We start from the raw sequence: 50,718 nt of genomic DNA, 5'->3' as shown, positions 1-50,718 counted from the left end.
GTATCGTTCACAAAACCGCAAGACTATCGCATACCCAATTTGCTGAAGCGTCGAAAGACGAGTCGGCACACCGAATTTCTTGACGACCATAGAGCATTGGAACCACCTGATCCCATCCCGAACTCAGCAGTGAAACGATGCATCGCCGATGGTAGTGTGGGGTTTCCCCATGTGAGAGTAGGTCATCGTCAAGATTAAATTCCGAAACCCCAATTGCGAAAGCAGTTGGGGTTTTGTTTTGTCCGCAGGAAAATCTGTTCTCCTCGATTTCTATGCAATTACTCGGGGCGTGGCTATCATGCGGGCCTCATTGTGAGGCAGGACTTGCATGCTGACGTTGTTAAAGCTTCTTAAAGATGGCCGATTCCATTCGGGTCAAGCGCTTGGTGCTGCCCTCGGCGTTAGTCGTAGCGCCGTGTGGAAGCAGCTTCAGCATTTGGAGGCTGACCTGGGGTTATCCATTCATAAAATTCGCGGGCGTGGTTATCAATTGGCGGCGCCATTGACGCTGCTTGATCCCGTCGAGATAGCGAGGCTTTCTCCTTCTTGGCAATGGCCTGTGCTGGTTTTCGACTCTATTGACTCGACAAACGCTGAGGCTCTTCGAGCGATTGATCGTCTCCAGATCGCGCCTTTTCTGGTGCTCGCGGAACGGCAGACGGCGGGGCGGGGGCGTCGAGGGCGAAAGTGGGTCAGTCCGTTTGCCGAGAACGTTTACTTCAGCCTGGTATTGCGTATCGATGGTGGGATGCGTCAACTGGAGGGGCTGAGTCTTGTCGTGGGGCTCGCTGTCATGCAGGCGCTGCGTGAGCTTGGGGTTTCAGAGGCGGGCTTGAAGTGGCCGAACGATGTCCTGGTAGATCAAAAGAAGATTGCCGGAATCTTGCTTGAATTGGTTGGAGATCCCGCTGATGTCTGTCATGTGGTTTTGGGTGTTGGGATTAATGTAAACATGCAGATGGCCGATGAGGTCGATCAGCAATGGACGTCCATGCGTCTAGAGTCCGGAAAGATGTTCGATCGTAATCAGCTGGTGGCGACACTCGGAGAGATGCTCCAGAAGTATCTCGCTCGTCATCAGGCCGCAGGCTTTTCTACCATCCGGGCTGAGTGGGAGCAAAATCACTTATGGCAGGGGCGCGCTGTGTCATTGATTGCCGGTGTAAATCAAATAGATGGCGAGGTGCTGGGTATTGATAGTCAAGGTGCTCTGCGCTTGAAGGTGGGTGGTGTGGAAAAAGTCTTTAGTGGTGGTGAGCTGAGTCTGAGGTTGCGCAATGATTCTTGAGCTCGACTGCGGAAATAGTTTCATCAAATGGCGGGTGCTCGAGTCGAATGCTCGGGTGGTTTTGGGTGGTGGGGTCGTGGATTCGGATCTTGCCTTGCTGGCGGAATTGAAGCTGCTCAGCGGGTTGGCGCTCAAGTACTGCCGTCTGGTCAGTGTGAGGACGCCAGAGGAGACCGGCTTATTGATCTCTCTGCTGAAGGAGTCCTTCGACGTGTCGGTCGTTAGCGCGTCGCCTGCGCGAGAGATGGCCGGCGTACGAAACGGATATGATGAGTTCGAGAAGTTGGGGCTTGATCGTTGGCTAGCGCTGCTCGGTGGATTCCATTTGGCGGGTGGTGCGTGCCTCGTGTTGGATTTCGGGACTGCTGTCACCGCTGATTTCGTCGCTGCTGATGGTTGGCATCTCGGTGGGTTCATATGTCCCGGTATGCCGTTAATGCGAAATCAGCTTCGCACGCATACTCGCAAAATTCGCTACGGGGATCTTGCGGCTGAGCGTGCGCTGGAACGTCTCGATCCAGGCCGCACTACAGTTGAGGCTGTCGAGCGGGGTTGTCTGTTGATGCTTCGGGGTTTCGTGCAGACGCAGCTTGAATTGGCGCGGGGCCATTGGGGGGAGGGCTTCACGGTTTTCCTCACGGGTGGTGACGCGGGCCTGGTCTCCGAGATGGTGCCTGAGGCCAGGGTGGTCCCTGATCTCGTATTTGTCGGTTTGGCTATGGCGTGCCCTTTGGCCTGAGGTTTTTATGCGTTGGTTGTTTCTGCTGCTGCTTGTTCTCAATGTGTTTTATTACATATGGCATCAACAAGAGGCTCCGCTGCGTGCCAAGGATGTAACACCTTTGAGTCTGTATCGAGGGTCGCAGCAGGATATCCGGCTGTTGAGCGAGACCGAGGTTGCGCCTAAAGATAAGCCGGTCCAGGCCGATCCTGGCTGTCTTTATGTTGGGGGCTTTGTGCGCCAGGATGTTGCTCAGGGGCTTGAGCGAAGACTGACGGGCATGGAGGTGAAGTTTCAGGCGTTGCCTCGGGGTAGCTCTGAATCCGTGGGCTATTGGCTGCGCGTAGCCCCTGAAAGCCGGCGCTGGCTCGATGACCTGCAGTTGATAAACCTTTCTAAAGAATTCAATGAGTTAAAACATAAAATAATGCCTTGTGAGGGGGTTGCACCCTTCGAATAGTTTGCATAGAATGGCGCCCGCTCCACAGCGAACACCGGAAACGGTCAACGAAGTGAAGCGAGGTCAACGCAGCTAAGCTCAGGTTTTTAATGAGAAAAATGCTTGACAGAAGGCTGGCATGATGTAGAATGCCGGCTCGCTTAGGAGGGGTTCCCGAGCGGCCAAAGGGATCAGACTGTAAATCTGACGTCTACGACTTCGAAGGTTCGAATCCTTCCCCCTCCACCATTTTAGCGAGAGCTGTAAGCCTCGCGGGTATAGTTTAGTGGTAGAACCTCAGCCTTCCAAGCTGATGATGCGGGTTCGATTCCCGCTACCCGCTCCAAGTTTACAGGTTTTGCACAGTGTTCGCTCTTGTAGCTCAGTTGGTAGAGCACACCCTTGGTAAGGGTGAGGTCAGCGGTTCAAATCCGCTCAAGAGCTCCATATAACAAGGCAGATATGAAAATATCTGCCTTTGTTTTAGGGGTTCAGGTTGTAGTCTATCGCGTCGCAAGGTTCGATGTCTGCCTTGTGATGTTGGTGTCGTCGCCTGGGTCTAAGAGTAAATTGTTGTAAAGTCTTCTTCGGGCCTGCATAATGGTCGGCCTGATTTTGTTTTAGGTCAGTAGCTCAATTGGCAGAGCGACGGTCTCCAAAACCGTAGGTTGGGGGTTCGATTCCCTCCTGACCTGCCAGATTCACTCGGTGTATCTGGCTTTCTTTTCACAGGATCTTCATAGATGACTCCTAAAGCTGAAGCTCAAGGCTCTCGCTTCGATCTGCTCAAGTGGCTAGTGGTAGTCGCTTTGGTGGTTATTGGCGTTGTTGGTAATCAGTATTACTCTGCTTCGCCGATCCTGTACCGCGTACTTGCATTGCTTGTGATTGCTGCCGTAGCTGCCTTTGTAGGCCTGCAGACAGTTAAGGGCAAGTCTTTCTTCGTACTGGTTAAGGAAGCGCGCACCGAGATTCGTAAAGTCGTATGGCCAACTCGCCAAGAAACCACGCAGACCACGTTGATCGTTGTGGCTGTTGTCCTGGTTATGGCGTTGCTGTTGTGGGGGCTTGATTCCCTGCTCGGCTGGCTTGTCTCCTTGATTGTCGGCTAAGGGTGTCCCGTGGCTAAGCGTTGGTATGTTGTGCATGCTTACTCGGGTTACGAGAAGCATGTCATGCGCTCGTTGATCGAGCGTGTAAAGCTGGCTGGCATGGAAGATGGCTTCGGCGAGATTCTGGTTCCCACTGAAGAAGTGGTTGAGATGCGCAACGGCCAGAAGCGCAAGAGCGAGCGTAAGTTCTTCCCTGGTTATGTTCTGGTCCAGATGGATATGAATGAGGGTACTTGGCACTTGGTCAAGGACACTCCTCGTGTGATGGGTTTTATCGGCGGTACAGCTGATAAGCCTGCGCCGATTACTGATAAAGAGGCAGAAGCGATTTTGCGTCGCGTCGCTGACGGTAGCGATAAGCCTAAGCCGAAGACGTTGTTCGAGCCGGGTGAGTCGGTGCGCGTTAATGACGGCCCGTTTGCCGATTTCACTGGCACGGTCGAAGAGGTTAACTACGAGAAGAGCCGGATCCAGGTGGCAGTGCTCATTTTCGGACGCTCTACCCCGGTAGAGTTGGAGTTCAGTCAGGTCGAAAAGGTCTAGCTGAGCAAGCATCCCAACCCCGCAGCCTTAGGCTGTGGGGTTTTGTCGTCACTGGGATAAACGCGCAAGTAACCGGGGAGCCTTTCGAGGCGTTTGAACCCGTAATTGGAGTGCCTCATGGCCAAGAAGATTACCGCTTACATCAAGCTGCAAGTGAAGGCCGCTCAGGCTAACCCGAGCCCACCTGTTGGTCCTGCTCTGGGTCAGCATGGCGTGAACATCATGGAATTCTGCAAGGCTTTCAACGCCCGTACTCAGGGTCTTGAGCCAGGTCTGCCGACTCCAGTGATCATCACTGTCTACAGCGACCGTAGCTTCACGTTCGAAACCAAATCCACCCCTGCTTCGGTTCTGCTGAAGAAGGCGGCCGGTCTGACCAGCGGTTCCGCTCGTCCGAACACCGTTAAGGTTGGCACTGTAACTCGTGCTCAGCTGGAAGAAATCGCGAAAACCAAAAACGCGGATCTGACTGCAGCTGATATGGAAGCGGCCGTGCGTACCATCGCCGGTTCTGCTCGTAGCATGGGCCTTAACGTGGAGGGTGTGTAATGGCTAAGCTGACCAAGCGTCAAAAGGCTATCGCCGGCAAAATCGAAGCAGGTAAGGCCTACAACTTTGTAGACGCTGCTGCCCTGCTGGCTGAGCTGTCGACTGTCAAGTTCAGCGAGTCGTTCGACGTAGCTGTTAACCTGGGCGTTGACCCGCGTAAATCCGACCAGGTCGTTCGTAGCGCTACTGTGCTGCCACACGGCACTGGCAAGACCGTTCGCGTTGCAGTGTTCACCCAGGGTCCAGCTGCTGAGGCCGCTCTGGCTGCCGGCGCTGACCGTGTAGGTATGGACGACCTGGCTGCCGAAATGAAAGGCGGCGACCTGAACTATGACGTAGTTATCGCATCTCCGGATGCAATGCGCGTTGTGGGTCAGTTGGGTCAGATCCTCGGTCCACGTGGCCTGATGCCTAACCCTAAAGTCGGCACCGTAACTCCAGACGTCGCTACCGCGGTTAAAAACGCCAAGGCTGGTCAGGTTCGTTATCGCACCGACAAAAACGGCATCATCCACACTTCCGTTGGCAAGATCGGCTTCGATGCCGTCAAGCTGAAGGAAAACGTTGAAGCCCTGATCGCTGATCTGAAGCGTATCAAGCCAGCTTCCTCGAAAGGTATCTACGTCAAGCGCGTTACCCTGAGCACCACTATGGGCCCAGGTCTGGTCATCGACCAAAGCTCGCTCGACGCGTAAGACAACGATTGGCGCAAGCGATTGCGTCAATTGAAAAATTGGGGTCCCTGCCTGGCGGGGGCTATCCAAGACCGTAGGCGACGCAAGTCTTAAACCACAAGCCTACGCAGATGGTGCTCCCGGTTCCTTACCGAATCAGACACCAAAACGACATCCGGTTTCGACCAGATGAAACGGTAACAAGCAGGAGTTAAACCCGTGGCAATTAAACTCGAAGACAAGAAGGCCATCGTCGCTGAAGTCAACGAGGCTGCCAAAGTCGCTCTGTCCGCTGTCGTGGCTGATGCCCGTGGCGTAACAGTAGGCGCGATGACCGGACTCCGTAAAGAGGCTCGTGAAGCTGGCGTTTACGTACGTGTTGTACGTAACACCCTGCTCAAGCGCGCTGTTGCTGACACTGAATTCAGTGTCCTCAACGACGTGTTCACTGGCCCTACCCTGATTGCATTCTCCAAAGAACATCCAGGCGCTGCTGCCCGGATCTTCAAAGAGTTCGCAAAGGGTCAGGACAAGTTCGAGATCAAGGCAGCTGCGTTCGAGGGCAAGTTCCTCGCAGCTAACCAAATCGACGTACTGGCAACTCTGCCGACCCGTGACGAAGCAATTTCTCAGCTGATGAGCGTGATTCAAGGCGCTACCAGCAAATTGGCTCGTACCCTGGCGGCAATTCGCGACCAGAAAGAAGCTGCTGCAGCCTAAGGCTCGTCAACTTCTCGCGTTTTTTGTTTTTTTCGATGGTCGCGTAGGCCGTCCCCAATATCAGGAATTAGATTCATGTCTATCTCTCAGAACGATATCCTTGAAGCAGTTGGCAACATGTCCGTAATGGAAGTTGTTGAGCTGATCAAAGCTTTCGAAGAAAAATTCGGCGTTACCGCTGCTGCTGCATCGGCTGGTCCAGCTGCTGCTGCCGCCGTTGTTGAAGAGCAAACTGAATTCAACGTCATGCTGACCGAAGCTGGCGAGAAGAAAGTTAACGTGATCAAGGCAGTACGTGAACTGACCGGTCTGGGCCTGAAAGAAGCCAAGGCTGTAGTTGACGGCGCTCCTGCCATGGTTCTGGAAGCTGTTGCCAAAGACGCAGCTGACAAAGCCAAAGCAGCTCTGGAAGAAGCAGGCGCTAAAGTCGAGCTGAAGTAAGCATCGACTTTGCTCCTCCAGCCCGAGCGTTAAGCGACAGGCTGATGGCTGGTGGCTCTTGCCACCGGCCTTTTTCCGTTATTGGCAGCCGACTGGGTCGGTGTCGGTAACGTGCTGTAACCACCCGATGTGGTGGCGCAAACCATGGGGTTTGCACGATTTTCTGGCTGCTCCCGTCGGGAGGGGCCAAACAAGCAGGTGACCAAGCTGGGGAACGCTGATGGCTTACTCATATACTGAGAAAAAACGTATCCGCAAGGACTTTAGCAAGTTGCCGGACGTCATGGATGTGCCGTACCTCCTGGCCATCCAGCTGGATTCGTATCGTGAATTCTTGCAAGCGGGAGCGACTAAAGATCAGTTCCGCGACGTGGGCCTGCATGCGGCCTTCAAATCCGTTTTCCCGATCATCAGCTACTCCGGCAATGCTGCGCTGGAGTACGTCGGATATCGTCTGGGCGAACCGGCATTTGATGTCAAAGAATGCGTATTGCGCGGTGTAACTTACGCCGTACCTTTGCGGGTAAAAGTGCGCCTGATCATTTTCGACAAAGAATCGTCGAACAAAGCGATCAAGGACATCAAAGAGCAAGAAGTCTACATGGGTGAAATCCCCCTGATGACTGAGAACGGTACCTTCGTAATCAACGGTACCGAGCGTGTAATCGTTTCCCAGCTGCACCGTTCCCCGGGCGTGTTCTTCGACCACGATCGTGGCAAGACGCACAGCTCCGGTAAACTGCTGTACTCCGCGCGCATCATTCCTTACCGCGGTTCGTGGCTGGACTTCGAGTTCGACCCGAAAGACTGCGTGTTCGTACGTATCGACCGTCGCCGCAAGTTGCCTGCATCGGTGTTGCTCCGCGCGCTCGGCTATACCACCGAGGAAGTACTGGACGCGTTCTACACCACCAACGTGTTCCATGTGAAAGGCGAGAGCCTGAGCCTGGAACTGGTGCCTCAGCGTCTGCGTGGTGAAATCGCTGTTCTGGATATCCAGGACGACAAAGGCAAGGTTATTGTCGAGCAAGGTCGTCGTATCACTGCTCGCCACATCAACCAGCTGGAAAAAGCCGGGATCAAAGAGCTGGAAGTGCCATTGGACTACGTTCTGGGTCGCACTACCGCCAAGGTCATCGTGCATCCGGCAACCGGCGAAATCCTGGCAGAGTGCAACACTGAGCTGAACACCGAGATCCTGGCGAAAATCGCCAAGGCCGGCGTTGTTCGCATCGAAACTCTGTACACCAACGACATCGACTGTGGTCCGTTCGTCTCCGACACGCTGAAGATCGACTCCACCAGCAACCAACTGGAAGCGCTGGTCGAGATCTATCGCATGATGCGTCCTGGCGAGCCGCCAACCAAAGACGCTGCCGAAACCCTGTTCAACAACCTGTTCTTCAGCCCTGAGCGCTATGACCTGTCTGCGGTCGGCCGGATGAAGTTCAACCGTCGTATCGGTCGTACCGAGATCGAAGGTTCGGGCGTGCTGTGCAAGGAAGACATCGTCGCGGTATTGAAGACTCTGGTCGACATCCGTAACGGTAAAGGCATCGTCGATGACATCGACCACCTGGGTAACCGTCGTGTTCGCTGCGTAGGCGAAATGGCTGAGAACCAGTTCCGCGTTGGCCTGGTGCGTGTTGAGCGTGCGGTCAAAGAGCGTCTGTCGATGGCTGAAAGCGAAGGCCTGATGCCGCAAGACCTGATCAACGCCAAGCCAGTCGCTGCGGCGGTGAAAGAGTTCTTCGGTTCCAGCCAGCTGTCCCAGTTCATGGACCAGAACAACCCGCTGTCCGAGATCACCCACAAGCGTCGTGTCTCTGCACTCGGCCCTGGCGGTCTGACTCGTGAGCGCGCTGGCTTTGAAGTTCGAGACGTACACCCGACCCACTACGGTCGTGTATGCCCGATTGAAACGCCGGAAGGTCCGAACATCGGTCTGATCAACTCCCTGGCTGCCTATGCGCGCACCAACCAGTACGGCTTCCTCGAGAGTCCGTACCGTGTGGTGAAAGACGCACTGGTCACCGACGAGATCGTATTCCTGTCCGCCATCGAAGAAGCTGATCACGTGATCGCTCAGGCTTCGGCCACGATGAACGACAAGAAAGTCCTGATCGACGAGCTGGTAGCTGTTCGTCACTTGAACGAATTCACCGTTAAGGCGCCGGAAGACGTCACCTTGATGGACGTTTCGCCGAAGCAGGTAGTTTCGGTTGCTGCGTCGCTGATTCCGTTCCTCGAGCACGACGACGCCAACCGTGCGTTGATGGGTTCGAACATGCAGCGTCAAGCTGTACCAACCCTGCGTGCTGACAAGCCGCTGGTAGGTACCGGCATGGAGCGTAACGTTGCCCGTGACTCCGGCGTTTGCGTCGTGGCTCGTCGTGGCGGCGTGATCGACTCTGTCGACGCCAGCCGTATCGTGGTTCGTGTTGCTGATGATGAAGTTGAAACCGGTGAAGCTGGTGTCGACATCTACAACCTGACCAAGTACACCCGCTCCAACCAGAACACTTGCATCAACCAGCGTCCGCTGGTGCGTAAAGGTGATCGGGTTCAGCGTAGCGACATCATGGCCGATGGCCCGTCCACCGACATGGGTGAACTGGCGCTGGGTCAGAACATGCGCATCGCCTTCATGGCATGGAACGGCTTCAACTTCGAAGACTCCATCTGCCTGTCGGAGCGCGTTGTTCAAGAAGACCGTTTCACCACGATCCACATTCAGGAACTGACCTGTGTGGCCCGTGACACCAAGCTTGGTCCAGAGGAAATCACTGCGGACATCCCGAACGTGGGTGAGGCTGCACTGAACAAGCTGGACGAAGCCGGTATCGTTTACGTGGGTGCTGAAGTAGGCGCAGGCGACATCCTGGTTGGTAAGGTCACTCCGAAAGGCGAGACCCAGCTGACTCCGGAAGAAAAGCTGCTGCGTGCGATCTTCGGTGAGAAAGCCAGCGACGTTAAAGACACCTCCCTGCGCGTACCTACCGGTACCAAAGGCACTGTCATTGACGTACAGGTCTTCACCCGTGACGGCGTTGAGCGTGATGCTCGTGCGCTGTCGATCGAGAAGTCCCAGCTCGACGAGATCCGCAAGGACTTGAACGAAGAGTTCCGTATCGTCGAAGGTGCTACTTTCGAACGTCTGCGTTCCGCTCTGGTCGGCCACAAAGCCGAAGGCGGCGCCGGTCTGAAGAAAGGCCAGGACATCACCGATGAAGTCCTCGACGGTCTTGAGCACGGCCAGTGGTTCAAACTGCGCATGGCTGAAGATGCTCTGAACGAGCAGCTCGAGAAGGCTCAGGCCTACATCGTTGATCGTCGCCGTCTGCTGGACGACAAGTTCGAAGACAAGAAGCGCAAACTGCAGCAGGGCGATGACCTGGCTCCAGGCGTGCTGAAAATCGTCAAGGTTTACCTGGCAATCCGTCGTCGCATCCAACCGGGCGACAAGATGGCCGGTCGTCACGGTAACAAGGGTGTGGTCTCCGTGATCATGCCGGTTGAAGACATGCCGCACGATGCCAATGGCACCCCGGTCGACGTCGTTCTCAACCCGTTGGGCGTACCTTCGCGTATGAACGTTGGTCAGATCCTCGAAACCCACCTGGGCCTCGCGGCCAAAGGTCTGGGCGAGAAGATCAATCGTATGGTTGAAGAGCAGCGTAAAGTTGCCGAGCTGCGTAAATTCCTGCACGAGATCTATAACGAGATCGGCGGTCGTCAGGAAAGCCTCGATGACTTCTCGGATCAGGAAATCCTGGATCTGGCTCAAAACCTGCGTGGCGGCGTTCCGATGGCCACTCCAGTGTTCGACGGCGCCAAGGAAAGCGAAATCAAGGCCATGCTGAAACTGGCAGACCTGCCAGAAAGCGGCCAGATGCAGCTGACCGACGGCCGTACCGGCAACAAGTTCGAGCGCCCGGTTACCGTTGGCTACATGTACATGCTGAAGCTGAACCACTTGGTAGACGACAAGATGCACGCTCGTTCTACCGGTTCGTACAGCCTGGTTACCCAGCAACCGCTGGGTGGTAAGGCGCAGTTCGGTGGTCAGCGTTTCGGGGAGATGGAGGTCTGGGCACTGGAAGCATACGGTGCTGCTTACACTCTGCAAGAAATGCTCACAGTGAAGTCGGACGATGTGAACGGCCGTACCAAGATGTACAAAAACATCGTGGATGGCGATCACCGTATGGAGCCGGGCATGCCCGAGTCCTTCAACGTGTTGATCAAGGAAATTCGTTCCCTCGGCATCGATATCGATCTGGAAACCGAATAACACGTGACGCGAATCGAGAGCGGGGCAGGATTGCCCGCTCTCTGCTCCGCCAGGAGGAAAGGCCTTGAAAGACCTACTGAATTTGCTGAAAAACCAGGGTCAAGTCGAAGAGTTCGACGCCATCCGTATCGGATTGGCATCGCCTGAGATGATCCGTTCGTGGTCGTTCGGTGAAGTTAAAAAGCCGGAAACCATTAACTACCGTACGTTCAAACCTGAGCGTGACGGCCTGTTCTGCGCCAAGATCTTTGGCCCGGTAAAGGATTACGAGTGCCTGTGCGGTAAGTACAAGCGCTTGAAGCATCGCGGTGTGATCTGCGAGAAGTGCGGCGTAGAAGTCGCGCTGGCAAAAGTTCGTCGTGAGCGCATGGCGCACATCGAACTGGCCTCGCCTGTTGCCCATATCTGGTTTTTGAAATCGCTGCCGTCCCGTATCGGCTTGCTGATGGACATGACCCTGCGTGATATCGAGCGCGTTCTCTACTTCGAGAGCTATGTCGTTATCGATCCAGGCATGACTACCCTTGAAAAAGGTCAGCTGCTGAACGACGAGCAGTACTTCGAAGCGCTGGAAGAGTTCGGCGACGATTTCGATGCCCGCATGGGTGCCGAAGCTGTTCGTGAACTGCTGCACGCGATCGACCTGGAGCACGAGATTGGCCGTCTGCGCGAAGAAATTCCGCAAACCAACTCCGAAACCAAGATCAAGAAGCTGTCCAAGCGTCTTAAGTTGATGGAAGCCTTCCAGGGTTCCGGCAACCTTCCAGAGTGGATGGTGCTGACCGTTCTGCCGGTTCTGCCGCCAGATCTGCGTCCACTGGTCCCGCTGGATGGCGGTCGCTTCGCGACTTCCGACCTCAACGATCTGTATCGTCGAGTGATCAATCGTAACAACCGTTTGAAGCGCCTGCTGGATCTGTCCGCACCGGACATCATCGTGCGCAACGAAAAGCGTATGTTGCAGGAAGCTGTCGACGCACTGCTCGACAACGGTCGTCGTGGCCGCGCTATCACCGGTTCCAACAAGCGTCCTCTGAAATCCCTGGCTGACATGATCAAGGGTAAGCAGGGTCGTTTCCGTCAGAACTTGCTCGGTAAGCGTGTTGACTACTCCGGTCGTTCGGTTATTACCGTAGGCCCGACTCTGCGTCTGCACCAGTGCGGTCTGCCGAAGAAGATGGCTCTCGAGCTGTTCAAGCCTTTCATTTTCGGCAAGCTGGAAATGCGTGGTCTGGCTACCACCATCAAAGCCGCCAAGAAGATGGTTGAGCGCGAGCTGCCGGAAGTTTGGGACGTTCTCGCTGAAGTGATTCGCGAACACCCGGTTCTTCTCAACCGTGCACCGACCCTTCACCGTCTGGGTATCCAGGCGTTTGAACCGGTACTGATCGAAGGTAAGGCTATCCAGCTGCACCCTCTGGTCTGCGCCGCGTACAACGCCGACTTCGACGGCGACCAAATGGCCGTGCACGTACCGCTGACGCTGGAAGCCCAGCTGGAAGCGCGTGCGTTGATGATGTCGACCAACAACATTCTGTCGCCAGCCAACGGTGAGCCAATCATCGTTCCGTCGCAGGACGTTGTATTGGGTCTGTACTACATGACTCGTGAAGCGATCAACGCCAAAGGCGAAGGTCGTGTGTTCGCGGATCTGCAGGAAGTTGACCGCGTGTTCCGTGCCGGCGAAGCCGCACTGCACGCTAAAGTCAAAGTGCGGATCAACGAAACCGTCAACGACCGTGACGGCGGCAGCGTGACCAGCACCCGTATCGTCGACACTACTGTCGGCCGTGCGCTGTTGTTCCAGGTTGTGCCAAAAGGTCTGTCGTACGACGTCGTCAACCTGCCGATGAAGAAAAAGGCGATCTCCAAGCTGATCAACCAGTGCTACCGCGTGGTTGGTCTGAAAGAGACCGTGATCTTCGCTGACCAGTTGATGTACACCGGTTTTGCCTATTCGACCATTTCCGGCGTTTCCATCGGCGTTAACGACTTCGTTATCCCGGATGAAAAAGCCCGCATCATTGGTGCTGCTACCGATGAAGTGAAAGAAATCGAAAGTCAGTACGCCTCCGGCCTGGTAACCCAGGGCGAGAAGTACAACAAAGTGATCGACCTTTGGTCCAAGGCGAACGACGAAGTTTCCAAGGCAATGATGGCCAACCTCTCGAAAGAGAAAGTCATCGACCGCCATGGCGTCGAAGTCGACCAGGAGTCTTTTAACTCGATGTACATGATGGCCGACTCGGGTGCGCGGGGTTCCGCGGCACAGATTCGTCAGCTGGCCGGTATGCGTGGCCTGATGGCCAAGCCGGACGGTTCCATCATTGAAACGCCGATTACTGCGAACTTCCGTGAAGGTTTGAGCGTACTTCAGTACTTCATCTCGACTCACGGTGCTCGTAAAGGTCTGGCGGATACCGCGTTGAAAACGGCGAACTCGGGTTACCTGACTCGTCGTCTGGTAGACGTTGCGCAAGATCTGGTTGTAACCGAGATCGATTGCGGCACCGAACACGGTCTGCTGATGACTCCGCACATTGAAGGCGGTGACGTTGTAGAACCGCTGGGTGAGCGCGTATTGGGTCGTGTTATTGCCCGTGACGTATTCAAGCCAGGTACCGAGGACGTTATCGTTCCTGCCGGCACGCTGGTAGACGAGAAGTGGGTTGAATTCATCGAGCTGAACAGCATCGACGAAGTGATCGTGCGTTCGCCGATCAGCTGCGAAACCCGCTACGGCATTTGTGCCAAATGCTACGGCCGTGACTTGGCTCGTGGTCACCAGGTGAACATCGGTGAAGCTGTCGGCGTAATCGCTGCTCAGTCGATCGGTGAGCCGGGTACCCAGCTGACGATGCGTACGTTCCACATCGGTGGTGCGGCAAGCCGGACCTCCGCTGCTGACAGCGTTCAGGTGAAGAATGGCGGTACTGTCCGTCTGCACAACCTGAAGCACGTTGAGCGAGTGGATGGTCACCTGGTTGCTGTGTCCCGTTCCGGTGAGCTGGCCATCGCTGATGACTTCGGTCGTGAGCGTGAGCGTTACAAGCTGCCATACGGTGCTGTGATTTCGGTTAAAGAAGGTGACAAGGTCGACGCTGGCGCAATCGTGGCCAAGTGGGATCCGCACACTCACCCAATCGTTACCGAAATGAAAGGTACCGTGACCTACGTGGGTATGGAAGAAGGCATCACGATCAAGCGTCAGACTGACGAATTGACCGGTATGACCAACATTGAAGTACTCGATGCCAAAGACCGTCCAGCGGCGGGTAAGGATATCCGTCCTGCCGTGAAGATGGTCGACGACAACGGCAAGGATCTGTTGCTGCCAGGCACTGACGTTATCGCTCAGTACTTCCTGCCAGCCAACGCCTTGGTCGGTGTAGCGGATGGTGCGAAGATCGCCATCGGTGACGTTATCGCTCGTATCCCGCAAGAGACTTCGAAGACCCGTGACATCACCGGTGGTCTGCCGCGTGTTGCCGACTTGTTCGAAGCTCGTCGTCCGAAGGAAGCGTCGATTCTGGCTGAAGTCAGCGGCACCATCGCGTTCGGTAAAGAGACCAAGGGCAAGCGCCGTCTGGTCATTACTCCGAACGACGGTAGCGATCCGTATGAAGAGCTGATTCCGAAGTGGCGTCACCTGAACGTGTTCGAAGGCGAGCAGGTAAACCGCGGCGAAGTTATCTCCGACGGCCCGAGCGATCCACACGACATCCTGCGTCTGCTGGGTGTGAGTGCGCTGGCCAAGTACATCGTTAACGAGATCCAGGATGTTTACCGTCTGCAAGGCGTGAAGATCAACGATAAGCACATCGAGACCATCCTGCGTCAGATGCTGCGTAAAGTTGAAATTGCTGAATCCGGCGATTCCAGTTTCATCAAGGGCGACCAGATGGAATTGACTCACGTTCTGGTAGAGAACGAGCGCCTGGCGACTGAAGACAAATTTGTCTCCAAGTTCACTCGCGTTCTGCTGGGTATCACCAAGGCATCGCTGTCCACCGAATCGTTCATCTCGGCGGCTTCCTTCCAGGAAACCACTCGCGTACTGACCGAAGCGGCGGTAACCGGCAAGCGCGATTACCTGCGCGGCCTGAAAGAAAACGTGGTCGTGGGTCGTCTGATCCCGGCTGGTACCGGCCTGGCTTATCACAGCGAGCGTAAGCGTCGTCGTGATGCCGACAAGCCGTTGCGCGTAAGCGCCAGTGAAGTGGAAGCTGCACTGACCGAAGCGCTGAACTCTAGCGGTAACTGAGTTCTGCGATAAATGAGCGTAAGGCCCTGGCAGCTCCGTTCATCGAATCCAGACAATTTGTCGAGGTTCGATGGGTGGAGAGGTCGGGGCCTTGCCTTGACTGGGGACAAGATCCTCTTTAGACTCTTGTACCCCTAAATTTGGCGGGGATTCGTTCCTGCCATTTTGCTTTTCTTGCAAGACAATAGCGTCGCAAGACAACAGTGGAGCTAGTAGATGGCAACTATCAACCAGCTGGTACGTCAGCCGCGTAAGCGTATCGTCGAGAAATCCGACGTACCTGCGCTGCAGAACTGCCCGCAACGTCGTGGCGTGTGCACCCGTGTGTATACCACTACGCCGAAAAAACCTAACTCGGCACTGCGTAAAGTATGCCGTGTGCGTCTGACCAACGGTTTCGAGGTTTCCTCGTACATCGGTGGTGAAGGCCACAACCTGCAAGAGCACAGCGTGGTACTGATCCGCGGCGGTCGTGTAAAAGACTTGCCGGGTGTTCGTTATCACACCGTTCGCGGTTCTTTGGATACTTCCGGCGTTAAAGGTCGTAACCAGGGTCGTTCGAAGTACGGTACCAAGAAGCCTAAGTAGTAGCGGCTTTTTGTAAAACTGATTTTCTATTTTCTGAGTCGATAAGAGTAAGGTCGGAGGCGTCCCGTACAGGGCACCGATTCCGAGCGAACCTGAAGACCGTTTGAGGGCTTATCCATGCCAAGAAGACGCGTAGCAGCCAAGCGCGAAGTGCTTGACGATCCAAAATACGGAAGCCAAATCCTGGCCAAGTTCATGAACCACGTGATGGAAAGCGGCAAGAAAGCCGTTGCCGAGCGTATCGTTTATGGCGCGCTGGAAAAGGTTAAAGAACGCAAGAACAGCGACCCCCTGGAAATCTTCGAGAAAGCTCTCGACGCCATCGCTCCGCTGGTCGAAGTAAAGTCGCGCCGTGTAGGCGGCGCTACTTACCAGGTTCCGGTTGAAGTTCGTCCGTCCCGTCGTAACGCTCTGGCAATGCGCTGGTTGGTAGACTTCGCCCGTAAGCGCGGCGAGAAGTCTATGGCTCTGCGTTTGGCTGGCGAACTGTTGGACGCTGCCGAAGGTAAAGGTGCTGCAGTTAAGAAGCGTGAAGACGTGCACCGTATGGCTGAAGCTAACAAAGCTTTCTCGCACTACCGCTTCTAATTTTAGCGTCACTAATTTTGCGAGGGCTTTATGGCTCGTACTACACCGATTAATCGCTACCGTAACATTGGTATCGTTGCTCACGTGGATGCTGGTAAAACCACCACCACCGAGCGCGTCCTTTTTTACACTGGCAAAAGCCACAAGATGGGCGAAGTGCATGACGGCGCTGCGACCACTGACTGGATGGTGCAGGAGCAGGAGCGTGGTATTACCATTACTTCTGCTGCCATTACCGCCTTCTGGCAGGGTTCGGCCAAGCAGCACAAAGACCAATACCGCTTCAACGTCATCGATACCCCGGGCCACGTAGACTTCACTATTGAAGTTGAGCGTTCCCTGCGCGTACTCGACGGTGCTGTCGTTGTGTTCTGTGGTACTTCCGGCGTTGAGCCGCAGTCCGAAACCGTATGGCGTCAAGCCAACAAATACGGTGTTCCGCGTATCGTTTACGTGAACAAAATGGACCGTGCCGGCGCGAACTTCCTGCGCGTGATCGCTCAGATCAAGCAGCGTCTGGGTCACACTCCTGTGCCGATCCAGTTGGCTATCGGTTCCGAAGACAACTTCCAGGGTCAGATCGATCTGATGACCATGGAAGCTGTTTACTGGAACGATGCTGACAAAGGCATGACTCCACGTCGCGAAGCTATCCCTGCTGAACTGCAGGAGCTGGCTGAAGAGTGGCGCAGCAACATGGTTGAGGCTGCGGCCGAAGCCAGCGAAGAGCTGATGAACAAGTACCTCGAAGGTGAAGAGCTCACCACCGAGGAAATCAAGGCCGCTCTGCGTCAGCGTACTATTGCTGGTGAGATCGTTCTGGCTGTTTGCGGTTCTTCCTTCAAGAACAAGGGTGTTCCTCTGGTTCTCGACGCCGTTATCGACTACCTGCCTGCACCAACTGACATTCCTGCCATCAAGGGTACTGACCCGGATGACGAGGAAAAGCAGATGGAGCGTCACGCGGACGACAACGAGCCGTTCTCGGCTCTGGCGTTCAAGATCGCTACTGACCCGTTCGTGGGTACCTTGACCTTCGTTCGAGTTTACTCGGGCGTGTTGGCCTCCGGCGACGGCGTGATCAACTCGGTTAAAGGCAAGAAAGAGCGCGTGGGTCGTATGGTGCAAATGCACGCAAACGCCCGTGAAGAGATCAAGGAAGTACGCGCTGGTGACATCGCGGCCCTGATCGGCATGAAGGACGTCACCACTGGTGAAACCTTGTGCAACGCTGACAAGCCAATCATCCTGGTTCGCATGGACTTCCCGGAGCCGGTTATTTCGGTTGCCGTTGAGCCTAAGACCAAGGATGACCAGGAAAAAATGGGTATCGCTCTGGGCAAACTAGCTCAGGAAGACCCGTCTTTCCGCGTAAAAACTGATGAAGAGACTGGTCAAACGATCATCTCTGGCATGGGCGAGTTGCACTTGGACATCCTGGTTGACCGGATGCGCCGCGAGTTCAACGTCGAAGCCAACATCGGTAAGCCTCAGGTTTCCTATCGTGAGCGCATCACGAAGAGCTGCGAAATCGAAGGCAAGTTCGTTCGTCAGTCCGGCGGTCGTGGCCAGTTCGGTCATTGCTGGATTCGTTTTGCACCTGCTGACGAAGGTCAGGAAGGTCTGCAATTCCTGAACGAAGTAGTGGGTGGTGTGGTTCCTAAGGAATACATCCCGGCTATCCAGAAGGGTATCGAAGAGCAGATGAAGAACGGTGTTGTTGCCGGCTATCCGCTGATCGGCCTGAAGGCTACCGTGTTTGATGGTTCTTACCACGACGTCGACTCGAACGAGATGGCGTTTAAGGTGGCTGCTTCCATGGCGACCAAGCAACTGGCCCAGAAGGGCGGTGGTGAGTTGCTCGAGCCGATCATGGCGGTAGAGGTTGTTACGCCTGAAGACTATATGGGTGACGTGATGGGCGACCTGAACCGTCGTCGCGGCATGATTCTGGGTATGGAAGATACGGTTTCCGGTAAGGTTATCCGTGCTGAAGTTCCGTTGGGCGAGATGTTCGGTTATGCGACCGACGTTCGTTCGATGTCTCAGGGTCGCGCAAGCTACTCTATGGAATTCAAAAAATACAATACGGCTCCGTCGCACATCGTCGAAACCGTTACCAAAAAACAAGGCTGATTCAGTCCTTTAGGCAAGGAGTTAATTGTCGTGGCTAAAGAAAAATTTGATCGTTCCCTACCGCACGTCAACGTTGGCACCATCGGTCACGTTGACCACGGTAAAACCACTCTGACCGCTGCTCTGACTCGCGTCTGCTCCGAAGTTTTCGGTTCGGCCGTAGTTGAATTCGACAAGATCGACAGCGCGCCAGAAGAAAAGGCTCGTGGTATCACCATCAACACCGCGCACGTCGAGTACAACTCGAACATTCGTCACTACGCTCACGTTGACTGCCCAGGTCACGCTGACTACGTGAAGAACATGATCACCGGTGCTGCCCAGATGGACGGCGCCATCCTGGTTTGCTCGGCCGCTGATGGTCCGATGCCACAAACCCGTGAGCACATCCTGCTGTCCCGTCAGGTAGGCGTTCCGTACATCGTGGTTTTCCTGAACAAGGCTGACCTGGTAGACGACGCTGAGCTGTTGGAACTGGTTGAGATGGAAGTTCGCGACCTGCTGTCCACCTATGACTTCCCAGGCGACGACACTCCGATCATCATCGGTTCTGCTCGTATGGCGCTGGAAGGCAAAGACGACAACGAAATGGGCACCACTGCCGTTCGTAAGCTGGTTGAGACTCTGGATACCTACATCCCAGAGCCAGAGCGTGCTATCGACAAGCCATTCCTGATGCCAATCGAAGACGTATTCTCGATCTCGGGTCGCGGTACTGTTGTGACTGGTCGTATCGAGCGCGGTATCGTTCGCGTTCAAGATGCACTGGAAATCGTTGGTCTGCGTGACACCACCACCACCACCTGCACCGGTGTTGAGATGTTCCGCAAGCTGCTCGACGAAGGTCGTGCTGGCGAGAACTGCGGCGTTCTGCTGCGTGGCACCAAGCGTGACGACGTTGAGCGTGGTCAGGTTCTGGTTAAGCCGGGTTCGGTTAAGCCGCACACCAAGTTCACCGCAGAAGTTTACGTTCTGAGCAAGGAAGAAGGCGGTCGTCACACTCCGTTCTTCAAAGGCTACCGTCCACAGTTCTACTTCCGTACTACTGACGTGACCGGTAACTGCGAGCTGCCAGAAGGCGTTGAAATGGTAATGCCGGGTGACAACATTCAGATGACTGTTACCCTGATCAAAACCATCGCAATGGAAGACGGTCTGCGCTTCGCTATTCGTGAAGGCGGCCGTACCGTTGGTGCTGGCGTTGTAGCTAAAATCATCGAGTAAGCATCTCTTTTGAGATAGCTTCGATGCTTTGAAAGGCCCCCGCTCAGCGGGGGCTTTTTTATTGGGTTGACACCTATCTGGGGCGTCTATAGAATTGCGCCTCCTTTTAACGGGCGTATTGCGCCCGGTGGGAATAGCAGCCGGAGTCTGAAATCCAATGCAAAATCAGCAAATCCGTATCAGGTTGAAGGCTTTCGACCATCGCCTGATCGACCAATCAACCCAGGAAATCGTGGAAACCGCGAAACGTACTGGTGCTCAAGTGCGTGGTCCAATTCCACTGCCTACCCGTAAAGAGCGGTTCACCGTTCTGGTCTCCCCGCACGTCAACAAAGACGCGCGTGACCAGTACGAGATCCGTACTCATAAGCGCGTTCTGGACATTGTCCAGCCAACGGATAAAACCGTTGATGCTCTTATGAAGCTTGATCTTGCGGCCGGTGTGGAAGTGCAGATCAGCCTCGGCTAAGACTCGGTCTTAGTCGTGTAACGCTCTGAAATGGGCGGCCATAGCGGGTGAAAGCCCCGTACACTCATGAGGTTTACAACATGACTATTGGTGTAGTCGGTCGTAAATGCGGTATGACCCGTATTTTCACCGAAGAAGGTGTCTCCATTCCGGTCACGGTCATTGAGATCGAGCCGAATCGCGTCACCCAGTTCAAAACTGAAGAGACCGATGGCTATCGTGCAGTGCAAGTCACTGTCGGCGAGCGTCGCGCTTCGCGTGTAACAGCAGCTCAGGCTGGCCACTTCGCTAAAGCGAACGTTGCCGCTGGTCGTACCGTAATGGAATTCCGCCTTGAAGAAGGCGAGTACCAGGCCGGCGATCTGATCAACGCTGAAATCTTCGCCGCTGGTCAACTGGTTGATGTAACCGGTCAGTCCAAGGGTAAAGGCTTCCAGGGTACGATCAAGCGTTGGAATTTCCGCGGGCAAGATAACACCCACGGTAACTCCGTATCCCACCGCGTTCCAGGCTCTATCGGCCAGTGCCAGACTCCTGGTCGTGTATTCAAGGGCAAAAAAATGTCCGGTCATATGGGCGCTGAGCGCGTGACCGTGCAGTCCCTCGAAGTAGTGCGCGTGGACGCTGAACGCAATCTGTTGTTGGTCAAGGGCGCTGTTCCTGGCGCTACTGGCGGCAACTTGGTTGTACGTCCAGCAGCCAAGGCTCGCGGTTAAGGGGAAGCTGACATGCAATTAAATGTAAATGACGCTCAAGCGATCGAAGTTTCCGAACTGACATTTGGCGGCGAGTTTAACGAGACGCTGGTTCACCAAGCAGTCGTGGCCTACATGGCCGGCGGCCGTCAAGGTAGCAAGCAGCAAAAGACCCGTTCCGACGTTCGTGGTGGCGGTAAGCGCCCATGGCGTCAGAAAGGTACTGGCCGTGCTCGTGCCGGTACTATCCGTAGCCCAATCTGGCGTGGCGGCGGTACCACTTTCGCAGCTCGTCCTCAGGATCACTCCCAGAAGCTGAACAAGAAGATGTATCGCGCAGCAATGCGTTCCATCCTTGCTGAGCTGGTGCGTACTGATCGTCTGGTCGTGGTTCAGGATTTCGCCGTTGAAACGCCGAAAACCAAAGACCTGCTGGGCAAACTGAACAACATGAGCCTGACCGACGTTCTGATCGTGTCGGACGCTGTTGATCAGAACCTGTACCTGGCTGCTCGTAACCTGCCACACGTAGATGTACGTGACGTGCAAGGTTCCGATCCAGTTAGTCTGATCGCATACGACAAGGTGTTGATCACCGTGTCGGCCGTGAAGAAATTCGAGGAGCTGCTGGGATGAACCAGGAACGCGTATTTAAAGTTCTGCTTGGCCCGCACGTTTCCGAGAAGGCTACGGTTCTGGCAGACAAGAAAGGCCAGTTCGTTTTCAAGGTTGCTACTGACGCAACCAAGCTGGAAATCAAGAAGGCCGTCGAAAGCCTGTTCAGCGTGAAAGTAGAGCGTGTTACTACCCTGAATGTTCTGGGTAAGAGCAAGCGTACTGCTCGCGGTCTGGGCAAGCGTAATGACTGGAAGAAGGCAGTTATCTCCCTTCAGCCAGGCCAAGATCTCGATTTCAGCAGCAGTGCTGAGTAAGGAAGGGGTGCATCATGGCAATCGTTAAATGCAAACCGACTTCCCCTGGCCGCCGTTTTGTGGTCAAGGTGGTCAACCAGGAGCTGCATAAAGGCGCTCCTCACGCACCGCTGCTCGAGAAGAAGTCGAAGACTGGTGGTCGTAACAACAATGGCCGTATTACCACTCGTCACATCGGTGGTGGTCATAAGCAGCATTACCGTATGGTCGATTTCCGTCGCAACGACAAAGATGGCATCGTCGCCACTGTCGAGCGTATCGAATACGATCCAAACCGTACTGCTCACATCGCACTGCTCTGCTACGCAGACGGCGAGCGCCGTTACATCATCGCCCCTAAGGGTGTGAGTGCTGGCGACACGCTGATCGCAGGTGCCCTGGCTCCAATCAAGCCAGGCAACGCTCTGCAACTGCGCAACATTCCAGTTGGTTCTACCGTACACGGCATCGAACTGAAGCCAGGTAAAGGCGCACAGATCGCTCGTTCCGCTGGTGCTTCGGCTCAGCTGATCGCTCGTGAAGGCGTTTACGTTACCCTGCGTCTGCGTTCCGGTGAAATGCGTAAAGTCCTGGCTGAATGCCGTGCGACCCTGGGCGAAGTCTCGAACTCCGAGCACAGCCTGCGTTCGCTGGGTAAAGCGGGTGCCAAACGCTGGCGTGGCGTTCGCCCAACCGTTCGTGGTGTTGCCATGAACCCGGTTGACCACCCACATGGTGGTGGTGAAGGTCGTACCTCTGGTGGTCGTCATCCGGTATCGCCATGGGGCTTCCCGACTAAGGGCGCGAAGACTCGTGGTAATAAGCGTACCGACAAAATGATCGTCCGTCGTCGCAAGTAAATAGAGGGATACGACAGTGCCACGTTCTCTGAAAAAAGGTCCTTTTATCGATCTTCACCTACTGAAGAAGATCGAAGTGGCGGCGGAAAAGAACGATCGCAAACCAGTTAAAACCTGGTCGCGTCGTTCGATGATCCTGCCACAAATGGTCGGTTTGACCATCGCAGTACACAACGGTCGTCAACACGTCCCAGTTCTCGTTAACGAAGACATGGTCGGCCACAAACTGGGCGAGTTCGCCGGTACCCGCACTTATCGCGGGCACGTGGCAGACAAGAAAGCCAAGCGTTAAGGGGTTAGGAAATGGAAGTAGCCGCTAAGTTGTCGGGCGCTCGAATCTCCGCCCAGAAAGCCCGCTTGGTCGCCGACCAGATCCGCGGGAAGAAGGTGGGCGAAGCGCTCAACCTGTTGGCTTTCAGCAGTAAGAAAGCCGCCGAGATCATGAAGAAAGTGCTGGAGTCGGCCGTAGCCAACGCCGAGCATAACGAAGGCGCAGACGTTGATGACCTGAAGGTCAGCACCGTTTTCGTCAACGAAGGGCGTTCGCTGAAGCGCATCATGCCACGTGCCAAAGGCCGTGCTGATCGCATCGTCAAGCGGTCTTGCCATATCACTGTCAAGGTTGCTGACAAGTAACGGAGTCGAAGAGATGGGTCAGAAAGTACATCCCATTGGCATTCGCCTGGGAATCGTCAAGGAGCACACCTCCGTCTGGTACGCAGACGGTCGGACTTATGCGGACTACTTGTTCGCTGATCTGAAGGTGCGTGAGTATCTCCAAGACAAACTAAAAAGCGCGTCCGTAAGCCGTATCGATATCCATCGTCCGGCCCAAACTGCACGTATCACCATCCACACCGCTCGTCCAGGTATCGTTATCGGGAAGAAAGGTGAAGATGTTGAGAAACTGCGTCAGGACCTGACCAAGCAAATGGGTGTGCCTGTGCACATCAATATCGAAGAGATCCGTAAGCCGGAGCTCGACGGTATGCTGGTTGCGCAGAGCGTAGCTCAGCAGCTGGAGCGTCGCGTAATGTTCCGTCGCGCTATGAAGCGCGCTGTACAGAACGCCATGCGCATTGGTGCCAAAGGCATCAAAATCCAAGTGAGCGGTCGTCTCGGCGGTGCTGAAATCGCACGTACTGAATGGTATCGCGAAGGTCGTGTGCCATTGCACACCCTGCGTGCCGACATCGACTATGCCAACTACGAAGCTCACACCACTTATGGTGTGATCGGTGTAAAGGTTTGGATCTTCAAAGGCGAAGTAATTGGTGGTCGCCAAGAAGAACTGAAACCACAAGCACCAGCGCCTCGTAAAAAAGCTGCTAAGTAAGGGGTACGCCAAATGTTGCAACCAAAGCGTACGAAGTTCCGCAAGCAAATGACTGGTCACAACCGTGGCCTGGCATTGCGCGGTAGCAAAGTCAGCTTCGGCGAGTTCGCGCTGAAGTCTGTTGCTCGCGGTCGTCTCACCGCTCGTCAGATCGAGTCAGCGCGTCGTGCTCTGACCCGTCACGTAAAACGTGGCGGCAAGATCTGGATCCGTGTATTCCCGGACAAGCCGATCTCCAAAAAGCCTCTCGAGGTTCGTATGGGTAAAGGTAAGGGTAACGTGGAATACTGGGTTGCCCAGATTCAGCCAGGCAAAGTCCTGTATGAAATCGAGGGTGTTTCTGAAGAGCTGGCGCGTGAGGCTTTCGCCCTGGCTGCTGCAAAGCTGCCGCTCGCCACCTCCTTTGTTAAACGGACGGTGATGTGATGAAAGCGAATGAACTTCGTGAAAAATCCGCACAGCAGCTGAACGAGCAACTGCTCGGCCTGCTGCGCGACCAGTTCAATCTGCGCATGCAGAAAGCAACTGGCCAGTTGGGGCAGTCTCATCTGCTCTCGCAAGTTAAGCGTGACATCGCTCGCGTGAAGACTGTGCTCAACCAGCAGGCAGGTAAGTAATCATGGCTGAAGCCGAAAAAACTGTCCGTACGCTGACTGGCCGTGTTGTCAGCGACAAGATGGACAAAACCATCACCGTTCTGATCGAGCGTCGCGTTAAGCACCCGATCTACGGTAAATACGTTAAGCGTTCGACTAAGCTGCACGCGCACGACGAAACCAATCAGTGCCACATCGGCGACAAAGTCACTATTCGTGAAACTCGTCCTTTGGCCAAGACCAAGTCTTGGGCGCTGGTTGATGTTCTCGAACGCGCTGTGGAAGTCTAAGGACTAGGGGTCGGAGAAATTATATGATTCAGACTCAATCCATGCTCGATGTGGCCGATAACAGCGGCGCTCGCCGTGTTATGTGCATCAAGGTGCTGGGTGGCTCCCATCGTCGTTACGCTGGTATCGGTGACATCATCAAAGTTACCGTCAAGGAAGCAATTCCTCGCGGTAAAGTGAAAAAAGGCCAAGTGATGACTGCTGTTGTCGTCCGCACTCGTCACGGCGTACGTCGTGCTGATGGCTCCATTATCCGCTTTGATGGCAACGCTGCTGTTCTTCTGAACAACAAGCAAGAGCCGATCGGCACCCGTATCTTTGGGCCAGTGACCCGTGAACTTCGTACTGAGAAGTTCATGAAGATCGTCTCGCTCGCCCCAGAAGTGCTGTAAGGAGATCCGACATGCAAAAGATTCGTCGTGACGACGAGATCATCGTGATCGCCGGCAAAGACAAAGGTAAGCGCGGTAAGGTGCTGAAGGTTCTTGCTGACAACCGTCTGGTTGTTGGTGGTCTGAACCTGGTCAAGCGTCATACCAAGCCTAACCCGATGTCGGGCGTACAAGGCGGTATCGTCGAGAAAGAAGCGCCACTGCACGCTTCCAACGTCGCCATCTTCAACGGCGAAACCAACAAGGCTGACCGCGTTGGTTTCAAAGTAGAAGACGGTAAGAAAATTCGTGTCTTCAAGTCGACCCAAAAAGCGGTTGATGCTTGAACACTGCTAGGTAGAAGACCATGGCACGACTAAAAGAGATTTACCGGAAGGAAATCGCTCCGAAACTTAAGGAAGAACTTAAGCTTTCGAACGTGATGGAAGTTCCGCGCGTTACCAAAATCACCCTGAACATGGGTCTGGGCGAAGCGATCGGCGACAAAAAAGTCATCGAGCACGCTGTTGCTGACCTGGAAAAGATCACCGGCCAGAAAGTCGTTGTGACCTACGCTCGCAAATCCATCGCTGGCTTTAAAGTCCGTGAAGGTTGGCCGATCGGCGTCAAAGTGACCCTGCGCCGTGAGCGTATGTACGAGTTCCTGGATCGTCTGCTGTCGATCTCCCTGCCTCGGGTTCGCGACTTCCGCGGCCTGAATGCCAAGTCCTTCGATGGTCGTGGTAACTACAGCATGGGCGTAAAAGAGCAGATCATCTTCCCGGAAATCGACTACGACAAGATCGATGCTCTCCGCGGTCTGGACATTACCCTGACCACCACTGCCAAGAACGATGATGAAGGCCGCGCTCTGCTGCGTGCGTTCAAATTCCCGTTCCGCAACTGATTGGAGTAGGACCATGGCCAAGATGAGCATGAAAAACCGCGAGCTGAAGCGTCAGCTCACGGTTGCCAAGTACGCCAAAAAGCGTGCAGCACTGAAAGCAATCATCGTTGATCTGAACGCAAGTCCAGAAGCGCGTTGGGAAGCTACAGTAGCCCTGCAGAAGCAGCCACGTGACGCAAGCGCTTCGCGCATGCGCAACCGCTGCCGCCTGACCGGTCGTCCACACGGCGTTTACCGCAAGTTCGGCCTTGGCCGTAACAAACTGCGTGAAGCGGCAATGCGTGGTGACGTACCAGGTCTGGTTAAAGCCAGCTGGTAAGTACTGTCAAAGTCTCGGTGTTCGGGTTCGCAAGATCCTGACCGCCGGTGGCCTTGAATCTGAATCAAGCCCCTTTTGGGGCTTGATTCATTTCTGGGGTGTGTCTAGAATACCCGGCTCGCCTGAGCCCGTGTTTTTATACGCTCGGAGATTCTCGGCGACACGTAGTAGCCGCAAGGCTAATTTTTCTGTATTAGGAGCGTCTAGCCCATGAGTATGCAGGACCCGTTAGCGGACATGCTAACTCGAATCCGTAATGCCCAGATGGCTGAAAAGTCCGTCGTAAGCATGCCATCTTCTACTTTGAAGGTAGCTGTTGCCAAAGTCCTGAAGGACGAAGGTTACATTGCGGGTTATCAGATCAGCAGCGAAACCAAACCACTGCTGTCTATCGAGCTGAAATATTTCGAAGGCCGTCCGGTTATCGAAGAAGTGAAGCGCGTTAGCCGTCCAGGCCTGCGTCAGTACAAGTCCGTCGAAGATCTGCCGAAAGTTCGTGGCGGTCTCGGTGTGTCTATCGTCTCCACCAACAAGGGTGTGATGACTGATCGTGCTGCGCGCGCTGCCGGTGTCGGCGGCGAAGTTCTTTGCACTGTGTTCTAAGGGGGGATAAGCATGTCTCGCGTCGCTAAGAACCCCGTTAAGCTGCCAGCCGGTGTCGAAGTAAAATTCGCAGGCCAACAGCTTTCGGTGAAGGGTGCCAAGGGCACTCTCGAACTGAACATCCATTCGTCCGTTGAGATCGTTGAAGAAGCCGGTGAGCTGCGTTTTGCTGCTCGCAATGGCGATCAGCAGACTCGCGCAATGGCTGGTACCACTCGTGCGTTGGTAAACAACATGGTCCAAGGCGTAAGCCAAGGCTTCGAGCGCAAGCTCCAGCTGGTCGGTGTTGGTTACAAAGCGCAAGCTAAAGGCACAGTGCTGAACCTGGCTCTTGGCTTCTCGCACCCAGTGGATTACGAACTGCCGGAAGGCATCACCGCTGAGACTCCTAGCCAGACCGATATCCTGATCAAGGGCATCGACAAGCAGCTGGTAGGTCAAGTGGCCGCCGAGATCCGCGACTTCCGTCCACCAGAGCCGTACAAAGGCAAAGGTGTGCGCTACGCGGACGAAGTCGTCCGTCGTAAAGAAGCCAAGAAGAAGTAGGGCATAGCAAATGACCGACAAAAAAGTTACTCGACTGCGTCGCGCTCGCAAAGCACGCCTGAAAATGCACGAACTCGAAGTCGTGCGTCTCTGCGTGTTCCGCTCTTCGCAGCACATCTACGCCCAGGTCATTTCGGCCGACGGCAACAAAGTCCTGGCAAGTGCCTCGACTTTGGATAAAGAACTGCGTGATGGCGCCACTGGCAACATCGACGCGGCCACTAAGGTTGGCCAGCTGGTCGCTACGCGTGCTAAGGCCGCTGGCGTCTCGCAGGTGGCTTTCGACCGCTCTGGCTTCAAGTACCACGGCCGCGTTAAAGCGCTGGCTGATGCTGCTCGTGAAGCTGGGCTGGAGTTCTAAGTTATGTCAAATAACGACCAAAAGCGCGACGAAGGCTACATTGAGAAGCTGGTTCAAGTTAACCGCGTAGCCAAAACCGTTAAAGGCGGCCGTATCTTCACTTTCACCGCGTTGACCGTGGTTGGTGATGGTAAGGGCCGTGTTGGCTTCGGCCGTGGCAAGTCGCGTGAAGTGCCTGCTGCGATCCAGAAGGCAATGGAAGCTGCTCGCCGCAACATGATCCAGGTTGATCTGAACGGCACCACTCTGCAGTACGCAATGAAGTCCGCGCACGGCGCTTCGAAGGTGTACATGCAGCCTGCTTCTGAAGGTACCGGTATCATCGCTGGCGGCGCAATGCGTGCCGTTCTCGAAGTTGCTGGCGTTCAGAACGTTCTGGCCAAGTGCTACGGCTCGACTAACCCGGTAAACGTGGTTCACGCCACTTTCAAGGGTTTGAAAGCAATGCAGTCTCCTGAATCCATTGCCGCCAAGCGTGGCAAAAGCGTCAAGGAGATCTTCTGATCATGGCTACCGTAAAAGTAACGCTGATCAAAAGCATGACCGGCCGCATCCCTAACCACAAGCTGTGCGTTAAGGGTCTGGGTCTGCGTCGCATCGGTCACACTGTAGAAGTCCAGGATACTCCCGAGAATCGCGGGATGATCAACAAGGCTTACTACATGCTGCGTGTCGAGGGTTAATCGATGAAACTCAATGATCTGAGTCCAGCGCCGGGTTCCCGTCGCGAAAAGCATCGTCCGGGCCGTGGTATCGGTAGTGGTTTGGGTAAGACTGGTGGCCGTGGTCACAAAGGTCAAACCTCCCGCTCCGGTGGCACCATTGCTCCAGGCTTTGAAGGCGGTCAACAGCCGCTGCATCGTCGCCTGCCGAAGTTCGGTTTCGTTTCCCTGAAAGCCATGGACCGCGCAGAAGTGCGTCTGTCCGAGCTGGCTAAAGTAGAAGGCGACATCGTCACCGTGCAGTCCCTGAAAGATGCCAACGTGATTAACGTCAACGTACAGCGTGTGAAAATCATGCTGTCCGGTGAGGTGACTCGCGCTGTCACTATCGGCAAGGGAATCGGCGCCACCAAAGGTGCGCGTGCGGCTATCGAAGCAGCTGGCGGCAAGTTCGAGGAATAAATGGCTAAGCAAGGTGCTCTCTCTGCGCTCGGCAAAGGCGGTATGTCTGAACTTTGGGCTCGTCTGCGTTTTCTGTTCCTGGCGATTATCGTCTACCGAATAGGCGCACACATCCCGGTTCCAGGTATCAACCCGGACCGACTCGCGGACCTGTTTCGACAGAATGAGGGGACCATTCTTAGCTTGTTCAACATGTTTTCCGGCGGCGCGCTGGAACGGATGAGCATCTTTGCACTGGGGATCATGCCGTACATTTCGGCATCGATCATCATGCAACTGATGACAGCCGTCAGCCCGCAGCTGGAACAGTTGAAGAAGGAAGGTGAAGCTGGCCGTCGCAAGATCAGCCAGTACACCCGCTACGGCACTGTCGTCCTCGCTCTCGTTCAAGCCATTGGCATGTCCATCGGTTTGGCGGGGCAGGGCGTTTCGTTCACTGCTGACTTCAGCTTTCATTTCGTTGCGGTAACCACATTTGTGGCTGGTGCGATGTTCATGATGTGGCTGGGTGAGCAGATCACTGAGCGCGGTGTAGGCAACGGTATCTCGATGTTGATTTTCGCAGGTATCGTCGCCGGTCTTCCGAGAGCGATCGGGCAGTCTTTCGAGTCTGCGCGTCAGGGTGATATCAACATCTTTGCCCTGGTTGCCATCGGTTTGCTGGCAGTAGCGATTATCGGTTTCGTGGTGTTCATTGAGCGTGGTCAGCGTCGTATTGCTGTTCACTACGCCAAGCGTCAGCAAGGCCGTAAGGTGTTTGCTGCGCAGACTAGCCACTTGCCGCTGAAGGTGAATATGGCCGGTGTTATTCCGGCTATTTTCGCGAGCAGCATTTTGCTGTTCCCGGCTTCGTTGGGTGCCTGGTTCGGTCAGTCTGAAGGTATGGGCTGGTTGCAGGACATCTCGCAGTCGATCGCTCCTGGTCAGCCGTTGAATATTCTGCTGTTTAGTGCAGGGATTATTTTCTTCTGCTTCTTCTATACGGCGTTGATGTTCAATCCGAAAGACGTAGCGGAAAACCTGAAGAAGTCCGGTGCCTTTATTCCGGGCATCCGTCCAGGTGAGCAGTCTGCGCGCTACATTGATGGCGTTCTGACTCGTTTGACCATGTTCGGTGCTCTATACATGACGGCCGTGTGCCTGCTGCCCCAGTTCCTGGTGGTTGCAGCCAACGTTCCGTTCTACCTTGGCGGGACCTCGTTGCTGATCGTCGTCGTGGTTGTGATGGACTTCATGTCCCAAGTACAATCGCACCTCGTTTCGCACCAGTACGAATCCCTGATGAAGAAAGCCAACCTGAAGGGTTACGGCAGCGGCATGTTGCGCTGAGTACCCATAAGGTTCGAGGAGTTGGTGATGAAAGTTCGTGCATCGGTGAAAAAGCTGTGCCGTAACTGCAAGATTATTCGCCGCGAAGGTGTTGTTCGAGTAATTTGCAGCGCGGAACCGCGTCACAAACAGCGCCAAGGCTGAGTGTGATTGTGCTTCAAGCCCGGTAGCTAGTGCGCTACCGGGTTGATTATTTGTTATTACAGCGATATTATCTCGCGCCCTATTTCTTGGCTTCCGGGGCGTAGGTAGCTGTCAATTGGAGTCCCACTGAATGGCCCGTATTGCAGGCGTTAACATTCCAGATAACAAGCATACTGTTATCTCGCTGACCTACATCTATGGTGTTGGTCGCACTACTGCACAGAAAATTTGTGCAGAAACTGGGGTAAACCCAGCAGCAAAGATCAAAGATCTGAGCGACGAGCAAATTGAACAGCTGCGTGGCGAAGTGGCGAAGTTCACCACTGAAGGTGACCTGCGTCGCGAAATCAACATGAAAATCAAGCGCTTGATGGACCTCGGTTGCTATCGCGGTCTGCGTCATCGTCGTGGTCTTCCAGTACGCGGTCAGCGTACCAAGACCAACGCGCGTACCCGTAAAGGTCCGCGTAAGCCGATCCGCAAGTAATCGCCCCAGCGAATCGACAGGAATTTAATCATGGCAAAACCTGCTGCTCGTCCTCGTAAAAAAGTTAAAAAGACAGTGGTTGATGGCATCGCCCACATCCATGCATCTTTTAACAACACCATCGTGACCATTACCGACCGTCAAGGTAACGCTCTTTCCTGGGCTACCTCCGGTGGTTCGGGTTTCCGCGGTTCCCGCAAGTCCACCCCGTTCGCTGCTCAAGTAGCGGCTGAACGTGCTGGTCAAGCTGCGCTGGAATACGGCCTGAAAAACCTCGACGTTAACGTCAAAGGTCCAGGTCCAGGTCGTGAATCCGCAGTCCGCGCTTTGAACGGCTGTGGCTACAAGATCGCCAGCATCACCGACGTGACGCCAATCCCGCACAACGGGTGCCGTCCGCCGAAGAAGCGCCGCGTGTAATCCAGGAGATTGTAAAGAATGGCTCGTTACATTGGTCCAAAATGCAAACTCGCTCGTCGCGAAGGCACCGATCTCTTCCTGAAGAGCGGCGTGCGCGCGATCGAATCGAAGTGCAACATTGAAGCAGCACCTGGTATCCACGGCCAACGCCGCGGTCGCCAGTCCGATTACGGCACCCAACTGCGTGAAAAGCAGAAGGTCCGTCGTATCTACGGCGTTCTCGAGCGTCAATTCAGCGGCTACTACAAAGAAGCTGCTGGCAAGAAAGGTGCAACCGGTGAAAACCTGCTGCAACTGCTCGAATGCCGTCTGGACAACGTTGTATACCGTATGGGCTTTGGTTCGACTCGTGCCGAATCCCGTCAGCTGGTATCGCACAAGTCGATCAGCGTAAACGGTCAGACCGTTAACGTTCCGTCCTACCAGGTTCGTGCTGGTGACGTGGTTGCTGTTCGCGAGAAAGCAAAAAACCAACTTCGCATTGTCCAAGCTCTCGATCTGTGTGCCCAACGTGGCCGCGTAGAATGGGTAGAAGTAGACACTGAGAAGAAGTCGGGCGTTTTCAAGAACGTTCCAGCTCGCAGTGATCTGTCCGCCGACATCAACGAAAGCCTGATTGTCGAGCTCTACTCCAAGTAAGGGCTAGAAAATAGGTGCATCCATGCAGATTTCGGTAAATGAGTTCCTGACACCCCGCCACATTGATGTGCAGGTTGTCAGTCCAACCCGCGCCAAGATCACGCTCGAGCCTCTCGAGCGTGGCTTTGGCCACACCCTGGGCAACGCGCTGCGCCGCATCCTGTTGTCCTCAATGCCTGGCTGTGCAGTAGTCGAGGCCGAGATTGACGGTGTGCTCCACGAGTACAGCGCCATCGAAGGTGTACAGGAAGACGTAATTGAAATCCTGTTGAACCTTAAAGGTCTGGCTATCAAGCTGCACGGCCGTGACGAAGTTACGCTGACCTTGTCGAAGAAGGGTTCGGGGGTGGTTACCGCTGCCGATATTCAGCTGGATCATGATGTCGAGATCGTTAATCCCGATCACGTAATCGCTAACCTGGCGTCTAACGGCGCCCTGAACATGAAGCTCGTAGTAGCTCGTGGTCGTGGTTATGAACCAGCCGACTCGCGTCAGAGCGATGAAGATGAAAGCCGCAGCATCGGTCGCTTGCAGCTTGACTCTTCGTTCAGCCCGGTTCGCCGTATCGCATACGTGGTGGAAAACGCCCGTGTCGAGCAGCGTACCAACCTGGACAAGCTGGTTATTGATCTGGAAACCAACGGTACTCTGGATCCTGAAGAGGCTATCCGCCGCGCTGCAACCATCCTGCAACAGCAGTTGGCTGCGTTCGTCGACCTCAAAGGTGACAGTGAGCCAGTGGTTGTCGAGCAGGAAGACGAGATCGATCCGATCCTGCTTCGCCCGGTTGACGATCTGGAACTGACTGTACGTTCGGCTAACTGCCTTAAGGCGGAAAACATTTACTACATCGGCGACCTGATTCAGCGTACCGAAGTAGAACTGTTGAAGACTCCGAACCTGGGCAAGAAATCCTTGACTGAAATCAAGGACGTTCTGGCCTCCCGCGGTCTGTCCCTCGGCATGCGCCTCGACAACTGGCCGCCTGCAAGTCTTAAGAAGGACGACAAGGCGACTGCCTGATCGTCGTAATCACCGAACGTAGTGTTTGGTAAGGAATGAACCATGCGTCATCGTAAAAGTGGTCGTCACCTGAGCCGCACCAGCTCGCACCGCAAGGCCATGTTCCAAAACATGGCGGTGTCGCTGTTCGAGCACGAGCTGATCAAAACTACTCTGCCAAAAGCTAAAGAACTGCGCCGCGTTGCCGAGCCGCTGATCACTTTGGCCAAGACAGATAGCGTTGCTAACCGCCGTCTGGCTTTCGACCGTACTCGTTCGAAAGCTATCGTTGGTAAGCTCTTCAACGACCTGGGCAAGCGTTACGCTACCCGTGAGGGTGGCTACCTGCGCATCCTCAAGTGCGGTTTCCGCGCTGGCGACAACGCGCCTATGGCGTACGTCGAGTTGGTTGATCGTGCTACTGCTGGCGAAGCTGTATCTGCCGAGTAAGACGTCAGTCTGAAACAAAAAACCGGGCCTAGTGCCCGGTTTTTTGTGCGCGCTCGAAAAGTTCGCCAGACGGATTGATCGCTGGAAGACCGGTTAGGTTTTTTCTATCGATTGGTAACAGTCAATGAATTAGAAGATGTCATCTTGATCATTGATACTTCTTCTCAGCCGATTAGTCGGCAGTTCAGACCGACAAAGGAAGAGATCGCATGAGCCAAAATAAAACGCTTACCACCGCCAGCGGCGCTCCTGTCGCCGACAACCAGAATTCTCGCTCCGCCGGCCCACGTGGCCCGTTGCTGCTCGACGATTTTCATCTGATCGAAAAGCTCGCCCACTTTAACCGCGAAAACATCCCCGAGCGCCGGGTACATGCCAAAGGCTCGGGTGCTTACGGGACTTTTACCGTTACGCGTGATGTCACTCAATACACCAGCGCCAAACTCTTCGAGTCTGTAGGCAAGCAAACTCCGACGTTTCTGCGTTTCTCCACCGTGGGTGGTGAGCGTGGTTCCGCGGACACTGAGCGCGATCCCCGCGGCTTTGCCTTGAAGTTCTACACCGAAGAAGGCAACTGGGACATTGTTGGCAATAACACGCCCGTTTTCTTCATTCGTGATCCGCTGAAATTCCCTGACTTTATCCACACGCAAAAACGTCTGCCGCAGAGCAACCTCAAAAGCGCTCAGGCGATGTGGGACTTCTGGTCGCACTCTCCGGAAGCACTGCATCAGGTCACGATCCTGTTTTCAGATCGTGGCATTCCTGATGGTTACCGCCACATGCACGGCTTTGGTAGTCACACTTATAGCCTGATTAATGCCAGCGGCGAGCGTCATTGGGTCAAGTGGCACTACAAGACCCAGCAAGGGATCAAGAACCTGGCACCGGCAGATGCTGCGCGCCTGGCGGGTACGGATCCGGATTACGCTCAGCGCGACCTGTTTGAGGCTATCGAGCGCGGTGACTTCCCGAAATGGAGCGTGTGCATCCAGATCATGACCGAAGCCCAGGCTGCGGCTCATTATGAAAACCCGTTTGATGTCACCAAGACCTGGTCGCAGAAAGAGTTTCCGCTGATCGAAGTCGGCGTGCTGGAACTCAATCGCAACCCGCTCAATTACTTCGCTGAAGTTGAGCAAGCCGCTTTCGGCCCTAGCAATATGGTGCCGGGTGTAGGCCTGTCGCCAGATCGCATGCTGCAGGGGCGTGTTTTCGCCTATGCGGATGCGCACCGCTACCGTATAGGCACTAATCACCAGCAACTGCCGGTGAATGCGCCTCGTAGTCCGCTAAACACTTATCAGCGCGATGGTTCGATGGCGTTTGGGAGCAATGGCGGTGCAGCTCCGAACTACGAGCCAAACAGCTACATGGAGTCGCCTAAACAGGCACCTCGCTACGCCGAGCCTGCATTGGCGTTGAGCGGCGCTGCTGATCGCTACGATCATCGTGAGGATACCGACTACTACAGTCACGCCGGTGCGCTGTTCCGGTTGATGAGCGATGAGCAGAAAAACCTGCTGGTCAGCAATATCGCTGGAGCGATGGCGGGCGTATCAAGTGATGTGGTCGACCGTCAGCTGCAGCATTTCTTCAAGGCTGACCCGGCGTATGGAGAAGCAATCGCAAAGCTGCTCAACGTACAGCTTAACGAAGTCTAAATGAGAAGCAGAACCGCCCTTGATTGGGCGGTTTTTGCGTTATTTCAACCACTTTTCTCAGAATATCTTCGCTTTTATCGCGTAAACGGAGTGACCAATCCTCCTTCGTGGTTCAAACTACAGTCTTTCAAGCAGGGAGATGTAGGGCGATGCAAGGCCACCCAGACGTTATCGATTACCTCAACACGTTGCTGACCGGCGAGCTGGCAGCGCGTGATCAATATTTCGTCCATTCGCGGATGTATGAGGACTGGGGTTTCACCAAGCTCTACGAACGTATCAACCACGAGATGGAAGAAGAAGCAGGTCATGCTGATGCTTTGATGCGTCGCATCCTGATGCTCGAAGGTACGCCACGCATGCGTCCGGACGATCTTGATGTCGGTACAACCGTACCGGAGATGCTCGAGGCGGATTTGCGTCTTGAGTACAAAGTCCGCGCCGCACTGTGCAAAGGCATTGAACTCTGCGAGCAGCACAAGGATTACGTCAGTCGCGAAATCTTGCGTATTCAGCTCAATGACACTGAAGAAGATCACACCTATTGGCTGGAAAAGCAGTTGGGTCTGATCAAATTGATCGGCCTCGAGAACTACCTGCAATCACACACTTGATTGCACAACGGATATAAAAAAGCCCCTGTCACTGATGAAGTGATAGGGGCTTTTTTGCGAGCCGAATTTAGGCCCTGTCGCGTTCCAGCAGTGGCTTGAGGTAAAAGCCGGTATGAGATTGCTTCATATCGGCCACTTCTTCCGGTGTACCCACTGCGATGATCTGGCCGCCCTTGGAACCGCCTTCCGGCCCAAGATCGACCAACCAGTCGGCAGTCTTGATCACGTCCAGGTTGTGCTCGATCACGACGACCGTGTTGCCGTGGTCGCGCAGTCTGTGCAGTACATCGAGCAGTTGCTGGATGTCCGCGAAGTGCAAACCGGTGGTTGGCTCGTCGAGGATGTACAGGGTCTTGCCGGTATCGCGCTTGGAAAGCTCGCGGGACAGTTTCACCCGTTGAGCTTCGCCACCGGACAGCGTGGTCGCCGATTGTCCGAGCTTGATGTACGAGAGGCCGACGTCCATCAGTGTTTGCAGCTTGCGCGCCAGCGCCGGCACCGCATCGAAGAACTCACGTGCTTCCTCGATGGTCATCTCGAGGGTTTCGTGGATGTTCTTGCCCTTGTACTTGATCTCAAGGGTTTCACGGTTGTAGCGCTTGCTTTTGCACACGTCGCAAGGCACATAGATGTCGGGCAGAAAGTGCATTTCTACCTTGATCAAGCCATCGCCCTGGCAGGCCTCACAGCGGCCGCCCTTGACGTTGAACGAGAAGCGCCCTGGGCCATAACCGCGTGAACGTGATTCCGGCACGCCGGCGAACAGTTCGCGGATCGGCGTGAACAATCCGGTGTAGGTCGCCGGGTTGGAGCGCGGTGTACGGCCAATCGGGCTTTGGTCGATGTCGACGACCTTATCCAGATGCTCCAGGCCCTTGATGCTGTCATGGGGGGCGGCTTCCAGCGTTGTCGCGCCATTCAGAGCCGTGGCGCTCAGCGGGAAGAGCGTGTTGTTGATCAGCGTTGACTTACCCGAGCCAGACACACCGGTGACACAGGTCAGCAGGCCGATTGGAATTTCCAGGTCGACGTTGCGCAAATTGTTGCCGCGGGCGCCCTTGAGCGACAACGTCAGCTTCTTGTTGCGGGGCGTGCGTTTGGCGGGCACCTGGATTTTCACCCGGCCCGACAAGTACTTGCCGGTCAGGGAGTCAGGGTGCGCCATGACTTCGGCCGGCGTGCCTTCGGCGACGATATGACCGCCGTGCACTCCAGCCCCTGGGCCGATATCCACCACGTAGTCGGCCAGACGGATCGCATCTTCGTCGTGCTCGACGACGATTACTGTGTTGCCGATGTCACGCAGGTGCTTGAGGGTGCCGAGCAGTCGGTCGTTATCACGTTGGTGAAGGCCGATCGAGGGTTCGTCGAGGATGTACAGAACGCCCACCAGGCCCGCGCCGATCTGGCTGGCCAGGCGAATACGCTGGGCTTCGCCACCGGACAGGGTGTCCGCGCTACGGTCAAGCGACAGGTAGTCGAGCCCGACGTTGACCAGAAATTGCAGGCGTTCGCGGATTTCCTTGAGGATCTTGTCGGCGATTTCACCGCGACGACCGGTCAGTTTCAGTCCGCCAAAATAATCGCAGGCATCGCCGATCGGCAAATTGGTGACCGCCGGCAACGTTTTCTCGCCGACCCACACGTGCCGCGCCTCACGACGCAAGCGGGTGCCGCGGCAGTCCGGGCATGACTGGGTACTGAGGAACTTGGCCAGCTCTTCACGCACCGAAGCAGACTCGGTTTCGCGGTAGCGACGCTCCAGGTTCGGCACGATGCCTTCGAACGGGTGCGAGCGTTTGACGATATCGCCACGGTCGTTCAGGTATTTGAAGTCGACGTTTTGCGAACCACTGCCGTGCAGGATTTGTTTCTGCTGATCGGCCGGCAGCTCGTTGAACGGCACTTCTAGGCTGAACTTGAAATGTGACGCCAGCGAACCGAGCATCTGGAAGTAATAGACGTTGCGCCGGTCCCAGCCGCGAATAGCGCCTTCGGCAAGCGTGAGCTCGCCATTGACCAGCCGCTTGATGTCGAAGAACTGCTTCACGCCCAGGCCATCGCAGGTCGGGCAAGCGCCTGCCGGGTTGTTGAAGGAAAACAGTTTGGGTTCAAGTTCGCTGATGGCGTGGCCGCAAATCGGACAGGCGAAGCGCGCGGAGAAGATCATCTCTTCGCCGGGCTCGTCGTCCATCGGTGCCACCAGGGCAATGCCGTCCGCCAGCTTCAGGGCGGTCTCGAAGGATTCGGCCAGACGTTGCTGCAGGTCGGTACGGACTTTGAACCGGTCGACTACCACATCAATGGTGTGTTTTTTCTGCTTGTCGAGCTTGGGCGCTTCGTCCAGCTCGTAAAGCTTGCCGTTGATCCGGGCGCGAACAAAGCCTTGGGCGCGCAGCTCTTCGAAGACCGACAGGTGTTCGCCTTTACGTTCGCGGATCACCGGGGCCAGCAACATCAGTTTGCTGCCCTCCGGTTGCGCCAGGACAAGGTCGACCATCTGGCTGACAGTCTGCGCTTCCAGCGGAATATCGTGATCCGGGCAGCGCGGAATACCCACGCGGGCATACAGCAAGCGCAGGTAGTCGTAGATTTCGGTGATGGTGCCGACGGTCGAACGCGGGTTGTGCGAGGTCGATTTCTGTTCGATGGAAATCGCTGGCGACAGGCCTTCGATGGTGTCGACGTCGGGTTTTTCCATCATCGACAGAAACTGGCGGGCATAGGCCGACAGGGATTCGACGTAACGGCGCTGACCTTCGGCGTACAAAGTGTCGAAAGCAAGAGACGACTTGCCGGAGCCCGAGAGGCCGGTGATGACGATCAGCTTGTCCCGTGGCAGGGTCAGGTCGATATTCTTCAGGTTGTGGGTTCGAGCCCCACGAATCAGGATCTTGTCCAAAGTGGCCTCGCTTGGCGGGCGTCGAAAACGTAGGAGTATACGGCCAAATACTGGATGGATGCACACTATCGAATGATGTCATTGCAGGCTTACATGAAAGCTCTGTCATCTACACGCGGCAAAGCGTCGCGATATACCCTGCCAATCGATGGGACTGGTAGAATCGCCGCCGGTTCACATGAGGTTTTTCCATGCACGATCCCCACAGCGAACGCATGAGTGGCAGCGAGACCCGCGCGGCGAGCGGTCTGGCCCTGGTGTTCGCCTTCCGTATGCTTGGCATGTTCATGGTGTTGCCGGTATTGGCGACCTATGGCATGGACCTGGCAGGCGCGACCCCCGCCCTGATCGGGTTGGCGATTGGCGCTTATGGCCTGACCCAGGCGATTTTCCAGATTCCGTTTGGTTTCATTTCCGACCGTATCGGCCGTCGTCCGGTGATTTACCTGGGGCTGATCGTCTTTGCCGTCGGCAGCGTGGTGGCGGCCAACGCCGATTCGATCTGGGGCGTGATCGCCGGACGCATCCTGCAGGGCGCCGGGGCGATTTCCGCGGCGGTCATGGCGTTGCTGTCGGACCTGACCCGCGAGCAGCACCGGACCAAGGCCATGGCCATGATCGGCATGACCATCGGATTGTCGTTCGCCGTCGCCATGGTGGTCGGGCCCTTGTTGACCAGCGCTTTCGGCCTGTCCGGGCTGTTTCTCGCCACGGGCGGCATGGCGCTGTTCGGCATCGTGATCGTGATGTTCATGGTGCCGCGCTCCACCGGGCCTTTACAGCACCGCGAGTCCGGCGTGGCGCGCCAGGCTTTGATTCCGACCCTCAAGCACCCGGACCTGCTGCGTCTGGACCTGGGCATTTTCGTTTTGCACGCGATGCTGATGTCGAGCTTCGTTGCCTTGCCGCTGGCGTTGGTGGAAAAGGCTGGGCTGCCCAAGGAGCAGCATTGGTGGGTTTATCTGACCGCGCTGTTGATTTCCTTCTTCGCCATGATTCCGTTCATCATCTACGGCGAGAAACGACGCAAAATGAAACGAGTTTTGCTCGGCGCCGTCGTGACGCTGATGCTCACTGAGCTATTCTTCTGGCAGTTCGGCGATAGCTTGCGGGCTCTGGTGATGGGTACCGTGGTGTTCTTCACCGCGTTCAATCTGCTGGAAGCCTCGTTGCCGTCGCTGATCAGCAAGGTTTCACCGGCAGGCGGCAAAGGCACGGCGATGGGGGTTTATTCCACCAGTCAGTTCCTCGGATCGGCACTGGGCGGTATCCTCGGCGGCTGGTTGTTCCAGCATGGCGGTTTGTCGGTTGTGTTCCTCGGTTGCGCCGGGCTGGCTGCACTTTGGCTGGTCTTTGCTGTTACCATGCGTGAACCTCCCTACGTGACGAGCCTGCGCTTGCCGTTGTCGCCCGAGGCGATCCGCGAAGCGGGTCTGGTCGAGCGCCTGAAGGCCGTCGTAGGGGTAACAGATGCAGTGATAGTCGCTGATGAAGCGGCCATTTACATCAAATTGGACACCGAACTATTGGATCGCACCACCCTTGAGAGCCTGGTGAACAACCCGGCCGGGGCAGCGTGCGTAGCCTAGGAGAACGTAATGGCCCGTGGGGTTAACAAAGTCATATTGGTCGGCACTTGTGGCCAGGATCCTGAAGTTCGCTACCTGCCGAACGGCAACGCCGTGACCAACCTGAGTCTGGCGACCAGCGAGCAATGGACCGACAAGCAAACCGGTCAGAAAGTCGAAAAGACCGAATGGCACCGTGTGTCGATGTTCGGCAAAGTTGCCGAAATTGCTGGCGAGTACCTGCGCAAGGGTTCGCAGGTTTACATCGAAGGCAAACTGCAGACCCGCGAGTGGGAAAAAGACGGTATCAAGCGTTACACCACTGAAATCGTGGTGGACATGCAAGGCACCATGCAATTGCTGGGCGGCCGTCCTCAGGGCGACCAGCAAGGCCAGGGCGGCGGCAATAACTACCAGCAATCCGCTCCGCGCCAGCAGGCTCCACGCCCTGCACCGCAACAACAGCCACAGCGTCCAGCCCCACAACAGGCTGCACCGCAACCGGCTCCGGATTTCGACAGCTTTGATGACGATATCCCGTTTTGAAGTGTAGCTTTTTCAGAACCGTAAACATTAGAAGCGAAGCCATTGATTTGGCTTCGCTTTTTTATTGTTTACAGATGGGGATGGTTCGCTAGATCCCAAAGAAGTGGCGTGGGAAGCCAGCCTCGTTGGGGAAACCCATTGCAACGAATGTGCATCCGGGGATCGCGGGTTTGGAGTCAATCAAGTCAGCGATCTGTCGGATCCACTGGCTACCAGGTTCAATCCGTTGGAGCAACAGCCAGATCACCGCGATAAGGCCGTACAGGCGCTTTAGCGCATTCGCATTCAGGTTTAGGGCTTGGAAGTAAGGGCTACCATTCGGTAAAGCAATAAGGTTGCTCGACGATTGGTTCCAAATGCGGGTGTGATGGGCACACCGATTGCGGAGGGTGTTCAATTCCTTGAGCCAGCTGATGAATGCTTTGACATCGTGAAGCCCCAGCCTCGCCAGGATCCACCCCTGGGGTTTACGCTTGAGCATCTGGTAGTAAAGAGACAGTGTACCGAAGTCCCAAGCTTCAACAGCCACCCAGAACGGCACAGAGCGATTCTTCAACCGATGAGATGTGAAGCACTCCTCATGACACTCGGCTTGTTTCTTTTGTTCACGAATCGTCCAGCTATCCCATTTGCTATTGGCATAGCCACGATTGACGATTGTCCATTTCGGCTCTATGTAGGAAGCCGAGGTATACGCCATCTCATTGTTTCGGCCTAGTTCGTGCGCTACGACGGTCTTGAGGTGGACCTCGATCGACTCAATTGCATCGAGCATGAGCAAGCGAAGCGCTTTATCAAATTTGTAAAGCTCAACGGCTCTGTCGAATCGAGTCCCTGGCTGGAAGTCTTCCAGGCGAACTGGCTTATTGGTTTGTGGGCAACTGACTTTATTGCCTGCGCCATCCCGGGCGAATCTACGAGCTGGGTACCAGAAACCGCTCAAACGGTAGTAGCCCAGTCGGGCGATCTCTCGCTCAGCTGCGTTTACGTCGACAATGTTCATGCCGCGGCTGGCTAGTAGCGCGACAAGATCAACGTAGGCGAGGAACGGCTTGGGAGGGATGGGCTGGTTCAACTTCCATGTTCCAGAAACAAGAAGGCCTGACCGTAATGCCGGTCAAGCCGGCAACATAGGATCAGGCGCTGTTGAGATAATCTTGCCTGCAGTTGACAGGCGTGTCAACCGGATCTCGTGGCCTACCGTGCAGCTGAGCAGGTCAGGGACTTGGCGGGCATGAGCGCATCTTGGTTGTCGAGGACCGTCCAGACCTGACAGCCTGACTGGGCCTCGGCCCGGCTGCGGACTAGCAGAGCGATGTGCTGAATCAGGAAAATGTAAACAACCCGCCCTTCAATCCTGTTTATGTTTACGCTTCTCTGAAGCTGATCCGTGCCGGATTTCTAGTTTACTGATTTATAAGTGAAAATTTTTTGTTGACGCTTTTTTGGTGAATAGAACCGTTCTGATTCCTGCAACCCGGAATAGAACCTGAAAAGCCCGGCCTCCTGATGGATGCCGGGTTTTTTGTTTTTTAACCTGGCAAATTTTGCCGGGGTCCAGGCCTGACCAAGCTTCTACGTGCGGTGATACTCTCCTTCAGATGTAGTTCCTGTGAAGAGTTGCCCATGGATCGCCTTTCCACGTTGTTGTCACAGTTCGGCGTACGCGCAAACCTGTTTTACAGCGGCAAGCTGTGCGGAGTGTCTTCCTATGATGGGGCCGATCAACGCGGTCTTATTCATTTGTTGCAAGGTGGCACTGTCACGCTCAAAGGGCCTGGCAAAAGTGACTTGTTGCTGGTTCGCCCCAGCCTGATTTTCCTGCCGCGCCCGAGTCGTCACCAGCTCATCGCCAGTGAGGCTGAAGGTGCTCAAATGTTGTGCGCGTCGATGCTGTTTGATGGCGGCGTCAGTAATCCGATATGTGCTTCGCTTCCGGATCTGCTGGTGCTGCCCCTGGATGAGCTGCCACAGCTGGCGGACACCTTGAGATGGCTGTTCAGTGAGGCTTCGGGTGGGCATTGTGGCCGGGAGGCGGTACTTGATCGCCTGTTCGAACTGTTGATCATCCTGCTGTTCCGGCATTTGCTCGACCATCAGCAGTTGAGTACCGGGATGATGGCTGGATTGGCCGACGTGCGCCTGGCGCGGTCGCTGATGAAGATGCACAACGAGCCTCAACGGCCTTGGTCCGTGGCCGAACTGGCGGACGAATCGAACATGTCCCGCGCCGCTTACGCAGTGCATTTTCGTGCGGTCCTGGGACAAACCCCGCTGGATTATTTGTTGAGCTGGCGGATCAGTCTGGCGCAGAAGCGTCTGCGGGAGGGGCGGCCGATCACGCTGATCGCCGATGAGGTGGGCTATGAAAGTCCATCGGCGCTTGCCCGTGCCTTTCGTCGCAAGACCGGCTGCAGTCCACGGGACTGGATGAAATCACTGACCGTTGAGGGGGCGGTATTTGTCGAAGACGGCGATGACCTGAGCCCGTGAACTGATTCAGGCCATTGGCGGATGAAGGGGTCAGCTCAAGCGGTTTCCAGTTTGGTCAGCGAATGGCCTGCCACGAACAGGGAGGCGGCTAGCAAACCGATGTCCTTGAGCAGGAACTGGCCTGGTGCGACTGTGATGGCCGGGAAACCAAGGCCGGGCTCAATCACGCCGGGGGTCGAGAACATGAAGCTCAGGGTGGTGAAAAACAGCCCGGCTGACAGAACCCCGCCGATCAATGAAAGCTTTGGCGAGAGCAAGCGACCGGCAATCAGTACGCCGATCGAAACCTCCAGGACACCCAGCAAACTGGAAAACAGGTCGACACTGAAAAGCTGATAGACCCACCCCAGGAACGGGCTGTTACTCACCAGCGGCACCAGCCCCTGTGCTTCGTAGTGGGTGAATTTCATACCGCCGAACCAGAAGTAGATAACGGCGAGGGCGAAGTAGATGCCGTAGGTCCCGATCGCCATGGTGGTGAGACCGAGAGTTTTTTTCGTCAGGCTGTCAGTGCTTATAGTCGTGCTGTTCATTGTTCAGGCTTCCAGTGAGTTGTCTTGAAAATGGCATGGGGTGAAAGCAACACTCTTGCGCGGATGCGTTGGGAGAGGGGACATTGTTGGCTTCGGCATGACTTTTCAGGGTTCTGGCAGTATTGCGTTCGATGCAGATCGTCCAGACTCACCGGTAAAAAGCCCATGGCATTGCGGCCATGGGCTTTTGCTTTTTTGATGCGGGCTAGCCCTTGGCAAGCGCTCAATTAACGGGCGAGGAACTCGTCGGTGGACACCACGCTGGCATAGGCAAAGCCCAGGGCCGACATGAAGGCAGCGTGCACATGGGCTGCCGGGACAGTTGTGCCGTTGAACTCCAGGTCCCGGGAGGCACACGCATCGTGGATCACCGTGACGCTGTAGCCGAGGTCGTTGCCGGCGCGGGTGATGCCATCGATACACATATGGCTCATGCTGCCAACGACCACCAGTTCCTTGATGCCTCGCTCGTCGAGGATGGACTGCAGTTCGGTTTCGCGGAACGAGTTGACGAAGTGCTTGAGCACCACGGGCTCGTTGGCTTGGTTGAGGACTTTAGGGTGAAGCTTGGCGCCTTCGGAATTCGGGGTGAAAAACGGTGCGTCCTCGGAGTTGAATTCGTGACGGATGTGCACCACTGAATCACCGGCTTCGCGAAAGGCCTTGAGCAGGCGAACAGCGTTGTCGGCGGCGGCATCAGCGCCGACCAGCGGCCACTTGCCTTGTGGGAAGTAGTCGTTTTGGATATCAACTACGATGAGTGCTTGCTTGGCCATGACTGTTTCCTCGAAGTGCGGTTTGGGTGTGGAATGAAGTATTGGCGTTGGCAGGCCTTTCGTGGATTGGCCGCACCGACAATAGAAAGGGGAAAACTGACAATGGATGCACAAAGGGCAATCGCCGAGCTGGGTGTGTTGATCTATCCCGGCGCGCAAATGGCGGCGGTGCATGGGTTGACGGACCTGTTCGGGGTAGCCAACCGGATCGCCGAGGAGCATCAGGCCACGCATTTGCCGTTGTTGCGCGTCAGCCATTGGCAGGTCGAGGGTGATCAGGCGCCGGTGCGGGTCTACGACAGCCACCCCGGCACCGACCGCGCATTGGTGGCGGTGATGATTCCGCCGTCGATCGCCGGGTTCTCCGAAGGCCAGGCACCGCAAACATTGCTGGGCTGGCTTCGCCAACAACATGCCAGCGGCGCGACCCTCGGCGGTGTCTGCGTGGGTTCGTTGCTGTTGGCCGAAAGTGGTCTGCTCGACGGTCGCAGCGCCACGACCCACTGGACCTCGGCCAAGAGCTTTGCCGAGCGCTATCCGGCGATCAAGCTCAAGGCCGACACGCCGATTGTCGACGATGGTGACCTGATCACCACCGCCGGGCTGATGGCCTGGTCCGAGCTGGGCCTGCGACTGGTGGATCGCCTGCTCGGGCCGAGCATTGCCACGGGCACCGCGCGTTTTCTGGTGGTCGAACACAGCGACAGTGCCAGCGAATGCGGCAGCAACTTTGCGCCGATCCTCAACCATGGCGACGGCTCGATCCTCAAGGTCCAGCACTGGCTGCAAAGCACCGGGGCCACCGACGTTTCGCTGTCGACGATGGCTGAGCGGGCCGGGTTGGAGGAACGCACGTTTTTGCGCCGGTTTCGCGCGGCCACGGGGCTCAAACCCACCGAATACTGCCAGCATTTGCGCGTCGGCAAGGCCCGGGAAATGCTTGAGTTCACCAATGGCACCATCGATCACATTGCCTGGACCGTGGGCTATCAGGATCCGGGGGCGTTCCGTTCGACGTTCAAGAAAATTACCGGGCTGGCGCCGAGTGATTACCGGACGCGGTTTGGAGTGACGCCGAGTGTCGCGGCTCGATAGAGGCATCACCACAGATCGCCTGTAGAAGCGCGTGCACCCGACAATCGTGCAAATTGCAGGAAGGGGAGTAGCGGTCGTGCAGAATAAAGCAGGCGTCCTGCTATCATCGACTCTGCAAGCGACTGATTGGAAAACCCTTTTTCAACCGCTGCGGTTGGCCTGATCTCTGCACCTCCACCACTACATTCATCAAGCGACGATTGAAAGGGGGATGCATGACCCCACCCAACCGCAAGAAACTGGTGGTCGCTCACTCAGTGCACGCCGATGCGCCGCTGCATGAAGTCGAAACCAACCGCGCATTGGCCCGCTGGCTGGCGCAAATACTTGGGCTCAAATTCGGTGGCAGCTACGACCCGCAACAGCATGATGGTCGCGATCTTTATCTGCTGCCAACCCAAACGCTGGTGGGCGCCGCGGCCGCTCGGCAATTGGGCGTCAAGGGGCCGGAAGATTTATGGGGCGGGTATGTCGAGCATGATTTCATCTGCACCAAAGCCATCAGCCACGGTTTGTTGAACCATCACGCCCATGCGCCGCAAGGCTGGGCGCCGCTGTTTTCCGAACGAGTGCGCAGTGTGGTGCTCGACGGCCTCAGTGTGTTCTCTTTCGAAGATGCACGGCCGGCGGCGGAGCATTTGCTGTACACCGGGCCCATCCGTCTAAAGCCCATTCATGCATGCGCCGGGCGCGGTCAGGAAGTGATCAGCAGTCTCGATGAATTTGACGAGGTGCTCGCGCGCCCCGAAGCCAACGCATTGTTCGCCGAAGGTGTCGTGCTGGAGCAGGACCTGGGCCAGGTGATCACCCACAGCGTCGGTCAGAGTTTTATCGGCGACAAAGTGCTGAGTTATTGCGGTGATCAATACTTGACCAAAGACGCCCACGGCGAAGAGGTCTATGGTGGTTCCAATCTGCTGGTGGTGCAGGGCGACTATGACGAGCTGCTGAAACTGGACTTGCCGGAGGATGTGCAGCTGGCAATTCATCAAGCGCAGGTGTTCGACAGCGCCGCTGATGAAGCCTATCCCGCGTTCTATGCCTCACGGCGCAACTACGACATCGTCCAGGGAATGGCCAGCGACGGCAAGCAGCGCAGCGGCGTGCTCGAACAATCCTGGCGCATGGGCGGTGCCAGCAGCGCCGAAGTGGCGGCGTTACAGGCCTTCTTCAATGACCCGGGAATGCGCGCCATTGGTGTGTCCTCGGTGGAGACCTACATCGACCAGCCGTTGCCCGCGGATGCCATCGAGGTGTACCGGGGGCCTGCGCACGACAGTGAATTTCTTCTCAAGTACGTAACGGTCAAATCCTATGACGGCTAGAAGCGAAAGCATTCAAATCGACATCGACGATGAACAAATGAGCGGGACGTTCCTCAGTCCCAAATCGAAGGTTCCCGGCGTGCTGTTTGTGCACGGTTGGGGGGGTAGTCAGGAACGGGATCTGGAGCGGGCCAAGGGCATCGCTGGCCTGGGGTGTGTCTGCCTGACGTTCGACCTGCGCGGCCACACCGGCGGCACCGGCATTCCCCTGTCCCGGGTGACCCGTGAAGATAATCTGCGTGACCTGCTGGCGGCCTATGACCGCTTGCTGGCGCACCCGGCGCTGGATACGTCGGCCATTGCCGTGGTGGGCACCAGTTACGGCGGCTACCTGGCCTCTATCCTGACGTCGTTGCGCCCCGTGCGATGGCTGGCGCTGCGGGTACCGGCGCTGTATCGCGACGATAAATGGCACACGCCAAAACGGGATCTGGACAAGCTCGACCTGCGCGATTACCGCAGTACGCTGGTGCGCGCCGAGAGCAATCGCGCCTTGCATGCGTGCTCGGAGTTCACCGGGGATGTGCTGTTGGTGGAATCGGAAACCGATGATTACGTGCCTCACGCGACCATCATGAGTTACCGCGCGGCGTGCCAGCAGACGCACTCGTTGACCCACCGAATTATCGACGGGGCCGATCATGCGTTGAGTGATCCCGTTTCACAGCAGGCCTACACCTCGATCCTCGTGGACTGGATCACGGAAATGGTGGTGGGTGAGCGGTTGAGCATTATTCAGTCCAAGTGATTTTCTGGTGTTCTTTTGGGCACCTTCGCCAGCAGGCTCGCTCCCACAAGGGCTCGGCGGTGTCTGTCGATCTTGAGTTCACCACTGACCCCGTGTGGCAGCGAGCCGGCTCGCGAAGGCCGCAGATCAGGCACTGCTCATCATTTGGGTTTCTTCGATATCCGCAACGACTTGGCCTTGGCCTCCACCAGCAGATACATCACCAGCGTGATCAACAGCGGCAATAGAAAATAGATCGCCCGATACGCCAGCAACCCCGCCACCAGACTCCCCCGTGAAGCCTCGTGTTGCAGCAACGCGACGAACACTGCCTCGAGCACGCCGAGCCCGGCGGGAATGTGGGTGATGACCCCGGCAATGGCGCTGATCAGCAACACACCCAACACCAACGGATAGTCCAGTTTGCTCGGCAGCAAAGTGAAAATCACCGCCGCCATCAGTGACCAGTTCAGGGCACCGAGGGCCAGTTGCAGGATCGCCATGCGCAGCGAGGGCAGATTGATTTCCACGCCGCGAATCGACCATTCCCGCCGCCTGGAGAACTGGCACGCCGCCAGATACCCGGCGCTCACCAACAGCAGGAGCACGCCCACCGCTTGCAGAGCACCACTGCTCAGTTGCCAGCCTGGCGGCATCCGCACCAGCCCACTGCTGAACACCACGCCAGCGATCAGCATGTAGCCGAACCAGTTGGTCGCCAGGCTCAGGCCGAGGATTTTCGCAATGTTGGCTTTGCTCACTCCAAGCCGCGAATACAGGCGATAACGCATGGCGATGCCACCCACCCAGGCGCTCAGGTTGAGGTTGAACGCATAGCTGATGATCCCCACCGGCAGGATCTGTTTCCACGTCAGGTCCTGACGGATGTAAGTGCGGCCGATCAGGTCGAAACAGGCATACACCAGAAAACTCACCAAGGTCAGGCTCGACGCGATGATCAAGGTGCGCACTTTGAAATCTGCCAGAGTCTCGAGCACTTCGGCCCATTCGATGCGCTGGGCAAACATCGTCAACAGGACAATCAGTGCCAGAAAAAACAGCAGGGTCAGCGGCCTTTTCCAGCGGCCCAGACGCGACTTGGCCGGTTGATCGGCGTGGGGCGCCGCGTGTGCTTCACTGCGGCTCATGTTGATCGCTCCCGGTCGGTGGGGTGAACGTTTTCAGACGTGGTTTATGTGCGGGCAGCCACCCGGCCCAGGCCGGGAAATGCCGCAGGAAGTGGAACACCAGGAAACCCACGGTCATGTGCCAGATGCGCCCGCGCGGGGCCTTGTCTACCGACATGGCCTTGCAATGGTGATCGGCGAGTACTTCGAGCCGTTCGAACAGGTCACGGTTGAACGCTCGGTCGCGGATCAATACGTTCGCCTCCAGGTTCATCGACAGGCTCAACGGGTCCAGGTTGCTGGAGCCGACGGTGCTCCAGTCTTCGTCCACCAGCGCGACTTTGCCGTGCAGTGGCCGGTCGCAGTATTCGAAAATTTTCACCCCGGACTTGAGCAGGTAATCGTAGGTCATCCGCGCGGCCAGTTTGGCCACCAGCATGTCCGGCTGACCCTGCAGAATCAGGCGCACTTCAACGCCGCGTCGAGATGCGTTGCGGATTTCCCGCAGCAACCGGTAGCCGGGAAAAAAGTACGCGTTGGCGATGACCACGCGCCGCTGCGCCGTGCGCAACGCCAGGCGGTAAACCTCCTCGATGTCGGTCGAGTGCTCGGCGTTGTCGCGGTACACCAAACGCACCTGGCCATCGTGATCGGTCACGGCCAGTTCCGAGCGCCGTTGTCGTCGGCGTTGCCACCAATATTTGGCACGCGCCGGGCGACCGCATTGCAGCAGGGCGAAGTGATGAATGTCGGCCACTGCCGGGCCTTCTACTTCAACCGAATAATCCTGCTTCGCCTCGGGGCCGAAGTCGGCCAAATGGTCAGCTGAAAAATTGATCCCGCCGATGAACGCGATCGTCCCGTCGACGACCACGATCTTGCGGTGCAGGCGCCGGAACCAATTGGTGCGAATGCCCAGGCGCTTGGGCGCCGGGTCGAACATTTGCAAGTGCACGCCGGCACCGCTCAGGGCGGTGAGATAAGCGGTGCTCAGTTCGCCGCAACCAAACCCATCGAAACTGGCAGTGACGCGCACGCCCCGTTGAGCGGCTTCGATGAGCACCTCCTTCAATTCATCGCCGACCTTGTCCTCAAAGACAATGAACGTTTCCAGGAGGATTTCGGTTTTGGCCTGGCGCATCGCCTCGAACACCCGGGGGAAATAGGCTTCGCCGTTTTCCAGCAGTTCGACCCGGTTGTTGCCTTGCCAGCCGTACTCGACGTCGACCGCCGTCGGCGCACTCATGGGCGGCGCGGCAATCGTTTCCAGCGTAGTTTTTTCCATCGACGGGATGCTCATAGCTCGATCTCCACCGAGAGCGGTGCGTGATCCGAAAGGTGAGACCAGGGCCGGGTCGTCAGCACTTGCGGACGGCTGGCCTTGAGGTTGCGCACGTAGATGCGATCCAGGCGCAGGGCCGGCAGACGTGCGGGAAAACTGCGCGCCGGTTTGCCGTGATGCTGGGCGAACACCTCGTGCAGTCCGCAGGGTTTGAGCAGGCCATCGGCGCGCTGGCGCCAATCGTTGAAGTCGCCGGCGACGATCACTGGCGCCTCACTGGGCAGCTCCGCCAGGCGCCGGGCGAGCAGGTTGAGTTGTTCATTGCGGTGGGCTTCACGCAGGCCCAGGTGAACGCAGATCGCGTGGACCTCCGGCCCGTCGCCGGGCAGACGCAGTACGCAATGCAGGATGCCGCGGTTCTCATGACCACTGATAGAGACGTCGAGGTTGTCGTGGCGAACGATCTGGAATTTCGACAGCAGCGCATTGCCGTGATCGCCCGCCGGATAAACCGCATTGCGTCCGTAGGCAAACTGCGGCCACAGCGTGTCGGCGAGAAACTCGTACTGCGGCATCGCCGGCCAATTGCTGTAGCGCTTTGGGTGCTGTTCATGAGTGCCGTGGA

Annotated in this window: 58 protein-coding genes, 4 tRNA genes and 1 rRNA gene (1 of these 63 cut by a window edge); 56 read left to right on the top strand and 7 right to left on the bottom strand. The window is 56.1% G+C overall.

What is annotated here, in order from left to right; translation table 11 throughout:
- Positions 1-78: 78 nt before the first annotated feature.
- The 50 genes from rrf to bfr all read left to right on the top strand — a co-directional run bounded on the left by rrf (position 79) and on the right by bfr (position 35,719).
- Positions 79-194: ribosomal RNA gene (gene rrf, locus BVK86_RS23640) — 5S ribosomal RNA — on the top strand.
- Positions 195-328: 134 nt separating this feature from the next.
- The gene (gene birA, locus BVK86_RS23635; RefSeq protein ID WP_075948682.1) at positions 329-1,288 is read left to right on the top strand and encodes a bifunctional biotin--[acetyl-CoA-carboxylase] ligase/biotin operon repressor BirA; all 960 of its coding nucleotides are present in this window, start codon (positions 329-331) and stop codon (positions 1,286-1,288) included.
- Positions 1,278-2,027, top strand: a complete 750-nt coding sequence (locus BVK86_RS23630; RefSeq protein ID WP_075948681.1) for a pantothenate kinase — start codon at positions 1,278-1,280, stop codon at positions 2,025-2,027. Before birA ends, BVK86_RS23630 begins: the two co-directional genes overlap by 11 nt.
- A gap of 7 nt (positions 2,028-2,034) precedes the next feature.
- The gene (locus BVK86_RS23625) at positions 2,035-2,469 is read left to right on the top strand and encodes a hypothetical protein (RefSeq protein ID WP_075948680.1); all 435 of its coding nucleotides are present in this window, start codon (positions 2,035-2,037) and stop codon (positions 2,467-2,469) included.
- A gap of 143 nt (positions 2,470-2,612) precedes the next feature.
- Positions 2,613-2,697: transfer RNA gene (locus BVK86_RS23620), tRNA-Tyr, on the top strand.
- Positions 2,698-2,720: 23 nt separating this feature from the next.
- A tRNA-Gly gene (locus BVK86_RS23615) sits at positions 2,721-2,794 on the top strand.
- A 25-nt stretch (positions 2,795-2,819) separates the two neighbouring features.
- Positions 2,820-2,895, top strand: a tRNA-Thr gene (locus tag BVK86_RS23610).
- A 175-nt stretch (positions 2,896-3,070) separates the two neighbouring features.
- A tRNA-Trp gene (locus tag BVK86_RS23605) sits at positions 3,071-3,146 on the top strand.
- A 45-nt stretch (positions 3,147-3,191) separates the two neighbouring features.
- Positions 3,192-3,560 carry a preprotein translocase subunit SecE gene (gene secE / locus BVK86_RS23600; RefSeq protein WP_075948679.1) on the top strand — a complete coding sequence of 123 codons (369 nt, stop codon included), beginning with the start codon at positions 3,192-3,194 and terminating at the stop codon, positions 3,558-3,560.
- 9 nt (positions 3,561-3,569) lie between these two features.
- Positions 3,570-4,103, top strand: coding sequence for a transcription termination/antitermination protein NusG (gene nusG / locus BVK86_RS23595; RefSeq protein WP_007933727.1), 534 nt, complete (start codon positions 3,570-3,572; stop codon positions 4,101-4,103).
- A 117-nt stretch (positions 4,104-4,220) separates the two neighbouring features.
- Positions 4,221-4,652 (top strand): 50S ribosomal protein L11, encoded by a 432-nt coding sequence (rplK, locus tag BVK86_RS23590; protein ID WP_007933726.1) that lies wholly within the window; start codon positions 4,221-4,223, stop codon positions 4,650-4,652.
- Positions 4,652-5,347 (top strand): 50S ribosomal protein L1, encoded by a 696-nt coding sequence (gene rplA / locus BVK86_RS23585; protein WP_003186095.1) that lies wholly within the window; start codon positions 4,652-4,654, stop codon positions 5,345-5,347. Before rplK ends, rplA begins: the two co-directional genes overlap by 1 nt.
- A 198-nt stretch (positions 5,348-5,545) precedes the next feature.
- Complete coding sequence (gene rplJ / locus BVK86_RS23580; RefSeq protein WP_007970413.1) at positions 5,546-6,046, top strand: 50S ribosomal protein L10; 501 nt, start codon at positions 5,546-5,548, stop codon at positions 6,044-6,046.
- 75 nt (positions 6,047-6,121) lie between these two features.
- On the top strand, positions 6,122-6,487 hold the full coding sequence (gene rplL / locus BVK86_RS23575) for a 50S ribosomal protein L7/L12 (protein WP_056855887.1): 366 nt from the start codon (positions 6,122-6,124) through the stop codon (positions 6,485-6,487).
- 220 nt (positions 6,488-6,707) lie between these two features.
- The gene (gene rpoB / locus BVK86_RS23570; protein WP_075948678.1) at positions 6,708-10,781 is read left to right on the top strand and encodes a DNA-directed RNA polymerase subunit beta; all 4,074 of its coding nucleotides are present in this window, start codon (positions 6,708-6,710) and stop codon (positions 10,779-10,781) included.
- Between the two features lie 64 nt (positions 10,782-10,845).
- On the top strand, positions 10,846-15,045 hold the full coding sequence (rpoC, locus tag BVK86_RS23565; protein WP_075948677.1) for a DNA-directed RNA polymerase subunit beta': 4,200 nt from the start codon (positions 10,846-10,848) through the stop codon (positions 15,043-15,045).
- A 216-nt stretch (positions 15,046-15,261) separates the two neighbouring features.
- On the top strand, positions 15,262-15,633 hold the full coding sequence (gene rpsL, locus BVK86_RS23560; protein WP_002555494.1) for a 30S ribosomal protein S12: 372 nt from the start codon (positions 15,262-15,264) through the stop codon (positions 15,631-15,633).
- Between the two features lie 117 nt (positions 15,634-15,750).
- A complete protein-coding gene (gene rpsG / locus BVK86_RS23555; RefSeq protein ID WP_002555493.1) occupies positions 15,751-16,221 on the top strand; it encodes a 30S ribosomal protein S7 in 471 nt (156 codons plus the stop codon).
- Positions 16,222-16,251: 30 nt separating this feature from the next.
- Positions 16,252-18,357 carry an elongation factor G gene (gene fusA, locus BVK86_RS23550; RefSeq protein ID WP_075948676.1) on the top strand — a complete coding sequence of 702 codons (2,106 nt, stop codon included), beginning with the start codon at positions 16,252-16,254 and terminating at the stop codon, positions 18,355-18,357.
- A gap of 30 nt (positions 18,358-18,387) precedes the next feature.
- Positions 18,388-19,581 carry an elongation factor Tu gene (gene tuf, locus BVK86_RS23545; protein ID WP_008065716.1) on the top strand — a complete coding sequence of 398 codons (1,194 nt, stop codon included), beginning with the start codon at positions 18,388-18,390 and terminating at the stop codon, positions 19,579-19,581.
- Positions 19,582-19,738: 157 nt separating this feature from the next.
- Positions 19,739-20,050: a 30S ribosomal protein S10 gene (gene rpsJ, locus BVK86_RS23540; RefSeq protein ID WP_003186070.1), complete on the top strand. Its 312-nt coding sequence runs from the start codon at positions 19,739-19,741 to the stop codon at positions 20,048-20,050.
- A gap of 80 nt (positions 20,051-20,130) precedes the next feature.
- The gene (gene rplC / locus BVK86_RS23535; RefSeq protein ID WP_003186059.1) at positions 20,131-20,766 is read left to right on the top strand and encodes a 50S ribosomal protein L3; all 636 of its coding nucleotides are present in this window, start codon (positions 20,131-20,133) and stop codon (positions 20,764-20,766) included.
- Between the two features lie 12 nt (positions 20,767-20,778).
- Positions 20,779-21,381 carry a 50S ribosomal protein L4 gene (gene rplD / locus BVK86_RS23530; protein WP_003228735.1) on the top strand — a complete coding sequence of 201 codons (603 nt, stop codon included), beginning with the start codon at positions 20,779-20,781 and terminating at the stop codon, positions 21,379-21,381.
- Positions 21,378-21,677, top strand: a complete 300-nt coding sequence (gene rplW, locus BVK86_RS23525; RefSeq protein WP_002555488.1) for a 50S ribosomal protein L23 — start codon at positions 21,378-21,380, stop codon at positions 21,675-21,677. Before rplD ends, rplW begins: the two co-directional genes overlap by 4 nt.
- Positions 21,678-21,691: 14 nt before the next feature.
- Entirely contained in the window at positions 21,692-22,516 is an 825-nt protein-coding gene (rplB, locus tag BVK86_RS23520; protein ID WP_008018194.1) for a 50S ribosomal protein L2, read from the top strand.
- Positions 22,517-22,532: 16 nt separating this feature from the next.
- Positions 22,533-22,808: a 30S ribosomal protein S19 gene (gene rpsS, locus BVK86_RS23515; RefSeq protein ID WP_002555486.1), complete on the top strand. Its 276-nt coding sequence runs from the start codon at positions 22,533-22,535 to the stop codon at positions 22,806-22,808.
- Between the two features lie 11 nt (positions 22,809-22,819).
- The gene (gene rplV, locus BVK86_RS23510; protein ID WP_003103908.1) at positions 22,820-23,152 is read left to right on the top strand and encodes a 50S ribosomal protein L22; all 333 of its coding nucleotides are present in this window, start codon (positions 22,820-22,822) and stop codon (positions 23,150-23,152) included.
- 13 nt (positions 23,153-23,165) lie between these two features.
- Complete coding sequence (gene rpsC, locus BVK86_RS23505) at positions 23,166-23,852, top strand: 30S ribosomal protein S3 (protein WP_003176422.1); 687 nt, start codon at positions 23,166-23,168, stop codon at positions 23,850-23,852.
- Positions 23,853-23,864: 12 nt separating this feature from the next.
- Entirely contained in the window at positions 23,865-24,278 is a 414-nt protein-coding gene (rplP, locus tag BVK86_RS23500) for a 50S ribosomal protein L16 (RefSeq protein ID WP_003228729.1), read from the top strand.
- Positions 24,278-24,469, top strand: coding sequence for a 50S ribosomal protein L29 (gene rpmC, locus BVK86_RS23495; protein ID WP_002555481.1), 192 nt, complete (start codon positions 24,278-24,280; stop codon positions 24,467-24,469). Before rplP ends, rpmC begins: the two co-directional genes overlap by 1 nt.
- Positions 24,470-24,471: 2 nt before the next feature.
- Positions 24,472-24,738 carry a 30S ribosomal protein S17 gene (gene rpsQ / locus BVK86_RS23490; RefSeq protein WP_003176419.1) on the top strand — a complete coding sequence of 89 codons (267 nt, stop codon included), beginning with the start codon at positions 24,472-24,474 and terminating at the stop codon, positions 24,736-24,738.
- 23 nt (positions 24,739-24,761) lie between these two features.
- A complete protein-coding gene (gene rplN / locus BVK86_RS23485; RefSeq protein WP_002555479.1) occupies positions 24,762-25,130 on the top strand; it encodes a 50S ribosomal protein L14 in 369 nt (122 codons plus the stop codon).
- 11 nt (positions 25,131-25,141) lie between these two features.
- Positions 25,142-25,456 carry a 50S ribosomal protein L24 gene (gene rplX / locus BVK86_RS23480; protein ID WP_003186046.1) on the top strand — a complete coding sequence of 105 codons (315 nt, stop codon included), beginning with the start codon at positions 25,142-25,144 and terminating at the stop codon, positions 25,454-25,456.
- 20 nt (positions 25,457-25,476) lie between these two features.
- Positions 25,477-26,016, top strand: a complete 540-nt coding sequence (rplE, locus tag BVK86_RS23475) for a 50S ribosomal protein L5 (RefSeq protein WP_003210069.1) — start codon at positions 25,477-25,479, stop codon at positions 26,014-26,016.
- Between the two features lie 13 nt (positions 26,017-26,029).
- A complete protein-coding gene (gene rpsN, locus BVK86_RS23470; RefSeq protein WP_003176414.1) occupies positions 26,030-26,335 on the top strand; it encodes a 30S ribosomal protein S14 in 306 nt (101 codons plus the stop codon).
- Between the two features lie 210 nt (positions 26,336-26,545).
- Positions 26,546-26,938 carry a 30S ribosomal protein S8 gene (gene rpsH, locus BVK86_RS23465; RefSeq protein ID WP_003228724.1) on the top strand — a complete coding sequence of 131 codons (393 nt, stop codon included), beginning with the start codon at positions 26,546-26,548 and terminating at the stop codon, positions 26,936-26,938.
- A 12-nt stretch (positions 26,939-26,950) separates the two neighbouring features.
- Positions 26,951-27,484, top strand: a complete 534-nt coding sequence (gene rplF / locus BVK86_RS23460) for a 50S ribosomal protein L6 (RefSeq protein WP_003176412.1) — start codon at positions 26,951-26,953, stop codon at positions 27,482-27,484.
- A 10-nt stretch (positions 27,485-27,494) separates the two neighbouring features.
- Positions 27,495-27,845 (top strand): 50S ribosomal protein L18, encoded by a 351-nt coding sequence (rplR, locus tag BVK86_RS23455; RefSeq protein ID WP_003186037.1) that lies wholly within the window; start codon positions 27,495-27,497, stop codon positions 27,843-27,845.
- A gap of 3 nt (positions 27,846-27,848) precedes the next feature.
- Positions 27,849-28,349, top strand: a complete 501-nt coding sequence (rpsE, locus tag BVK86_RS23450; protein ID WP_003186035.1) for a 30S ribosomal protein S5 — start codon at positions 27,849-27,851, stop codon at positions 28,347-28,349.
- 2 nt (positions 28,350-28,351) lie between these two features.
- Positions 28,352-28,528 carry a 50S ribosomal protein L30 gene (gene rpmD / locus BVK86_RS23445; RefSeq protein WP_003176408.1) on the top strand — a complete coding sequence of 59 codons (177 nt, stop codon included), beginning with the start codon at positions 28,352-28,354 and terminating at the stop codon, positions 28,526-28,528.
- 3 nt (positions 28,529-28,531) lie between these two features.
- Positions 28,532-28,969, top strand: coding sequence for a 50S ribosomal protein L15 (rplO, locus tag BVK86_RS23440; RefSeq protein WP_003228720.1), 438 nt, complete (start codon positions 28,532-28,534; stop codon positions 28,967-28,969).
- A complete protein-coding gene (gene secY, locus BVK86_RS23435; RefSeq protein ID WP_015097035.1) occupies positions 28,970-30,298 on the top strand; it encodes a preprotein translocase subunit SecY in 1,329 nt (442 codons plus the stop codon).
- Between the two features lie 27 nt (positions 30,299-30,325).
- On the top strand, positions 30,326-30,442 hold the full coding sequence (gene rpmJ / locus BVK86_RS23430) for a 50S ribosomal protein L36 (RefSeq protein ID WP_002555468.1): 117 nt from the start codon (positions 30,326-30,328) through the stop codon (positions 30,440-30,442).
- 130 nt (positions 30,443-30,572) lie between these two features.
- Positions 30,573-30,929 (top strand): 30S ribosomal protein S13, encoded by a 357-nt coding sequence (gene rpsM, locus BVK86_RS23425; RefSeq protein ID WP_009045849.1) that lies wholly within the window; start codon positions 30,573-30,575, stop codon positions 30,927-30,929.
- 30 nt (positions 30,930-30,959) lie between these two features.
- Complete coding sequence (gene rpsK / locus BVK86_RS23420; RefSeq protein WP_002555466.1) at positions 30,960-31,349, top strand: 30S ribosomal protein S11; 390 nt, start codon at positions 30,960-30,962, stop codon at positions 31,347-31,349.
- An 18-nt stretch (positions 31,350-31,367) separates the two neighbouring features.
- A complete protein-coding gene (gene rpsD, locus BVK86_RS23415) occupies positions 31,368-31,988 on the top strand; it encodes a 30S ribosomal protein S4 (protein WP_003176404.1) in 621 nt (206 codons plus the stop codon).
- A 22-nt stretch (positions 31,989-32,010) separates the two neighbouring features.
- Positions 32,011-33,012 (top strand): DNA-directed RNA polymerase subunit alpha, encoded by a 1,002-nt coding sequence (locus tag BVK86_RS23410; RefSeq protein ID WP_007970428.1) that lies wholly within the window; start codon positions 32,011-32,013, stop codon positions 33,010-33,012.
- A gap of 42 nt (positions 33,013-33,054) precedes the next feature.
- Positions 33,055-33,441, top strand: a complete 387-nt coding sequence (rplQ, locus tag BVK86_RS23405; protein WP_007970429.1) for a 50S ribosomal protein L17 — start codon at positions 33,055-33,057, stop codon at positions 33,439-33,441.
- A 209-nt stretch (positions 33,442-33,650) separates the two neighbouring features.
- Positions 33,651-35,105, top strand: a complete 1,455-nt coding sequence (locus BVK86_RS23400) for a catalase (protein ID WP_075948675.1) — start codon at positions 33,651-33,653, stop codon at positions 35,103-35,105.
- Between the two features lie 149 nt (positions 35,106-35,254).
- The gene (bfr, locus tag BVK86_RS23395; RefSeq protein WP_025109504.1) at positions 35,255-35,719 is read left to right on the top strand and encodes a bacterioferritin; all 465 of its coding nucleotides are present in this window, start codon (positions 35,255-35,257) and stop codon (positions 35,717-35,719) included.
- Between the two features lie 67 nt (positions 35,720-35,786).
- Here the strand turns inward: bfr and uvrA are convergent, their stop codons facing one another.
- Positions 35,787-38,621 (bottom strand): excinuclease ABC subunit UvrA, encoded by a 2,835-nt coding sequence (gene uvrA / locus BVK86_RS23390; RefSeq protein WP_075948674.1) that lies wholly within the window; start codon positions 38,619-38,621, stop codon positions 35,787-35,789.
- Between the two features lie 191 nt (positions 38,622-38,812).
- Between uvrA and BVK86_RS23385 the strand changes: the two genes are divergently transcribed.
- Positions 38,813-40,210: an MFS transporter gene (locus tag BVK86_RS23385; RefSeq protein ID WP_075948673.1), complete on the top strand. Its 1,398-nt coding sequence runs from the start codon at positions 38,813-38,815 to the stop codon at positions 40,208-40,210.
- 9 nt (positions 40,211-40,219) lie between these two features.
- Entirely contained in the window at positions 40,220-40,735 is a 516-nt protein-coding gene (locus BVK86_RS23380; RefSeq protein WP_007970128.1) for a single-stranded DNA-binding protein, read from the top strand.
- 88 nt (positions 40,736-40,823) lie between these two features.
- Here the strand turns inward: BVK86_RS23380 and BVK86_RS23375 are convergent, their stop codons facing one another.
- The gene (locus BVK86_RS23375; RefSeq protein ID WP_075948672.1) at positions 40,824-41,810 is read right to left on the bottom strand and encodes an Abi family protein; all 987 of its coding nucleotides are present in this window, start codon (positions 41,808-41,810) and stop codon (positions 40,824-40,826) included.
- 551 nt (positions 41,811-42,361) lie between these two features.
- Between BVK86_RS23375 and BVK86_RS23370 the strand changes: the two genes are divergently transcribed.
- Positions 42,362-43,228 carry an AraC family transcriptional regulator gene (locus BVK86_RS23370; protein WP_075948671.1) on the top strand — a complete coding sequence of 289 codons (867 nt, stop codon included), beginning with the start codon at positions 42,362-42,364 and terminating at the stop codon, positions 43,226-43,228.
- A 35-nt stretch (positions 43,229-43,263) separates the two neighbouring features.
- Here the strand turns inward: BVK86_RS23370 and BVK86_RS23365 are convergent, their stop codons facing one another.
- Together BVK86_RS23365 and BVK86_RS23360 are read right to left on the bottom strand one after the other, a co-directional pair.
- A complete protein-coding gene (locus BVK86_RS23365) occupies positions 43,264-43,761 on the bottom strand; it encodes a YkgB family protein (protein ID WP_075948670.1) in 498 nt (165 codons plus the stop codon).
- Between the two features lie 227 nt (positions 43,762-43,988).
- Positions 43,989-44,537, bottom strand: coding sequence for a cysteine hydrolase family protein (locus BVK86_RS23360; protein ID WP_075948669.1), 549 nt, complete (start codon positions 44,535-44,537; stop codon positions 43,989-43,991).
- A 102-nt stretch (positions 44,538-44,639) separates the two neighbouring features.
- On the opposite strand from BVK86_RS23360, the gene BVK86_RS23355 reads away from it, so the two are divergent.
- The 3 genes from BVK86_RS23355 to BVK86_RS23345 all read left to right on the top strand — a co-directional run bounded on the left by BVK86_RS23355 (position 44,640) and on the right by BVK86_RS23345 (position 47,705).
- Positions 44,640-45,632, top strand: coding sequence for a GlxA family transcriptional regulator (locus tag BVK86_RS23355; protein ID WP_075948668.1), 993 nt, complete (start codon positions 44,640-44,642; stop codon positions 45,630-45,632).
- Between the two features lie 215 nt (positions 45,633-45,847).
- Positions 45,848-46,957: a DUF3182 family protein gene (locus BVK86_RS23350; RefSeq protein WP_075948667.1), complete on the top strand. Its 1,110-nt coding sequence runs from the start codon at positions 45,848-45,850 to the stop codon at positions 46,955-46,957.
- Complete coding sequence (locus tag BVK86_RS23345; protein WP_075948666.1) at positions 46,947-47,705, top strand: alpha/beta hydrolase family protein; 759 nt, start codon at positions 46,947-46,949, stop codon at positions 47,703-47,705. Before BVK86_RS23350 ends, BVK86_RS23345 begins: the two co-directional genes overlap by 11 nt.
- A 140-nt stretch (positions 47,706-47,845) precedes the next feature.
- Here BVK86_RS23345 and BVK86_RS23335 read toward each other — a convergent pair whose 3' ends face one another.
- The 3 genes in view from BVK86_RS23335 to BVK86_RS23325 are tightly spaced (each overlapping or abutting the next) and all read right to left on the bottom strand, a layout consistent with a single transcriptional unit that may run on beyond the window.
- Positions 47,846-48,832 (bottom strand): lysylphosphatidylglycerol synthase domain-containing protein, encoded by a 987-nt coding sequence (locus tag BVK86_RS23335; protein WP_075948664.1) that lies wholly within the window; start codon positions 48,830-48,832, stop codon positions 47,846-47,848.
- Complete coding sequence (gene clsB / locus BVK86_RS23330) at positions 48,819-50,111, bottom strand: cardiolipin synthase ClsB (RefSeq protein ID WP_075948663.1); 1,293 nt, start codon at positions 50,109-50,111, stop codon at positions 48,819-48,821. The genes BVK86_RS23335 and clsB overlap by 14 nt, the downstream gene beginning before the upstream one ends.
- Positions 50,108-50,718 carry the 3' portion of an endonuclease/exonuclease/phosphatase family protein gene (locus tag BVK86_RS23325; RefSeq protein ID WP_075948662.1) on the bottom strand. It continues 187 nt past the right edge of the window, so only the last 611 of its 798 coding nucleotides appear in the window; its start codon lies off the right edge, out of view; its stop codon occupies positions 50,108-50,110. Before BVK86_RS23325 ends, clsB begins: the two co-directional genes overlap by 4 nt.

This window comes from Pseudomonas reinekei, from assembly GCF_001945365.1.
Taxonomy (GTDB): domain Bacteria; phylum Pseudomonadota; class Gammaproteobacteria; order Pseudomonadales; family Pseudomonadaceae; genus Aquipseudomonas; species Aquipseudomonas reinekei.
Note: the sequence above shows the minus strand (reverse complement) of the source record. Positions and strands in the feature narration are given on the sequence as shown.

What these genes read in the sequence shown, in the direction of transcription:
- birA (WP_075948682.1), top strand. Translation starts at nt 329, where the DNA reads ATGCTGACGTTGTTAAAGCTTCTTAAAGATGGCCGATTCCATTCGGGT.
- BVK86_RS23630 (WP_075948681.1), top strand. Translation starts at nt 1,278, where the DNA reads ATGATTCTTGAGCTCGACTGCGGAAATAGTTTCATCAAATGGCGGGTG.
- BVK86_RS23625 (WP_075948680.1), top strand. Translation starts at nt 2,035, where the DNA reads ATGCGTTGGTTGTTTCTGCTGCTGCTTGTTCTCAATGTGTTTTATTAC.
- secE (WP_075948679.1), top strand. Translation starts at nt 3,192, where the DNA reads ATGACTCCTAAAGCTGAAGCTCAAGGCTCTCGCTTCGATCTGCTCAAG.
- rplK (WP_007933726.1), top strand. Translation starts at nt 4,221, where the DNA reads ATGGCCAAGAAGATTACCGCTTACATCAAGCTGCAAGTGAAGGCCGCT.
- rplA (WP_003186095.1), top strand. Translation starts at nt 4,652, where the DNA reads ATGGCTAAGCTGACCAAGCGTCAAAAGGCTATCGCCGGCAAAATCGAA.
- rplL (WP_056855887.1), top strand. Translation starts at nt 6,122, where the DNA reads ATGTCTATCTCTCAGAACGATATCCTTGAAGCAGTTGGCAACATGTCC.
- rpoB (WP_075948678.1), top strand. Translation starts at nt 6,708, where the DNA reads ATGGCTTACTCATATACTGAGAAAAAACGTATCCGCAAGGACTTTAGC.
- rpsL (WP_002555494.1), top strand. Translation starts at nt 15,262, where the DNA reads ATGGCAACTATCAACCAGCTGGTACGTCAGCCGCGTAAGCGTATCGTC.
- rpsG (WP_002555493.1), top strand. Translation starts at nt 15,751, where the DNA reads ATGCCAAGAAGACGCGTAGCAGCCAAGCGCGAAGTGCTTGACGATCCA.
- fusA (WP_075948676.1), top strand. Translation starts at nt 16,252, where the DNA reads ATGGCTCGTACTACACCGATTAATCGCTACCGTAACATTGGTATCGTT.
- rpsJ (WP_003186070.1), top strand. Translation starts at nt 19,739, where the DNA reads ATGCAAAATCAGCAAATCCGTATCAGGTTGAAGGCTTTCGACCATCGC.
- rplC (WP_003186059.1), top strand. Translation starts at nt 20,131, where the DNA reads ATGACTATTGGTGTAGTCGGTCGTAAATGCGGTATGACCCGTATTTTC.
- rplD (WP_003228735.1), top strand. Translation starts at nt 20,779, where the DNA reads ATGCAATTAAATGTAAATGACGCTCAAGCGATCGAAGTTTCCGAACTG.
- rplW (WP_002555488.1), top strand. Translation starts at nt 21,378, where the DNA reads ATGAACCAGGAACGCGTATTTAAAGTTCTGCTTGGCCCGCACGTTTCC.
- rplB (WP_008018194.1), top strand. Translation starts at nt 21,692, where the DNA reads ATGGCAATCGTTAAATGCAAACCGACTTCCCCTGGCCGCCGTTTTGTG.
- rplV (WP_003103908.1), top strand. Translation starts at nt 22,820, where the DNA reads ATGGAAGTAGCCGCTAAGTTGTCGGGCGCTCGAATCTCCGCCCAGAAA.
- rpsC (WP_003176422.1), top strand. Translation starts at nt 23,166, where the DNA reads ATGGGTCAGAAAGTACATCCCATTGGCATTCGCCTGGGAATCGTCAAG.
- rplP (WP_003228729.1), top strand. Translation starts at nt 23,865, where the DNA reads ATGTTGCAACCAAAGCGTACGAAGTTCCGCAAGCAAATGACTGGTCAC.
- rpmC (WP_002555481.1), top strand. Translation starts at nt 24,278, where the DNA reads ATGAAAGCGAATGAACTTCGTGAAAAATCCGCACAGCAGCTGAACGAG.
- rpsQ (WP_003176419.1), top strand. Translation starts at nt 24,472, where the DNA reads ATGGCTGAAGCCGAAAAAACTGTCCGTACGCTGACTGGCCGTGTTGTC.
- rplN (WP_002555479.1), top strand. Translation starts at nt 24,762, where the DNA reads ATGATTCAGACTCAATCCATGCTCGATGTGGCCGATAACAGCGGCGCT.
- rplX (WP_003186046.1), top strand. Translation starts at nt 25,142, where the DNA reads ATGCAAAAGATTCGTCGTGACGACGAGATCATCGTGATCGCCGGCAAA.
- rplE (WP_003210069.1), top strand. Translation starts at nt 25,477, where the DNA reads ATGGCACGACTAAAAGAGATTTACCGGAAGGAAATCGCTCCGAAACTT.
- rpsN (WP_003176414.1), top strand. Translation starts at nt 26,030, where the DNA reads ATGGCCAAGATGAGCATGAAAAACCGCGAGCTGAAGCGTCAGCTCACG.
- rpsH (WP_003228724.1), top strand. Translation starts at nt 26,546, where the DNA reads ATGAGTATGCAGGACCCGTTAGCGGACATGCTAACTCGAATCCGTAAT.
- rplF (WP_003176412.1), top strand. Translation starts at nt 26,951, where the DNA reads ATGTCTCGCGTCGCTAAGAACCCCGTTAAGCTGCCAGCCGGTGTCGAA.
- rplR (WP_003186037.1), top strand. Translation starts at nt 27,495, where the DNA reads ATGACCGACAAAAAAGTTACTCGACTGCGTCGCGCTCGCAAAGCACGC.
- rpsE (WP_003186035.1), top strand. Translation starts at nt 27,849, where the DNA reads ATGTCAAATAACGACCAAAAGCGCGACGAAGGCTACATTGAGAAGCTG.
- rpmD (WP_003176408.1), top strand. Translation starts at nt 28,352, where the DNA reads ATGGCTACCGTAAAAGTAACGCTGATCAAAAGCATGACCGGCCGCATC.
- rplO (WP_003228720.1), top strand. Translation starts at nt 28,532, where the DNA reads ATGAAACTCAATGATCTGAGTCCAGCGCCGGGTTCCCGTCGCGAAAAG.
- secY (WP_015097035.1), top strand. Translation starts at nt 28,970, where the DNA reads ATGGCTAAGCAAGGTGCTCTCTCTGCGCTCGGCAAAGGCGGTATGTCT.
- rpmJ (WP_002555468.1), top strand. Translation starts at nt 30,326, where the DNA reads ATGAAAGTTCGTGCATCGGTGAAAAAGCTGTGCCGTAACTGCAAGATT.
- rpsM (WP_009045849.1), top strand. Translation starts at nt 30,573, where the DNA reads ATGGCCCGTATTGCAGGCGTTAACATTCCAGATAACAAGCATACTGTT.
- rpsK (WP_002555466.1), top strand. Translation starts at nt 30,960, where the DNA reads ATGGCAAAACCTGCTGCTCGTCCTCGTAAAAAAGTTAAAAAGACAGTG.
- rpsD (WP_003176404.1), top strand. Translation starts at nt 31,368, where the DNA reads ATGGCTCGTTACATTGGTCCAAAATGCAAACTCGCTCGTCGCGAAGGC.
- BVK86_RS23410 (WP_007970428.1), top strand. Translation starts at nt 32,011, where the DNA reads ATGCAGATTTCGGTAAATGAGTTCCTGACACCCCGCCACATTGATGTG.
- rplQ (WP_007970429.1), top strand. Translation starts at nt 33,055, where the DNA reads ATGCGTCATCGTAAAAGTGGTCGTCACCTGAGCCGCACCAGCTCGCAC.
- BVK86_RS23400 (WP_075948675.1), top strand. Translation starts at nt 33,651, where the DNA reads ATGAGCCAAAATAAAACGCTTACCACCGCCAGCGGCGCTCCTGTCGCC.
- bfr (WP_025109504.1), top strand. Translation starts at nt 35,255, where the DNA reads ATGCAAGGCCACCCAGACGTTATCGATTACCTCAACACGTTGCTGACC.
- BVK86_RS23385 (WP_075948673.1), top strand. Translation starts at nt 38,813, where the DNA reads ATGCACGATCCCCACAGCGAACGCATGAGTGGCAGCGAGACCCGCGCG.
- BVK86_RS23380 (WP_007970128.1), top strand. Translation starts at nt 40,220, where the DNA reads ATGGCCCGTGGGGTTAACAAAGTCATATTGGTCGGCACTTGTGGCCAG.
- BVK86_RS23370 (WP_075948671.1), top strand. Translation starts at nt 42,362, where the DNA reads ATGGATCGCCTTTCCACGTTGTTGTCACAGTTCGGCGTACGCGCAAAC.
- BVK86_RS23365 (WP_075948670.1), bottom strand. Translation starts at nt 43,761, where the DNA reads ATGAACAGCACGACTATAAGCACTGACAGCCTGACGAAAAAAACTCTC.
- BVK86_RS23360 (WP_075948669.1), bottom strand. Translation starts at nt 44,537, where the DNA reads ATGGCCAAGCAAGCACTCATCGTAGTTGATATCCAAAACGACTACTTC.
- BVK86_RS23355 (WP_075948668.1), top strand. Translation starts at nt 44,640, where the DNA reads ATGGATGCACAAAGGGCAATCGCCGAGCTGGGTGTGTTGATCTATCCC.
- BVK86_RS23350 (WP_075948667.1), top strand. Translation starts at nt 45,848, where the DNA reads ATGACCCCACCCAACCGCAAGAAACTGGTGGTCGCTCACTCAGTGCAC.
- BVK86_RS23345 (WP_075948666.1), top strand. Translation starts at nt 46,947, where the DNA reads ATGACGGCTAGAAGCGAAAGCATTCAAATCGACATCGACGATGAACAA.
- BVK86_RS23335 (WP_075948664.1), bottom strand. Translation starts at nt 48,832, where the DNA reads ATGAGCCGCAGTGAAGCACACGCGGCGCCCCACGCCGATCAACCGGCC.
- clsB (WP_075948663.1), bottom strand. Translation starts at nt 50,111, where the DNA reads ATGAGCATCCCGTCGATGGAAAAAACTACGCTGGAAACGATTGCCGCG.